Source organism: Pilimelia terevasa, assembly GCF_014647915.1.
Classification (GTDB): Bacteria; Actinomycetota; Actinomycetes; order Mycobacteriales; family Micromonosporaceae; genus Pilimelia; species Pilimelia terevasa.
The window spans coordinates 228,802-284,533 of sequence record NZ_BMQC01000002.1 but is presented as its reverse complement, the minus strand read 5'-3'; the positions used below and the strand labels follow the sequence as shown (position 1 = coordinate 284,533).

Sequence of the window (55,732 nt, the reverse complement as noted above, 5' to 3'; positions counted from 1 at the left end):
GGGGTCGACGCCGGACAGGACCACGGCGAACTCCTCGCCGCCGTAACGCGCCACGAGGTGCGGTTCAGGACATTCGGCGCGAACCGCTTGGGCGACCTGTTTGAGTACCTCGTCGCCGACCTGGTGGCCGTACGTGTCGTTGAGCCGCTTGAAGTGGTCGATGTCGATCAGCAGCAGGCCCAGGTGGGTACCCGTCTCGCCGCCGTGCCGCAGCTCGGCCTCCAGGACCTCGTCGAAGCGGCGCCGGTTGGCGACACCGGTGAGGCCGTCGGTGTGCGACAGCGCGCGCAGCCGCTCGGTCAGCACCGACAGCTCCAGCGCGCCGGCCGCCTGGCTGGTCGCCTGCTCGGCGGTGTTCACCACGCGGCGCTCCACCCGCGGCGCCCACTTGCCCGTGCGGCCCATCTGCATGACGAGCGCGCCGCGGACCTGGTCGAGCACGAACGGGACGACGATGAACGCGCGGGCCTGCGGCATGACCTCCGACAGCCACGGGTCGTGGGCGGCGTCGAGGCGGGAGCGCAGGAGCGTCTGCCCGCTGGCCATGGCCGCGCCGACCAGCGACTGCGGGTGCGCGTGGGCGAGCATCCGGTGCACCGCGGGGGCGCCCTCGCCGTCGACGACGGCGGCGAGCAGCCGCTGCGTCGTCGGGTCGACGACCTCGGTGCTGTAGGCGAGGACGGCGGCCCGGTGGGCGCCGAGTTCGGCCTGCGCGAAGGCCGCGAGCGCGGACACCACGGCGTCCGGGTCGGAACTGGACACCACCTTCACGCCGAACTGGTGCAGCACCTCGCTGTCGTACCGGCGGCGGCGCAGCTCGCGCTCGTTGTGCGCGGCGAACGACGCCGTGCCGAGCACGGCCGTCCAGATGGCGGCCAGGTACAGCCACAGCTCACCGGCGGCGTAGGGGTGGGAGCCGCCGAACTGCCCGGCCCGGTCCGCCTCCAGGATCATCAGCGCGAGCACGCTGTGCCACACCGCGATCTTGGCGCCGGTGCGGAACGAGGCCAGCAGCGTCACCGAGATGGCGTGCAGGATGATCACGTACGCGAGCGCGCTGTTCAGCTCGCCGGTGGCCCACCAGGCGAACGTGAGCAGCACGCCGTCGACGAGCATCGCCACGGTGAGCGAGATGCGGGTGCCGCGGCGCCCGAGCCGCCCGGCGAACAGGGTCGCGGCGCTCAGCACCGGCCAGCCGACCAGCGCCGCCAGCCAGTAGTGGGTGTACCCGCGCGGGTCGCCGCCGAGGCCGGCCAGCCAGACGGCCGCGACGAGGGCGGCGAGCAGGAACCGGGTGCCCAGCGTCCAGCGGACGCGGTCCTCGACCGGTACCAGCTCACCGGCCTTCACCTTGTTCTGCATGGTCACCCCCCTTCGGGCTCGGTGAAGCGCGCGTACTCCTTCGTCTCTTCGGCAGCGTCCGCCGAATCCGCGAAAATCAGGTACGGCTCTCGGGTGACCGGCGCCAGCGCCAGCTTCGGGTCCCGCCGGTCGAACCGGTCCTGCGCCAGCAGGAACAGGAACATCAGTCCAATGGCTACGGACGTGTACTGCGGCTTGCGCAGCGCGCCCTGGGCGGCCGTGCCGGCCGCCTTGGTGAACTCGGTGATGCCCTTGGCCACGCCCGCGGCGACGTTCTTGATGTTGCGGACGGCGCTGCCCAGCGGACTCCTGGCCGCGTCGGGGCGCGACTTGGCACTCTCGCCCCCGCCGCCGGTCTTCCGCTGGTCGCCGCCGCCGGGCGCCGCCGGCGCCGCCGTCGGCGTGGTCTTCTCGGTACCGGTGTCGGGTGCGCGGGGGGCCGGCGACGGGTTCGCGTTGGGCTGCGGCGGCGTCGTCACCACGGCCGGCGACGGGACCGTCGTCGGCTCCGCCGGGGGCGCGGTCGTGGGGACCGCCGGCACCACCGGCGGCGCGGTCGTCGGCACGACCACCGGCGGGGTCGTCGGGGTCACGGGCACGCTGCCCACGGTCACCATGCCCCAGGCGAGGTCGGCGTTGAACCGGGCGCCCTGGGCCTGCTGCGGCGCGTCGCTGCGCAGCCACACCGTCACCTGGAAGGTCTGGGTCTGGTTCGGGGTCGGCGTCCAGCCGGTGCCGACGCCGCCGACGGCGGTCAGGTCGGCGATGCTGCGCGAGCCGGAGTAGATCGCCGAGCCGGTGAAGCCGACGCAGGACGACGAGTTGCCGCCGGTACCGCGGCTGATCCGGACCCGGATGTGGTTGGCCAGACCGGCGCCGCCGGCGGTGATGTCCGTGACGTTCTGGGCGATCAGGCGCACCTCGCTGCCGCCGGGCCCGCCGTCGTACCGCACCGAGATGCACCGGCTGACCGGGGCGCCGGGGCCCAGGCGGTTGAGCTTGAACATCGACTGGCCGCCGTCGTCGTCGCTGAGCGCGACGCTGGCGATCTGGCTCATCCTGACCGGATCGTTGATCGCCTGCGGGGACATGGCGAAGATCATGAGCAGGCCGAACGAGCCGAAGAACAGCATCGCCCACACGCCATGCCAGGTGTCGTGAGAGTGTCGACCGTAGGCGCGGGGCATCCGTTCCTCCAAACCGCGATCGTTGTGGCCCACCTAATCGGCCGGCTCCGAGCCGGCATGAGCGCTAGCGGTGATCAGCTCAGGTCACCCCCGCCGCCGCCGACCTTGCTGGCGTAGCAAGAAGTACGTCGGAGGAGGACCACCACATGTCGGCACCCGCTCGGCACCGCGGCCGGCCCGGCCCCTGGCAGCGCCTGCGTGGGCGCGCCCAGGCCCCGGCCCCGGGGCCGCTGGAGCAGGCCGCGCTCGCGGCCGCCGACCTGGCGCCCCTGGACACCGCCGGCCTGGCCGTCGACACCACGAACGCCCCCCCGGTACCGCAGCCGGAGCGCGACGCCTACCCGCCGGTCCCGGCCGACTGGGCGGCGGATCCGGCCGCGTACGGGACCGGTCCGGCCGACGCGGGCAACCACGGGGCCGACGCGTGGCCCGACGACGAGGCGGACGCACGAAACGAGGCGGACGCCCGAAACGATGAGGCGGAGGCGGAGAACGACGACGCGGACGCGGGGTACGACGACGCGGAGCAGCCGTCCGCGGCGGAGGCGCCGACCACTGCCGACCCGGCCGACGCGGACCCGGACGACGCCGGCCCGCGCGACTTCGACCCACCCGCTCCCCCGGTCGCACCGATCCCGGCTGTCGCACCCGTCCCCGCTGTCGCACCCGTCCCGCCTATGGCGCCTGTCCCAATGGCCTCGGCGCCCACACCGGACACTCCCGCGACCGGACAGCACCCGCACCCCACCGCCGTGCCGGACCCGCGGCCGGAAACCGACGTACCGCCCGCTCCCGTCGAGCCTCCCCGCACCACGCCGACCCCGCCGACTGCCCCGCCGCTGCCTGCTCCCGCACCTCAGTCCCCGGTCGCCGCGGCTCCGCCGGCTCCCGCGCCGGTACAGGCGCCCCCCGCAGCCGCCGTACACGCGCCCGCCACCGCGCCGCTGGGGCTCTCCGCCGCCATCGCCGCGCGCGGCGGCGAGGCGCCTGTCTCCACGTTCGCGGCGCCGGTCCGCCCGGTGCCCGGTCCCGCTCCCGCCCGGATCGGCCCCGGCGCCGCCTGGGCGACCCGCGCCGCTGCCTCCCCCGCGCCGTCGCCGTCGGCACCGGCCGGCCCGCTGCGCCTGACGTCGCTCCAGAAGGCCGGCGACCTCGGCGTCACCGCGCTGTCGCTGGTCCGGCGGCTGACGCTGGCGCTGGCGGTGGGGATGCTCGCCTGGTCGCTGATCCCGGTGGCGTTCGGCTGGCAGACATCGGTGGTCATCTCGGCGTCCATGGCGCCGGCCATCCGCGTCGGCGACGTCGTGGCCACCGCCCCGGTCAAGGCGGCCGACGTGGCCAAGCTGCCCAAGGGCAGCGTCATCCTCATGGACGACCCGGCCAAGCCGGGCAAGCTGCTGCTGCACCGCCTCGTCCGGCACCGCAAGGACGGCACCGTGATCACCAAGGGCGACGCCAACAAGGCCAACGACTCCACCCCGGTGGAGGCGGACAAGGTCCGGGGCGTCGCGCGCCTGCGGATCCCCGTCGTCGGCCTGCCCGTCCTGTGGATGCAGCACAAGCAGTGGCCGCCGCTGGCCGCCCTCGGCGTACTGGTGTCGATCATCGTGCTCTGGCAGCCGAAGCGCCCCACCCCGCACTGACCCGTACCCACTGATCAGGGACCCGCCGGCACCGCCGGGCGGTCCCCGGACGACGCCTGGGCGCACCCCCACGCATCGACATCACTGACTGCAACCGGATGGCATCCCAGGGGCAACGGCGATCGCACGCACCTGCCGGAGCGTGGTAGCCGGGCACCGACCACCCGACGTGCCCAGGGGGAGGAAACACCACATGCGCAGGCCAGCCCACATCGGGATCAGCATCCTGGCGACGCTCGGCATCGCGATCGGCACGTTCGCCGGCACGCCGGTCACCGCCGCGGCCGCCAACGCCATGGGCGTCATCAAGGTCTCCGGCGGCAAGCTCAACATCCGCTCCGGCCCGTCCACGGTGTCCGCCCGGACCAGCCAGCTCGCCAGCGGCACCCGTGTCGCCCTGATCTGCCAGGTGGTCGGGCAGAAGATCTACGGCACCGTCCGCACCACCAACCTGTGGAACCGCCTCTCCGGCGGCCGGTACGCCTCGGACGCCTACGTCGTGCGCGGCACGGCGGCCGTCCCCCGCTGCGGCGCCGGCGGGCAGGTCTCCCCGCCCGTGGCCAAGCCGAGCACGCCCGCCACCGGCGTCGTCGTCAGCCGGTCCGGCTGGACCGCCCCGGTCCCCGGCGCCGCCGGCAGCGGCTTCCGCACCGCGTCGCGGCCCGGCCACGACGGCATCGACATCGCCGTCCGCAAGGGCGCGGCGCTGCGCGCGGCTGCGGCAGGCCAGGTCATCGGCGTCTACTGCAACGTCCCGCGCGGCTACAGCTGCGACAAGGACGGCTCGGTCAACATCAGCGGCTGCGGCTGGTACCTGGAGATTGTGCACGCGGCCGACGTGGTGACCCGGTACTGCCACCTCGCCCGCAAGCCGTTCGTCAGCGTCGGCCAGCGGGTCAGCGCCGGGCAGCTCATCGGCATCACCGGTTCGTCCGGCAACTCCTCCGGCCCGCACCTGCACTTCGAGATCCACGTGCACGCGCCCCCGGCGACCCACGCCAACGCGATCAGCCCGCTGCCGTTCCTCAAGCTCAAGGGCGTCGTCCTGAAGTAACGCCCGGCCGCCGCACCGCGGTTCCCGGGTACGCGGAAGCCCCGGCTCCCGGTGGCATGAGAAGTCATGTCACCGGCGGCCAGGGCTTTCGCCGTCTCCGGGTTTCGGCCCCGGTGTCCCCGGGTCAGGCGAAGCGGAAGACGAGCGGGAAGGCCAGCACGACCGTCCAGGCCCACGCGCCGTACGCCGCGAGGTAGCGGGTCTGCCACAGCTCCAGCCGGGCGAACGCCGCGCGCCCGCGCACGAAGGCCAGGAACAGCCAGGCCGACCACGCCAGGTTGGTGAGCAGGATGAGGTTCTCCCCCACCGCCGCCGTCTTGTTGGGGCTGAAGCCCCACTCGCTGATCCGCCCGGTGATCGCCACGAGCACCATCGCGTCGATGACCAGCGCGCTCACCACGAGGGCTAGTTGCAGGCGGTCGAACAGCCCCGGCGGTGCCGCCAGGTCGCGCGCCGAGATGGCGTACAGCAGCAGGCCCAGCACCACGACGAGCAGCAGGTCGAAGATGATGAGGACGTCGCGCTCGATGTCGATGCCGTTGTTGGTCCAGACGACGGCGACCAGGAACGCCGACAGCGCGACCGCGAACAGCGGCGTGAAGACGCGGGTCAGCACCGGCGCCATGTTCTCGATGACGCTCTGCTTGGCCTCCACCAGCCACGCCGCCACCGTCACCGCGGCCATCGCGCCGCACGGCAGCACCCACTGGAAGATCGCCACCTGGGCGTCGACCCCGATGGCCTCGAAGGTCCCGGCCGTGAACGCCATCAGCACGCCGCCGCCCAACCCGAGCAGCACGAAGTAGATCAGCCACTCCCCAGTGAACCGGATGAAGTCCATCCGCCGCCGGCTCTCGCCCCACTCCCCGCCCACGTAGGCCACGCCGACGGCCAGCCACAGCGCGAGCGGCAGGTGGATCGCCGTGAGCGCGATGCTCTGCGACTCCTGCGCCAGCGGGTAGGCGTTGGCGGCGACGCCGCCGACGGCGAACAGCGCCGCCAGCACCGCGACGACGCGTACGCCGACCTGGCGCTTCCAGGCGAAGTAGGCGGCCATCGGCGGCAGGGCGAACAGGCTGAGGTTAAGCGCGTAGAAGCGCGTGTCGTCCTCCTCCATGTCGACCCCGAACAGGCCCGGAACCTTGATCGCCACGGCGGCCAGGGCGGCGCACAGCAGCATCACCGGCAGGTCCCGGCGGGACCGGGCGGCGGCGGGCGGGTCCGGTTCGGCGGGCAACACGAGCTGCTTCCACAGCCGCTCGGAGTGCTCGCGGGCGAACTCCCGGGACAGCTCGTCGAGGCTGCCCATCCGCTTGACGGCGATGAGGAACGCCTCGTCGGGGCGCAGTCCCGCGCCGGTCAGGTCGGCGATCCGGCCGCGGAGGTGGTCCTCCAGCTCGTCGGCGTCGGGCCGGTGCAGCTCCCGGCGGCGGTCCATGTAGGCCCGCCACTCCGCGATCTGGCCCTCCAGTTCATTGTCGCTCCCGACGGTCATCCGCCCACCTCCCACAGCAGCGCCGGCATCGGCCTGACGAACTGCGTGGCGCTCCAGACACCGCGCAGGGTCTCGACCACCGCGGCCCACTGCTGCCGCTGCGCGGCCAGCTCGGCGCGGCCCTGCTCGGTGATCCGGTAGTACTTGCGGCGCCGGCCCCCGTCGGGGGTCTCCCAGGCCGAGTCGACGTGGCCGAGCCGCTCCAGCCGGTGCAGCAGCGGGTACAGCAGCCCCTCGGTCCACTCCAGTTGCCCGCCGGACAGCTCGTCGACCTGCCGGAGGATGGCGTAGCCGTAGCTCTGCCCCTCGGCCAGGATCCCGAGCACCAGCGGCGTCGCCGACGCGGCGACCAGGTCTTTCGTGATGCGCATGCGCAACCGCCCCTAACCCTAGAACTGCAATGCATAGTAGTTCTAGGTATCAGGGTCTGGCAATCACCGTACTACCGACAGTGAGATGAGCCGTTCGGCCGCCAGCAGGGGCGTTTCCCGCCGCGCGGAATCGAAGGCGCCCCGCGACGCGCTGTTACAAGTCGGGCTGCTCGTAGCTGTCCGCCATCCGGGCCACCGTGGCGGGATCGGCCGCGCCGCGGTAGACGCGGATGTCGTCGACCTCGCCGCGGAGGTAGTGCCCGAAGCGGCCGCCGACGACCCTGGACCGGCCGACCTGAAGTCCTGCGACGGCGTTCCACGGCGCGAAGTCCGCCGGCATCGTCGCCGCGCCGATCGCCCTCCCGTCCGCGTACAGCCGCACGGTGCGCGATGCCGTGTCGACGACCGCGGCGAGGTGCTCGCCGTCGCGGTCGGTGGACAGCAGGACCGCGCTGAGGACGGTCAGCTCCCTAGCGGCCACCGCGTCGCCGCCGGTCAGGACGACCTCCCAGCGGCCCGCGTCGTCGTCCGCTTCCCAGCGACAGCGGACCTCGAAGGCAGCGCGGCGGACGCCCGCCTGCGACAGCACCGCCATGGGCTCCCCCTTGCCACACCCCTCAGCGGACAGGCGCACCCGCGCGGCGACGGTGAAGCTGTCCGAGGTGTCGATCGGTGACTTCTCGACGAAGGCGTACCCGTCGCGGCCGTCCAGGCTGCCCAGGAAGCCGGTACCCACCAACGGCGTGACGCCGGCCGAGGCGGCGTCAACGACGCGGGCGGCGCCGCCCAGCGCCATCGGCACACCGCCGCGCTGCTCGGGGCTGACCTGTTCGCCGTCCCCGCCGTGGGTGTGATTGAGCTGCCAGTAGCCCTGCCGCGTCGCCGGGCGGACGGACAGCGCCTCGACCTCCGGCGCCACGAGCACCCGGTCGTACAGGGCCGCCTCGGAGACCAGGCCCGTCCACGTCTCGCCGTAACCGTCGTCGAGCTTGCGGCGGCCGACCTGCACGGCGCCGGCCGCACCCCACCCCGGCGCGGCGCGGCTCACCGCCGGCTCCGCCCTGCCATCGACGAAAAGCTGCACCGTCCCGCGGTACCTGTCGAACACCGCCGCCAGGTGGACCCACCGCCGGGCGGCCGCGTCGGCGGCGCTGGCCACCGTCGTGGCAGCGGCGTCGGAGGCGTCGGAGTCACGGACGGCGAACACCCACTTACCGGCGCTCGCGCCGAGCCAGAACTGACTGCCCCGAGCACCATCGACACTCAGCAGCGACCGTGCGCCGGGCACGTCGTCGCGCCACGCCCACGCGCTGACCGAGAACGATTCGGCACCGTTGATGCTGTCGGCCGGCGGGCCGGCCAGGTAGCTGTCCCGGACGCCGGTCAGCCCCACGGCGCGGCTGGTCGGGCAGCCGCTGACGGCACACTTCGGACCGGGTGCACCCGGAATCGCGCCTGCGGCGACCCGCAGCGGAAGGCGCGCCCGCGCGTCCGCGATCTGGGCCGCGCCCGCACCTTCGTTCATCGCCCACTCAGCCACGGACCGCCGGGACGAGACGGGGAACGTGCACGTCGCCGATCCGGTCGCCTGCCCCGCACCGTCCACGGCCAGCACGGACAGCGCGTGCCACCCGGACCGCTGCGCCTGCCACGACCGGATGAGGGCGACACCGCCGACCACCGGGACCGTCCTGTCGGGGTCCGGCCCGCCGTCGAAGCCGTAGCGGAACGCCTTGGTGTCCGCGTCGTCGGACTCCAGCCGGAACGTGTCGTAACCGCCCACCGCCGCACGGGGGTTCTCCGCCGGACCCGGTTCGGGGCAGTCGAGCGTGGAGCCCGGCGCCCGCGGCAGGAACACCTCCGAGCTGACCCGCACCTGCCCGGCCCGTCCGGCCGCCGCTGTCGCGGCGTCCCCGGCGGCGGATACCGGCGAGGTGGGCAAGGTCGCACCCGCCGCCGCCACCAGCACCGCCGACAGCATCGCCAGCCGGTATCCCATCGGACCCCCAGATCGCCACCCGCCCGCCGGACCGGCGCGCGACGGTTCGCGGATACCGTAGGGCGCGCCCTGAAGTTCGTCAATATGTAGATTCCCGACACTACTGACGTTCAGGCGGGCTATCGGCAGGAAACGCACACCTGTAGTTCTCTGTACTTCCGAATGCCGCCGGTTCTCGCGTTCGGGTGCTCGGCGGGGGGCGCGGACGGAAAAATGGGCGCATGAACCGTTCGTCCGCCTCGGTCGTCCTGCTCGCCAGCGGCAGCGAGCGCGACTTCCGCGCCTGCCTGGAGTCCCTGGCCCCCACGCTCGGCCTGCGCGACGAGGTGGTCTGCGTCGTCGACCCGGCGGACCGGCCCCGGGCCGCCCTGCTCAGGGCCCACCCGAAGATCACTGTCCTGCCGCTGGCCGATCCCGAACCGGCCGACCGCTGGCGGGCCGGGATCGCGGCGACCACCCACCCGGTCGTGGTGCTGCTCGACGGCGACGTCATCCTGACCGCGCACTGGCTGGACCAGGTCGTGCGCGCCGTCGACGAGCCGGGCGTGGTCGCCGCGGGGCCGCGCTGCCACCGCAGCGCCGGCCCCCAGGCGGCGGAGGTGCCCGAGTCCGCGCTCGGGACGGTGGCCACGTTCGGCGCGTTCGCCCGCCGGTGGCGCCAGGAGAACCGCGGCGGCGTCACCGACGTCGACGCGCTCGGGGCGGTCTGCGTGGCCGCCCGGCGCGAGGCGCTGGCGGCCGTCCCGCTGGTCGAGGCCCGGATCGGGTACGCCGAGCTGGCCGCCGCCGGCCGGATCGTCGTCGTGGACGGCGCGCTGGTCGCGCACGTCGGCGCGGCCGCCTGCGCCCTGCGCGGTACGCCCGCGGAGGCGCCGGTGCTGGTGTCGGCGAGCATGATCGTCAAGAACGAGGAGCGGGTGCTCGGCGACAGCCTCGACGCCGTGCGCGACTTCGTGGACGAGATCGTCGTGTACGACACGGGGTCCACCGACCGGACCCGCGAGATCGCCGCCGCGCACGGCGCCCGGGTGGTCGAGGGCTACTGGAACGACCACTTCGCCGACGCCCGCAACCGCGGCATCGACGAGTGCCGGGGCGAGTGGATCATCGTGGTGGACGCGGACGAGGCCGCCGCGGGGGACCCGGACGCCCTGCGCCGGACGCTCGCCACGACGCGGGCCGACACGTTCCTGGCGATGGTCTACAACGCCAAGGACACCGGCAGCAACGCGCTGTGGTCCACCCGGGTGTTCCGCCGCCGCTTCGCCCACTACCGCGGCCGCCTCCACGAGCAGGTCGTGGACCGCGTCACCGGCGGCGGCGTGGTCGGGCCGAAGCTGGACGTCGCCACGCTCTCCCTCGCCCACTCCGGCTACACGACCGCGCGCATCGCCGCCAAGGACAAGTCCGCGCGCAACCTGGAACTGGCCCGCCTCGCCGCGGCCGACGACAGCGCCCCGATGACGGCGTTCGTCAACCTCGCCCGCTCGGCGCTGCTGGTCGGCAACCTGGACGAGGCCATCGGGGCCGCCGAGCGCGGCCTGCGCCGCGAGGGCGACCGGGTGCCGACGCTCATGCTGCTCACGGTCCTGGTGCGGGCGTACGCCGAGCACGGGCAGCTCGCCGAGGCGCACGCCACCCTCGACCGGCTGCGCGGCATGGACGCCTCGGCCGCGACGGTCGTCCCGGCCGAGGTGCGGCTGCTGCTGGCCGAGGAGTCCTACGCCGAGGTACTCGACCGGATCCGCGCCTTCCCCGACCGGACCACCGACGACATGCTGCTGGTGGTCGGCCGCGACCAGCTCGCGAATCTGGAGATCGCGGCGCTGGCGGGCCTGGAGCGGCACGAGGAGGCCGCCGGGCGGCTGCGGGCGGTTCTCGGGCAGGGCGACCTGCCCCTGTCGCTGGTCACGACGGCGCGGGTGCTGGAGCGGGCCGGCGGGGGTATCGACACGGTCGCCGAGATCTTCCCGGCCGACCGGCTGCGCACGCTGCTGGCCGCCGTCGTCAACGAGCCTGCGCCGCTGGTAGACGCGCTGGCCGACGCGCTGTGGCAGCGGCACGAGGGGCACCCGGTGCCGTTGGCGCTCGGGGCGCGGGTCGGCCCCGCGCTGACGCCCGACCGGGCGCTGGAGTGGTCCGCCCGGCTGCGCGCGCACGGGCACGCGGCCGACTGCCCGCTGCTGGCGCTGGCGCAGGAGAAGTCGCGCACCCCGCGGGACCGGGTGCGCGCGGCGGCGGTCGCCCTGGCGACGTTCGGCGACGGCGCGGCGGTGCCGCTGCTGGAGCAGGCCCTGGCGGCGGTACCGGCGACGGACCACGAGACGGTGATCGCCGACCTCCGCCTCCTGCTCCCGGAGGTCGCCGCCTCGCTGACCCCCGCGGACTGACCAGTCCGGCCCGGGTGCGGGTCTAGCGGCTCTCGCCGGGTTCGCCCGCCTCGGCCGGCGGGGCCGTCGGCGGCGCGGCGGGGGGCGCGGGCTGGGGGGACGCGACCGGGGGCGGACCGGCGGGGCGGTGGGGACGCAGGAGGTTGGCGAGGTCGCGGACCGCCGAGTCCGACGGCGAGGCCGCCGCGCGGTTGGCGGCCTGGAGCTCGCGGTAGATCTCCTCGCGGTGCACCTGGATCTCGCGGGGCGCGCGGATGCCGATGCGGACCACGTCACCGCGGGTCTCCAGCACCGTGACGACGACCTCGTCGCCGATGTGCACGCTCTCGCCGGGGCGCCGGGTCAGGACAAGCATCTTCGCGCTCCTTAGGCCGCGGCCGTCAGTTCGGCACGCACCGGCAGGTCGCTGCCGCTGAGCACCACCTGGAGGGCCTTGCGGCTCACCTGGTCGATGAGGATCGGCGCCAGTTGGTTGGCGGTGCTCTCCGCCACCGACTCCCCGGTCGTGATGACGAGCAGGAGCAGGATGCGGGCCAGGTCGTCGGTCCCGAGCAGCTCCAGCGCCTCCTCGGGCACCTCGGGCGCGTACGCGGGGAAGAACGGCGCGGGCGGCGCCACGAGGAAGCGCAGCCCCGGGTCGTCCACGGAGGTCAGCGCATAGAGCAGGCCGTCCTCGTCCAGCCGGACCAGGGCGAAGGCGCGGTGCCGGGGGAAGCCCGGCAGGGGCGCGACGAACTCGATGACCGGCAGTTCACCGTCCGGCTGCTGGGTCATGTGCTCCTCGTCAACGAAGTCGGTCGGCCCGCCTGCGGCAGCCGGCGGGCCGGCGCCGTCAGCGGAGGAAGTCGACCAGCGACGGCTGGATGACCCGGGCGGTCGTGGACAGGGCCGCCTGGTAGGCCGTCTGCTGGATCTGCATCTCCATGATCGTCTTGGGCAGGTCGATGTCCTCGACGTCGGAGAGCTGCGTCTCCAGACTGAGGATCCGATCTCGGGCTGTTTGCCGCATTTGTTCCACGCGATTGTACTTCGAGCCGACGTTGGCGAGCTGCGTCTGGATGTTATTCATCGCCGTGTCGAGGTTGTCCAGGCCCGTACCCAGGCCCGCCTGGTTGCCGGCCCGCAGGTCGGTGGCGATCTGGGTCAGCAGCTCGAACATCTGCGTCGGGGTGCCGTCGGCGCCGAAGACCTCCGGGCCCGTGACGTCCACCCGCACCGTGGTGCCGTCGCCGACGGCGCGGTCGACGGTCCGGTTCGGGCCGGTCGGCTCGCCGTCGTAGACGCCCGCGGCGGTGTAGGCGGCGGGGCCGGAAGTCGTGCCGCCGAACACGGGGCGGTCCAGGTACTTGGTGTTGGACAGGTCGATGAGGGCGTCGCGGATGTTCTCGACCTCGACCGCGAGCGCCTCGCGCGCCGACACCGAGCCGCTGGTGCTGGCGGTGCGGCCGGTGAGCACGAGGTCGCGGGCGCGCCGGACGTGGTCGAGGCTGGTGGTCATCGTGTTGTCCAGCGTGCCGAGCCAGCCGATGCCGTCGTCGGCGTTGCGGGTGTACTGCTCCAGCGCCCGGATCTGGCCGCGGAGCTGGAGCGAGGACACGGCGCCGGTGGGCGAGTCCGACGGGCGCGAGATGAGCTTGCCGCTGGAGAGCTGCTCCTGGAGCCTGCCCGTCTGGTGCAGGTTGCTCTGCAGGTTGCGCATGACGCGCGCGGCGACCGACTGCTGGGTCGAGCGGATCGACAGTGCCATCTCCGATTACCTCCCGACCAGGCCGGTGCGGTTGATGAGGGTGTCCAGCGCTTCGTCGAGGCTGGTCAGGACGCGGGCGGCGGCCTCGTACGCCTTCTGGTAGCTGATGAGGTTCGTCATCTCCTCGTCGATGTTGACGCCGGAGTCGGCGAACCGCAGGGCGTCCATGTCACCGGTGACCCGGCCCTGGATGTCGGCACGGCGCTGCGCCGTCTGGGACTCGACGCCCAGTTTCACCACCGCGGAGCGGTAGATCGAGTCCGGGCCGTTGGTCGCGCTGCCGAGCTTGGACAGGGTGGTCGCCAGGCTGCCGTCGAGCGTGCCGTTGATCGTGCCCGCCGCCACCTCCTCGGGGAGGGTGAGGCCGACCGAGATCGTCCGGGCGGTCATGCCGATGACGCCCGCGCTGTTGTCGACGAACATGTCGCGGTTGGTGCCGCCGTCCAGGCCGACGCCGGTGCGGTGCCGGCTGTTGACCTCGTTGGCCAGGCTGACGGCCACGGCGTCCAGCTCCCCGGCGTAGCCGGGGATGATGTTGTTGAGCGTCTCCAGGCCGGCGCCCATCGTGCCGACCGTGACGACGGCTTCGAGGTTGTTGTCCGCCCAGCGCAGCTCGACCTCGGCGCCGGCCTGGTCCTCCAGGCGGTTGGCGCCCGTCGGGACGAGGTGCCGGGCGGTGGAGCCGCCGACGAGGGTGGAGCCGCCGATGTAGACGTCGACGGCGCCGTTCTCCCGGGCGACCGTGGTGGCGCCGGCCAGCTCGGCCAGCTCCATCAGGCGCAGGTCCCGCTCGTCCTTCATCTCGTTGGACGGCATCCCCGCGGCCGTGGCCTGGGTGATCGCCTGGTTGAGGGCGGCGACGGCGTCGGCGGCGTTGTTGAGCTGGGTGGTGTACGCGCCGAGCTGGGTGCTGGAGGTGTCCCACTGCGAGGAGAGGGCGTCGTAGCCGGCGCGCAGGCCGTCGGCGACGACCTCGGCGCGCTGGAGGAGCTGGTTGCGGGCGGCGGTGTCGCCGGGCCGGTTGGCCACGTCGCCGAAGCCGGCCCAGAAGTCGGTGAGCTGCGCGCCGAGCGCGGTGTCGCTGGGCTCGGCGAAGACGCCCTCGATCCGGGTGTACAGGTCCTGCTTGCCGGTCAGGTAGCTGGACTGCGCGTGCTCGGCCCGGCCGCGGGTCTCCAGGAAGTTGTCCCGGAGCCGGACGATGTCCTCGACCTTGACGCCGGCGCCGGCCTTGTCGGCGGGGGTGGCGAAGATGGCGGGCACCACGGCGCCGCCGGTGGGGACCATGTCGGCGCGCTGCCGGGAGTAGCCCGCGGTGTTGGCGTTCGCCACGTTCTGGCTGGCGACGTCCATGCCGCGGCGTTGGGCGTAGAGAGCGCTGAGTGCGGTGTTCAGCCCGCCGAAGGTACTCGCCATCAGATCGCCTCATCCACGAGTCGGGAACGCCGATCGGCGACGACGGACTGTCCGTCGCGGCCGTAGGTCTCGACCGAGCCGGCCACCATCGCCATGGTCTCCCGGGCGGCGCGCTGGCCGGCCGTGAGCAGGTCGCGGTTCGTCTCGGCCATGCCGCTGATCTCAGCGGTCAGGGTCAGGAAGGCCTTGCGGTGCTGGTGCAGCAGGTCGTTCCACGGCACGGGCGCGGCGTCGGCGATCTGCCCGAGGCTGGCGTCCGGGCTCATGCCCAGCTCGTCGGCGACGGACAGCGAGTGGGCGGCGCGCAGCACCTCGGTCTGCCGGATCTGCTCCAGCACCATCTCCACCTCGCGGGTGGCGTGGGCGAGCCAGCGGGAGCGGCCGGCGGTCAGCAGCAACTGCTCCTCCTCCAGCTTGAACAGGAGCAACTCCATCAACTCCCGCGTGCGGAACAGCACGCTCGACAGCTCCGTGAAGCTCACTGCTGTCCCCCTCGCTAGCGAAAGCCGGCCGGCGTCCGGCCTTGTACGACGTCTCCGTTCGGCACCGGGTGCCGCGGGCTGAGGAAACACCGCCCAGTACTGAACCCAAAGCAACCATCCAGCAACCGTCCGTGACCCGTCCTGGTACCCGTACCACCGGAAATTGGTTCTTGTCCGACGACGCCGAGCGCCTCCACCCAGGGAAAACGCCGGCACCGCCAGGAAGGGACCGCGATGACCACCACCGCCACCGCCACCCCCGTCAGCCGCGAGCTTGAGGACCTGATCCGCGCCCACATGCCGCTCGTCGGCCACCTGGTCCGCGAGATGCTCGGCCGGCTCCCCTCGCACGTCCAGCGCGACGACCTCACCTCCGCCGGCCTCGCCGCGCTGGTGACCGCCGCCAAGTCGTTCGACGCCGAGCGGGGCATCCCCTTCGCGCGGTTCGCCTCCACCCGCATCCGCGGCGCCCTGCTCGACGAGCTGCGCGGCCAGGACTGGGCCTCGCGCTCGGTCCGCCAGCGCGCCCGCCAGGCCGACACCGCCCGCCAGCAGCTCATCGCCACCCTGGGCCGGACCCCGACCCCCGCCGAGCTGGCCTCGGCCATGGGCGTCGGCGTGCACGAGATCGAGGCCGTCGAGGAGGACGTGCAGCGCGCCGTCGTCCTGAGCCTGCAGGGCTTCACGGCCGGTGCGGCCGAGGAGATGGTCACCGAGCGCACCCTGGGCCCCGAGGAGATGCTGCTGCACCGCGAGCGCATCGGCTACCTGCACGACGCGATCGAGGCACTGCCGGACCGCCTACGCCTGGTGGTGCAGCGCTACTTCCTCCGGGAGCAGCCGATGGCGGAGATCGCCGAGGAGCTGAACGTGACGGAGTCGCGGGTATCGCAGCTACGCGCCGAGGCGCTGGCGCTGCTCAAGGACGGCATCAACACCCAGCTCGACCCGGAGCTGGTGGCGCACAACGACCGCCCCGAGGGCTGTGTCGCGCGCCGCCGGGCGGCCTACTACGCCCAGGTGGCCGGCCGCGGCTCCCTGACGAGCCGGCTCGCCGCCACCAACGCCAACGGGATGCCCGTGGCCGTGCGCGTCGCCGCCTGAACTACCCGAAACTTTCTCAACTAAATTCCGGCCCCACCCTTAAGACAGCCCGTAGCACGCCGAATACAACGGGTGACCGGCCACGGACGGTCGGTGTACGACCCAATATCAAGGAGGAAAAGTCATGGGTCTCCGCATTAACCAGAACATCGCGGCAATGAACTCGTACCGTAACCTGTCGGTCACGGACAGCCAGATGGGTAAGTCGCTGGAGAAGCTGTCGTCGGGTTTCCGGATCAACCGGGCCGCCGACGACGCCGCTGGTCTGGCGATCTCCGAGGGCCTGCGCGCGCAGGTCGGTGGCCTGAAGGTCGCCGTCCGCAACGCGCAGGACGGTATCTCCGTGGTGCAGACCGCGGAAGGTGCCCTGACCGAGACGCACGCCATCCTCCAGCGGATGCGTGACCTCGCCGTTCAGGCGTCGAACGATGGTGCCCTGAGCGACACCGACAAGGCCAAGGCGGACGCCGAGTACCAGGAGCTCGTGCTGGAGCTCGACGACATCGCCAACAACACGACGTTCAACGGCACCAACCTCCTCGACGGCTCGTACGCCGCCAAGGACTTCCAGGTTGGCGCCAACGCCAACGAGACGCTCCAGATCACCATCGGTGACATGACTGCGGCCACGATCCTGGGCGCCGTCGGTGACCTGCTCGACTCCGCCAACGCTCAGACCGAGCTGGCGGCCGTCGACACCGCGATCGCGGCGGTCTCCGACCAGCGGGCGACTCTGGGTGCCACCCAGAACCGCCTGGAGCACAAGATCAACAACCTCAGTGTCACCGTGGAGAACCTGAGCGCCTCCGAGAGCCGGATCCGGGACACGGACATGGCCCAGGAGATGATGCAGTTCACCCGCAGCCAGATCCTGACCCAGGCCGGCACCGCGATGCTCGCCCAGGCCAACCAGGCCTCGCAGGGCGTCCTGCAGCTGCTCCGCTAATCCAAGCTGGGTAGCCCACAACTTAAAAGGCGTCAACACAACTGAATAGACAACTGAATAGACGGGGCGGCCGGCACACGCCGGCCGCCCCGTCCCCTAAGTAACGGACATCCTTTTCCCCGGAGGGGAGCTGACCATGGGTTCCATGAGCATCGACGGTCTCGCGAGCGGCCTCGGTACGACTGACCTCATCAACCAGCTCATGCAGATCGAGGCGCTGCCGCAGACAGCCCTGCGCAGCAAGGTCGACACGCAGAGCAAGGCGGTCACCGCCCTGCAGAGCGTCAACACCAAGCTGGCCAACCTGCTCAAGGCAGCCAAGGACCTCTCCGGCACCGGGGTCTGGGGCGCGATGAAGACGACGAGCAGCACGACTGCCGCCATCGCCACCGCCGACACCTCCGCCGCCGCCGGCTCGCTCACCTTCCGGGTCGACCAGCTCGCCGCCGCCCACACCGTCACCTTCGACGGCCGGGTCGGCGCCACCACCGACGCCGTGATCTCGGGCGCCACGCTCGACGTCCAGCTCGCCGACGGGACGGTCAGCACCGTCTCCCCCGCCAGCCAGTCGCTGTCCGACGTCGTCAAGTCGATCAACAACACCGCGAACGCCGCGTACACGGCCGCCGCGGTCCAGGTCGCCCCCGGGCAGTTCACCCTCCAGCTCACCGCCAAGGACAGCGGCGCCGCGGCGGCGTTCACCGCCCCCGCGCAGATCGACAGCCTCGGCCTCCAGGGTGTCACCACCCAGGGCGTCGACGCCCAGATCAGCGTCGGCGCCGACAACCCGTACACCGTGACCTCGGCGACCAACGCCTTCGAGGACGTCCTGCCCGGCGTGACCATCACCGCCGTGAAGAAGCAGACCGCCGGCGAGGACCCGGTCACCGTCTCGATCGCCGCCGACTCCGACGCCGTGGCCGAGAAGGTCAAGGCGCTGGTCGACGCCGCGAACGCCGCGCTGACGGACATCGCGGTACAGACGCGGACGAAGCAGGGGTCGACGACCGGCGGCGCGCTGGCCGGCGACTCGACCATGCGCCGGCTCGCGCAGGACATCCTCGGCGCCGTCGGCGGCGGTGGCGGCAGCGCCCTGGGCGCGTTCAGCGCCGTCGGCGTCCAGGTCACCCGGGACGGCGCCCTCACCTTCGACAAGGCGAAGTTCCAGACCGCCTACAAGGCCGACGCGGCCAAGACCCAGGAGTACTTCGACTCGTTCACCGACCGCAACCACGCCAACGCGGACGCCGACGTCTTCGACCCGGGCTGGGACACCGCCAACGGGCTGGCCCGCAAGCTGGAGGTCATCGGCCGGGTCGCCACCGAGGGCGTCCGGCTGCCCACCATGGCCGCCGGCAGCGCCAAGGAGGGCGTGCTCCAGGGCATGATCAAGCGCAAGAACGAGTTCATCGGCGACCTCAACGACCAGGTCTCCGCGTGGGACACCCGGCTGGAGACCCGCCGCACGATGCTCCAGCGGCAGTTCTCCAGCATGGAGACCGCGCTGAGCAGCATGAAGTCGCAGTCGAGCTGGCTGTCCAGCCAACTCGCCAGCCTCGGCTGACCTGCCCGCCGCCCAGTGACCCCCGTGCCACCGACGGAGAGAGCAGACTCGATGACCACCCCTTCCAATCCCGCGCTCCGCGAGCGGTACCTGCGCGACGCCGTCGCCACCGCCTCCCCCGCCAAGCTGCTGGTGATGCTCTACGACCGGCTGGTCCTGGACCTGGCGCGGGGCGAGCAGGCGCTGCGCGAGGAGAACCGCGACGAGGCCACCGCCCAGCTCCAGCACGCCCAGGAGATCATCATGGAGCTGCGGGCCTCGCTGGACACCTCCGCCTGGGAGGGCGGCCCCGGTCTGGCCCAGCTCTACGGCTTCCTGCTCACCGAGCTGATCCAGGCCAACGTCCGCCGCGAGCCCGACCGGGTCGCCAGTTGCAAGGCGCTGGTCGAGCCCCTGCGGGACGCCTGGCGCGAAGCGGCCGTAGTCCCGGCTCCCGCCGCCTGAGGCCCGCCGTGACCACGGACGAGTGGCGGGCCGCCTGGCTCGCCGCGCTGGACGCGTGTGAGGCGGACGTGACGGAAGTGGAGGCGATGCTCGCCCAGGAGCACCGCTTCCAGGACATGGAGACGCGCCAGGGCTGGCAGCCGCCGGCCAACATCGGGCAGCTCCCGCTGGACCTGCGCCCGCGCGCCGACGCGATCCTCCAGCGCCAGATCGCCGCCGCCCAGGCGCTGACCCTGGCGATGACCGCGAACCGCCGCCAGGCGGCCTTCGCCGCGAAGGTGGAGAACGGCTCCCCGGGCAAGACGCCGCCGAGCTACGTCGACCAGGCCCTCTGAGCCGCCCGTACCAGCACCGCCGACCCCACCGACCCCGGTAAGCGAGGGACCTTCCGCACCAGGCGCCCCAGGCGTCGCGGGAGGTCCCTCGCGTATGTCGGGGACATCCGCCGGCCGAGGAAAAAAGCGGTGGGCAACCGACTAGCAACCGTCCGTGTTGTTGTCTCGCTACCGCGGCGGCCGAACGTAGTGGGTGAGCAAGGAGCTCACACCACCGCCACGGACTGAGGCGACCCACGCAGCGAAATCTGAGGGGAGCGGCTGCGAGTGTTCGACGATGTGTCCTCGGCAGCTCTGCGCGTCGCGCTCACCGGTCTGGCCCAGCGCCAGCGGGTGACCGCCAACAATATCGCCAACATCGAGACCCCGGGTTTCCGCGCCGGCCGCGTCCAGTTCGAGAGCGCGCTGCGCGACGCGGTCGACTCGACCGACGACTCCGGCGTCATCGGTGCGGTCGAAGCCACCACCGCGCAGTCGCTCCAGCCGACCCGCCTCAACGGCAACAACGTGAATCTCGACCACGAGACGCTGTCGAACATCGACACGGGCTTGCGGTACCAACTCATGCTCCGCGCGCTGGACAACAAGTACAGCGGCCTGAGCACCGTGATCCGGGGGTCCTGATCATGACGCTTTTCGACTCGATCGGGATCGCCGGAAGCGGCGTCACCGTCTACCGCAAGTGGCTCGACGCGGTCTCCGACAACATCGCCAACATGAACGACGCCGCCCCCACCAGCGGCCCGGCGTTCCAGGAGCGGTTCGTCATCGCCCAGGAGGCGGCCGACGGCAAGGGCGCCCAGGTCGGCGGCGCGCGGTTCGGCAACGCGGCCGGGCGCATGGTCTACGAGCCCAACCACCCGTACGCCGACGACAAGGGCTACGTCCGCTACCCGGACATCAACCTCTCCGACCAGATGGGATCGCTGATCATGGCGCAGCGCGGCTACCAGGCCAACCTCGCCGTCGTCGACCGGGCCAAGGGCGCCTATGAGGCCGCCCTCCAGTTGGGTCGCTCGTGACCTCGGCGATCGAGCCCATCGGGGCGATCGGCGGTCTCACGGGTGCGGCACCGATCGCACCGATCGACACCACCCTGGACATCGGCGCCACCACCGGCGTCGAGGGTGCCGGCAAGGCGGACTTCGCCAGCACCCTGGCGAGCAGCCTCCAGCAGGTCCAGGACATGCAGCACAAGACCAGCGATCTTTCGGTACAGGCGGCCACCGGCACCCTGTCCGACGTCCATGACTACATGATCGCCTCCGCCGAGTCCGGTATCGCGACGCAGTTGACCTCCGCGGTCCGCAACAAGGCAGTCGAGGCGTTCCAAGAGATCATGAGGATGCAGGCCTGATGGGTGACCGGATTCCCGCACCGCTCCGCCGGATCGGCGGCACGTTCAGCTCGTTCACGGCCGGCCAGAAGGCCGTCACGCTGCTCGGCATCGTGGCCCTGGCCGTCGGCGGCTTCTTCTTCGCCACCTGGGCGTCGAAGCCGGCCATGGCTCCGCTGTTCTCGAACCTGTCCGGCCAGGACGCCTCGGCGATCGTCGAGAACCTGACCAGCACGGGCGTCGAGTACGAGCTGACCGACGGCGGCGCGACCATCATGGTCCCCTCCGACAAGGTCTACGACCTGCGCCTGCAGATGAGCGGCGAGGGCCTGCCGGCCCAGGCCGACACCGGCTACGCGCTGCTGGACAAGCAGGGCATCACCACCAGCGACTTCATGCAGCACATCGGCTACCAGCGCGCCCTGGAGGGCGAGCTGGCCAAGACGATCAAGTCGATCGACGGCGTCCAGGCCGCCACCGTGCACCTGGTGCTGCCGGAGAAGGACATCTTCAGCGACGACGAGAAGAAGCCCACGGCGTCGGTCATGGTCACCGGCAAGTCCGGCTCCACCCTGGACGACGAGCAGGTCCGCGCGGTCGTGCACCTGGTCGCCTCCTCGGTCGAGGGCCTGGACCCCAAGAACGTCACCGTCGCGGACGCCTCCGGCACGGTCCTGTCCACCGGCGACGGCCGCGGCCAGACCGGCGCCGGTGGCGGCGGCGGCGACCAGCGCGCCAAGGCCACGGCGGAGTTCGAGACCAAGATGAACTCCGCGGTCACCCGGATGCTGGAGAGTGTCGTCGGTACCGGCAAGGCCATGGTCAAGACCACCTCCGACCTGGACTTCGACGAGACCGAGACCGAGTCGCAGCGCTACACCGCCGACCCGGCCGTGCCCCCGCTGACCGAGACCACCAAGAACGAGAAGTACACCGGCGGCGGTGCCGGCAACGGCGGCGTGCTCGGCCCGGACAACATCCAGGTGCCCAACGGCAACGGCGGCAACGGCACGTACGACTCCACCGAGGAGGCCCGGCGCAACGCCGTCGGCGTCATCAAGGAGACCCGCAAGGCCGCCCCGGGCGCCGTCCGTCGGCTCAGCGTCTCGGTCCTGCTGGACCAGAACGCCGCCGCCGGGGTCAACCAGGCGCAGGTGCAGCAGCTCGTCTCCGCCGCCGCCGGCATCAACGCGGCACGCGGCGACACGATGGCCGTGACCATCCTGCCCTTCAGCACCGCCGACGCCGACACGGCGAAGGCCGAGGAGGACAAGGCCGCGGCCGCCGAGAAGACCGACCAGCTCATGGGCTACGCCAAGACCGGCGGCCTGGTGCTGATCGTCCTGATCCTGATCTTCCTCGCCTGGCTGGGCAACCGGAAGAAGAGCAAGGGCCTCACCGACGAGGAGCTGGCGCAGCTCGCCGAGATGCAGGCGGCGCTGGTCGCCGAGGCCGACGCGGCCCGGGCGATCGAGGGCGGTCCCGACACCGCGGCGATCGAGGCCGGCGAGGACGTGAACAACCGCCGCGAGGAGATCTCCGAGATGGTGGCCAACCAGCCCGAGGAAGTCGCGGTGCTGCTGCGGAGCTGGCTCGCCGACCGGCGCGGCTGAGACGACAGGAAGGGGACCTAGCTGATGACGATGGCGACCAGCGAGCTCACCGGCCTGCGCAAGGCCGCGGTGATGCTGCTCCAGATGAGCAAGGAGGACTCGGCCAAGATCCTCGCCCAGATGCGGGAGTCCGAGGTCGAGGAGATCATGGCCGAGATCGCCCGGATCGGGTCGGTCGACGCCGACACCTCCGCGGGGGTCCTCGACGAGTTCGCCCTGATGGCCACTACCCACCGGCTGGCCACCCAGGGCGGCATGGACCACGCCCGGGAGATGCTGGAGGCCACGCTCGGCAAGGAGAAGGCCGCCGCGATCCTGGACCGCCTGTCGGTGACCGTCACCGACATGCCCTTCAAGTTCATCAACCACGCCGACCCGCGCCAGGTCCTCTCCTTCATCCAGCACGAGCACCCGCAGACCATCGCGCTGGTGCTGGCCCACGCCACCTCGACGATGGCCTCGCAGATCCTCTCCGGGCTCAGCCCGGAGCTGCAGGCCGACGTCGCCCACCGGATCGCCGTCATGGACCGCACCTCGCCGGAGATCATCCGCCAGGTGGAGCAGTCGCTGGAGCGCAAGATCTCCTCGGTACTCCAGCCCAACGAGCTGTCCACGGTCGGCGGCCTCCAGCCGCTGGTCGACATCATCAACCGGGCCGACCGCGGTACCGAGCGGCTCATCCTGGAGGGCCTGGAGGCCCGCAACCCGGAGATCGCCGAGGAGATCCGGCGCCGGATGTTCATGTTCGAGGACGTCACGATGCTGGAGGACCGCGCGGTCCAGCTCGTCCTGCGCTCGGTCGAGATGAACGACCTCGCCATCGCGCTCAAGGGCGTCAACGACTCCGTGCGCGACAAGGTCACCCGCAACCTGTCCGAGCGGGCCCGGGAGAACCTCGTCGAGGAGATCGACCTGCTCGGCCCGGTCCGCCTGCGCCAGGTGGAGGAGTCGCAGGCGAAGATCGTCCAGGCCATCCGCGCCCTGGAGGAGTCCGGCCAGATCGAGATCAACCGGGGTGGTGACGACGATGAGTTCGTGGACTGAGCCCAACCCGGTGCTGCGCGGGGCCGACGCCGCGCAGGTCGCCGCCGCCGACTTCGCCGCCGACCTGCGCGCGGCTGTCCCGGCGCCGAGCCACCTCGTGGCCCAGCAGCAGCAGGCCGCCCGCACCGCCGGGTACGCCGAGGGCTGGGCGCAGGGCCAGCGGGCCGCCCGCGTGGCCGCCCAGGCCGTCGCCGACCAGCTCGCCGCGGCCGACGCCGCCGAGACCACCGCCCGCGAGGCCCTGCTCGGCCAGGCCATCCAGGCCGTCGCGGGGGCGATGGCCCAGGTCGAGGCCCGCGAGGCGCCGGTCGTCGCGGAGATCGGCGCCTCGATCTTCGCGGCGGCGACGGCGCTGGCCGAAGCCGTCATCGGCTACGAGATCAACACGAACCCGGACACTCCGATGCACGCGGTCCGGCGGGCGCTGGCGATGGTGCCCACGGCCGAGGACGTGACGGTGCGACTGCACCCGTCTGATCACCGGGCGCTCACCGGTTCTGAAACCACGGTCGCGGAATCTGTAGATGGCCGGGCGGTAACCCTCCACCCCGATCCCGGCCTGCAGCCCGGTGACGCCACCGCCGACTACGGCGTCACCCACATCGACGCCACCATCGCCAACGCGCTTGACCGCGCACGGGAGGTACTCGCCTCGTGACCGTTGCTCTCACCGACCGTCTGTCCCGTGCCACCCGGGCCGCGTCCCCGCTCGTCACCGGAGCGGTGACCGGCGCCGTCGGCCTCCGCCTGACCGTCGAGGGGATCGGCGGCCGGGTCGGCGACCTGCTACGGATCGGCGAGGGCGCGGACGAGATGTTCGCCGAGGTCACCGCCCTGGACGGTCCCAAGCTCCAGTGCCTGCCGCTCGGCACCCTCGCCGGCGTCGGCACGGGCAGCCCCGCGGTCAACACCGGCGCGGCGCTCCAGGTGCCCGTCGGCGCCGGCCTGCGCGGCCGGGTGCTCGACGGCCTCGGCCGCCCCATGGACGGCATGGGCCCGCTGGACGACTGCTCCTACGTCGGCATCAACGCCGCTCCCCCGGCCGCCCTGGCCCGGCAGCGGATCACCCAGCCGATGGCGCTGGGCGTCCGCGCGCTGGACACGCTCGTCCCCGTCGGCCGCGGCCAGCGCCTGGGCATCTTCGCCGGCTCCGGCGTCGGCAAGTCGACCCTGATGTCCATGATCACCCGGGGTACCGACGCGCAGATCAACGTCATCGCCCTGGTCGGCGAGCGTGGCCGCGAGGTCCGCGAGTTCATCGAGAACGACCTCGGCGCCGAGGGCCTGGCCCGCTCCGTGGTCGTCGTCGCCACCAGCGACCAGCCGCCGCTCGTGCGGCTGCGCGCCGCCTTCGCCGCCACCCGGATCGCCGAGTGGTTCCGGGACACCGGCGCCGACGTCCTGCTGATGATGGACTCCATCACCCGCACCGCGATGGCCCAGCGCGAGGTCGGCCTGTCCGTCGGCGAGCCGCCGGCCACCCGGGGCTACCCGCCGTCGGTGTTCAGCATGCTCGCCCAGCTCATGGAGCGCGCCGGCCCCGGCGAGCGCGGCACCATCACCGGCCTCTACACCGTCCTCGTCGAGGGCGACGACCACAACGAGCCGATCGCCGACGCCGCCCGCTCGATCCTCGACGGCCACGTCGTGCTGGACCGCAAGCTGGCCACCGCCGGCCACTTCCCGTCGATCGACGCGCTGGAGTCCATCTCCCGGCTGGCCAACACGGTCACCACGCCGGACCAGCGCGCCGCCGCCACCGCCCTGCGCCGGCTGCTCGCCGCCCACCGCGACGTCCGCGAGCTGGTGGAGATCGGCGCGTACGTCACCGGGACGAACCCGGACGCCGACCTCGCCCAGGCGCTGTGGCCCCGGATCCTGGGGTTCCTCCGCCAGGACTTCGACGCACCGAGCACCGCCGCCCAAGCCTGGGAAGACCTGGTCACCGTGCTGACCGCCGGCGCCCACCTGCACACCGGCACGCCCGAGATCGGTGAGGACTGATGGGTACCTTCAAGCTCTCCGCCGTCCTGCGCGCCCGCCAGGCGCAGGAGGACGTCCGCAAGGCCGAGGTCGTCCGCGCCCGCGGCGCGTCGCGCGCCGCCCGCGAGCGCGCCGACGAGCGCAAGGAGCTGCTCAGGGGCAGCGAGGCGCTCGTCGGCGGCACCGGCCGCGCGGTCGTCGCCGCCATCGCCGCCCGCCAGGCGCTCGCCGCCGGCCTCGCCGCCGCCCACCGGGGCGTCGAGGAGGCCGACCTGGAGATCGCCGAGAGCACCGACCGGCTCGCCGACGCGGCCAAGAACCGCCGCATCGTGGAGCGCCTCGGCGAGCGGCACGCCGCCGCCGCCAAGAGCAAGCACGCCTCGGCCGAGCAGCGCGCGCTCGACGAGATCGCGATCACCGGCGCGACCCGCGGCGACAGGGGGGCCATGTGAGCCTGACCGACATGGTCGGCCGGATCGCCTCGCTCCAGTCGATGCACGCGCAGCTCACCCAGCCGACCACCGCCGCCGCGGCCGGCCGGGCCAACGCCGCCTCGTTCGCCCAGCAGCTCACGAAAGCCACCGTCGCCCAGGGCACGTCGGGCGGCGTCAGCGGCAAGGACGTCGTCCGGGACGCCCGCAAGTACCTCGGCGTCCCGTACGTCTTCGGCGGCACCAACCCCAAGACCGGCCTGGACTGCTCGGGCCTCGTCCAGAAGGTCTTCAAGGACCTCGGGGTCGAGATGCCGCGGATCGCCGCCGACCAGGCGAAGAAGGGCACCGAGATCTCCAGCGTGGCCAAGGCCAGGCCCGGCGACCTGATCACCTTCGGCGACCCCGCGCACCACATCGGGATCTACGTCGGCGACAACAAGATCCTGCACGCCCCGCAGCCCGGCCAGAACGTCAAGATCGAGACGATCTGGGAGAAGCCGACCTCGATCCGCCGGATCGTCCCCGCCACCGCCGCGGCGGCCGTCGGCGCGGCCGGCGCCGCGGGGGCCGTCGGCGCCGGCGGCGGCAACCGGGTCAGCGGCGTGCCGTACGCCGACATGTTCAACGCGGCCGGCGCCCGGCACGGCGTGTCGCCGAAGCTGCTCGCCGCGATCGCCAAGGTCGAGTCCGGGTACAACGCGAAGGCCGTCAGCCCGGCCGGCGCCCGGGGCCTGATGCAGATCATGCCGGCGACCGCCCGGGAGATGGGCGTCGACCCGATGAACGTCCGGTCCGCGATCGACGGGGCCGCCCGGATCATGAAGGGCAACCTCAAGAAGTTCGACTCGATGCCGCTGGCCATCGCGGCGTACAACGCCGGGGGCGGCGCCGTCCGCCAGTACGGCGGAATCCCACCGTTCGCTGAGACCCAGGCCTACGTGCCCAAGGTCCAGCGCGCCCTGGCCGCACTCGGATAAGGAGGGCCCCACCCGCATGACCACGCCCATGATCCAGCCCGCCCCGCCGCCGGCCGCCGGCCGCGCGGGCACCGCCCAGGCCGCCGCGCCCGACGGGGCCGGCGCCGACTTCGACGCCGCCCTCAGCGCGGCCGTCGACAGCACCGCGCAGGACCCGGGCGCCGGTACGCCCGACGACGGGACCGCCGCGCCCGACTCCGCCGAGGCCCCCGCCGCCCCGGCGCCGGTGGTGCCGATGGCGCTGCCGGTGATCGCCGGGCAGTTCGCCGCTCTGGTCGCCGCCGCCGCTGCCCCCGTCGCCGCCGCCCCGGCGGTGGCCGGCGCGGATGCGCCCGTCGCCCCGGCCACCGGCGCGGTCGCCGCTCCCGCGGACGCCGCCGCGGCGCCGGCCGGCGACTTCCTGGCCCCCGGCGCCGCCGACGGCGAGCCCCTCCCGACCGGCCCGCGGACCCCGCAGGCCACCGCCGGCACCCCGATCCCGGCAGGCGCGCCGGCTGGCCCGGCCGCACCGGCTGGCCCGGCCGGGCCGGCGGCCGGGGCGGCCGCGTCGACGCCCGCCGGGGCGCAGCCGAGCGCCGCACCGCTGCTCAAGCAGGCCGTCGACGTACACGTCACGCCGGCCGCCGGCCCGATGTCCGCCGGGACCCGGCCGGTCGCCCCCGCCCTGGTCGGGGTGCCGGTCGCGCCGCTCGCCGGTCCGACCGACCCGGCCGCGGTACCGGCGCCCGCCGCCGGCCCCACCGCCACCACCGGCCCCGTCGCACCGGCGCTCCCGACCGGCACCGAGGTGCCCGCCGCCGCGCCGGTCCCGGCCGAGCCGGCCCCGCTGCCGCCGGCCGGCGCGGTCGCCGGCCCGGCGCCCGCCCCGGCCCCGGCGCCGGTGAGCGCGCCCCCGGCCGCCGCACCGGCTCCGCCCACCCTGCCGGCCGCGCCCGCCCACCAGGTCGCCATGCACCTGGCGCCGCTGAAGCTGGAGGCCGACGGCGTCCACCGCCTCACGGTCCACCTGCACCCGGCCGACCTCGGCCCGGTCAGCGTGGTCGCCGAGGTCCGCGACGGCGCCATCGCGGTCTCCCTCGCCGGGGCCACCGACGCCGGCCGGGAGACGCTGCGGGCCGCCCTGCCGGACCTGCGCCGGGAGCTGGCCGCCTCCGGCTTCACCGACTGCCAGCTCGACCTGCGCTCGGGTACCGGCCAGCAGGACGCCCCGCGGCAGTTCGCCGCCCCGCGCGGCTGGACCGGCGGGGGCGACCCCGGCGCCGCCGACCCGGCCCCCACCCCGACCGACCGCCGACCGACCGCCGCCGCGGCCGGCCGCGTGGACGTACACGTCTGAGGACAGGAGACAACGAGATGACCAGCCCAGTGTCCTCAGGTGGGACCTCCGGCACGCCGATCAGGGATGTACTCGGCAAGTCCACCCAGCCCGAGAAGACCCCAGGCAACTCGCTGGGCCAGGACGCGTTCCTCAAGCTCCTGGTCGCCCAGCTCCGCTACCAGGACCCCACCAGCCCCAGCGACGGCGCCCAGTTCCTCGCGCAGACCGCCCAGTTCACCCAGGTCGAGAAGCTCAACGAACTGGCCAAGTCCCAGGCCAGCATGCTCTCCGCCCAGACCATGCTCAGCGCCAGCAACATGGTCGGCCGCACCGTCACCTACACCGACTCCGAGGGTGTCACCGCCACCGGCAAGGTCGTCTCGGCCAGCGTCAACGGCACCAACCCGAGCGTGAAGATCGGCGACGTCAACGTGCCGCTCTCGTCCATCACCACCGTCCACGCCTGAACTTCTGCCAGCACCGCTCCGACGACGTAAGGACGACATACATGCTTCGCTCGCTCTTCTCCGGCATCAGTGGCCTCCGCGCGCACCAGACGATGATGGACGTCACCGGCAACAACATCGCCAACGTCAACACCACGGGCTTCAAGGGCAGCCAGGCGACGTTCCAGGACACGCTGAGCCAGATGGTGCAGCCCGCCGGCAGTCCCGCCACCGGCCTCGGCGGGACCAACCCCGCGCAGATCGGCCTCGGCGTCCGGCTCGGCGGCATCACCACCAACTTCACCCAGGGCGCCACGCAGATGACCGGCCGCTCGACGGACCTGATGATCCAGGGCGACGGCTTCTTCGCCGTCAACAACGGCTCGGAGACGCTGTTCACCCGCAACGGCTCGTTCTCCTTCGACGCCAACGGCACCATGGTCACCAACGGCGGCATGAAGGTGCAGGGCTGGCAGGCCAACGCTGCCGGTGCCATCAACACCAACGCGAACCCGGGCCCGATCACCCTGCCGATCTCGACGCTGCTCGCGCCGACCGCCACCGCCACCGCCACCTTCAGCGGCAACCTGCCGGGCAACCAGCCCAACGGCTCGGCGATCACGACCTCGATGACCGTGTACGACATCGCCGGCAACGGCTCGACCCTGTCGGTCACCCTGACCAAGCAGGCCGCGGGCTGGGACGTCTCCTTCGACGGCGGCGTCACCACCACCGGCTCGCTGACCTTCGACGGCGCCGGCGCCTACACCGGCGGCAGCCCGGTCCTGGACCCGGCCACCGGCGTCAGCGTCGACCTGGACGGCATCACCGCCTACTCCGGCTCCTCGACGGTGGCCCCGCAGAGCCAGAACGGTTCCGCGGCCGGTTCGCTCCAGTCGTTCACGATCTCGCCGGACGGCATCATCAACGGCGTGTACTCCAACGGCCTCAAGCAGTCGCTGGGCCAGCTCACGATGGCGACGTTCAACAACCCGACCGGACTGGAGAAGGCCGGCGACTCGATGTACCGCAACACCGTCAACTCCGGCCCGGCCCAGTTCGGCCCCGCCGGCACCGGCGGCCGCGGCGTGCTCCAGTCCGGCGCGCTGGAGATGTCCAACGTCGACCTGGCCCAGGAGTTCACCAACCTGGTGATCGCCCAGCGCGGCTTCCAGGCCAACTCGCGGGTCATCACGACCAGCGACTCGCTGCTGGAGGACCTGGTCAACCTCAAGCGCTGACGCTGATCCGCGCGAGGGGGCGGCGACCGGAGTCGGTCGCCGCCCCCTCGCGTCGCGGTACCGCAGCGACTCAGCGCGTGCGCACGTACACGATCATGGCGATGCCCAAGAAGAACAGCGCGCCGTCCGCGACGAACTGCCAGGCGGCGATCCGCGGCAGCAGGACCAGATTGGTGGCGAAGCCCATGCCGGCTGACACCAGACTCCACCCCAGGGTCTCCCACAACTGGTCGTGCGCCGCGGCGTGCCGGCCGTACATGCCCTGCCGGCCGCTGACCACGTGGACGGCGTCGATGGAGCGGGCGCCGGCGGTCATGGCGGCGTGGTCGCTGCGGGTGGCCAGGTCCAGCCGGAACTCGGCGACGAAGTCGTTGTACTGCTGTAGCCCCCGCGGGTCGAACGGTCGACGCGCCCGGCTCACCTACTCGGCCCCGGACGCAGGGCGCCGGGGTCCAGGTCGACGATGAACTCGGCCACCCGCAGCCGTCGGCCCACGGCGCTGTGCCAGCCGAGCACCGCGCCGAAAAACGTGCCGAGCAGCAGCGAGGTGGCCACGACGAGCGCCAGCACCGCGACCGGCGGCACCTGCCACAGGCGCAGGGCCAGGACGACTCCCCCCGCCGCGACGACCCCGGCACCCCCTGCGCAGACACTGATCCGGGCGGCCCTGCGCTCCCTACCGAGGCGGAACTCCCACGCCTCCGTCAGCTCGGTGCGGCGGTCCACCGACGGGGCGGCACCGGTTTCCGGGGCGGTCACGATCTGCCCGCGCGTGTGCGCGAAGAGGAGCGCATGGGGCACGGTAACATTCATGTGATATTCCTCACTAGCATCCGCCTGGCCGATCCTCGGCGCCGCCTCGTCACAGGTGCGAACGATCGGCGCGCGCGGCTGACACGCCGGAAACCCGATCATCGACGGCGGTTCCGACTGAACAGGGCCGGCGGAGCTGGCCGTTCAGCCCATCTAGGGTGGGCGGCATGAAGGCACGCGCCGTGCGGGACCTGTCCGTCCTCCTGCCCGAGCTGGACGAGGAGTACCTGGAGTCCGTCGTGGACGCCCCCGACGAGGACCTGGTGGACGCCGACGTCGCCGGGGCCGACTGGTCGGGCCTGCACCTGGTGGGCGGGCGAATCGACGGCAGCCGGCTCACCCAGGTCGACCTCTCCGGCAGCCGCTGGACCCGGACGCGGCTGACCGGCGCCGTACTCGCCGGCTGCGACCTGTCGGGCGTGCGCTGGGACGCCGTACACCTCGACCGCGTGTACCTGCGCGGCTGCCGGATGACCGGGCTGCGGGCCGCCGGGACGACCGCCCGGGACCTGCTGCTGGAGGGGTGCCGGCTGGACTACGCGACCTTCGAGGACCTGCGGGCCACCGGCGCGGTGGCCTTCGTCGACTGCGTCCTGAGCCGGGCCAGCCTGACCCGCTGCCGGCTGCCCGGGGTCGTCCTGGACGGCTGCACCCTGGAGGACCTCGAACTGGTCGACTGCGACCTGCGGGGCGCGGACCTGCGCGGCTGCCGCGTCGACGGCGTCCTGGGCCTGGACGGGCTGCGCGGGGTCCGCCTGGACAGTACGCAGCTCGTCGAGCTGGCGGCGGCGGCCGCCCGCAACCTGGACATCGCCCTGGCCGACGACGCCTGACCGGCCGCGCGGGGACGGGTGGTCAGCTCACCACGTCCTTGCGCAGGAAGCGCCACCACGCCGCGGCCAGCAGCAGCGTCGTGTACGCCACGGCCGCGAACGCCCCCCGGACGATGTCGTCGGCCTGGGCCGGGGTCGACAGCAGCCCCAGCCACGCCTGCCCGTAGTGGGTGGGCAGCCAGTCGCGGACGCCGCCCAGCGCCTCGATCTGGTCGAGGATGCTGGACACGATGAACAGCAGCACCGCGCCGCCGACCGCGCCGAGCGGGGCGTCGGTGGAGACCGACAGCAGGACGGCCAGGGCGCCGACGACGGACAGGCTCAGCAGCAGGTACCCGACGATGCCCGCCAGCCGGGCCACGCCCGCGGCGGGCGGGATGTCGGCCGCCACCGTGCTGGCCAGCGGGTGCCAGCCGTACCGCAGGGTGCCCAGCAGCAGCGCGGTGACCGCGAGCAGGAGGACCGCCGAGACGGCGTAGCCCGCCGCGACCAGGACCTTGGCCAGCAGCAGCCGGGCGCGCGGCACCGGGGTGGCCAGCAGGTAGCGCAGGCTCCCCCAGCTCGCCTCGCTGGCGACCGTGTCGCCGAAGAACAGCGCCACCGCCACCACCAGCAGGAAGCTGGAGGAGACGAGGACGGTGAAGACGGCGAAGTTCAGGCCGCCGGAGGTGGCCAGCTCGGCGAGGCTGGAGAACTCCCCGCGCCCCGACCGGCCCTCGTCCTCGTCGCCCCCGCCGAACTGGAAGGCCAGCAGGACGATGACCGGCAGCAGCACCATGCCGGCGAGCGTGAACTGGGTGCGGCGGCGGGCCGCCTGCCGCCGCCACTCCGCCGCCAGCGGCAGCGTGCGGCCCGGCCGGTAGCCGGCGGCGGCGCCGTCCGCGCCCGCCGGGCGGGGCGGGAGCCGTACCGCGGTGCCCGCCGCGTCGGGCGCCGCGGCGCGGGTGTCGTCCTCGGATCCGGTCACCGGTCACCACTTCCTCGGGTCTGCTCGCCCACGAGCGAGAGGAACGCGTCCTCCAGCCGCCGCCGCGGCACCACCTTGTCCACCCGGATGCCCGCCCGCACCAGCGAGGCGACCGCCGCGCCGCGGGGCACGGTACCGAGGTCGGCGACAATCCCGCCCAGCTCGTCGAGTTCCAGCGAGACGACCCCCACCATGTCGCCGATCACCTTCGCGGCCGCGGCGGGGTCCCCGACGGCGAACTGGGTGGTCGGGGAGTCGCCGACGATGTCGGCCACCGGCCCGTCGGCCACCACCTGGCCCTTGTGCACCACGACGACGTGGGTACAGGTCTGCTCCACCTCGGCCAGCAGGTGGCTGGAGACCAGCACCGCCCGCCCGTCGGCGGCGTACCGGCGCAGCACCACCCGCATCGCCGCGATCTGCGGCGGGTCCAGCCCGTCCGTCGGTTCGTCCAGGATCAGCAGCTCGGGCAGGCCGAGCATCGCCTGGGCGATCGCCAGCCGCTGCCGCATTCCGTGGCTGTACGTGCGGACGCGCCGGTGCACCGACTCCCCCAGGCCCGCGATCTCCAGCGCCTCGGCGAACCGGGCGTCGGCGACCGGGCGGCCCGTGGCCTGCCAGTACGCCCGCAGGTTGGCCAGGCCGGACAGGTGCGGCAGGAAGCCCGGCCCCTCGACCAGCGCACCGATCCGCGAGAGCACCGGCGCCCCGGGCGCCAGCCGGTGCCCGAACACCAGCGCGTCGCCGGCCGACGGGCGGGTCAGCCCGGTCAGTACCCGCAGCGTGGTGGTCTTGCCGGCGCCGTTGGGGCCGAGCAGGCCGACCACCTGCCCCCGCCCGACGGTGAACCCGACCTCGGCGACCGCGACGAAGCCGCCCGGGTACACCTTGCGCAGCCCCCGGACCACGAGCGGGTCCTCGGCGTGCGGCGCCTCGACGGCGATGTCGGCGCGGCCGCGGCGGCGGCGCCCGACGAGCACCGCCGCGGCCACCCCCAGCACCACGCACACCAGCAGCGCGTACCGCCACGCGGTCGCGTCGGTGGGGATGGCGCGGCCCGGCATGTCCGGGACGAGCAGCGGCGCGTCGCCGGCCGCCACCGTGTAGACGGCCGGGGCCGCCGGGGTGGCGTAGGCGGCGTCGGCGCTGGCCACCGTGACCCGCAGCCGGTGGCCCGCCTCGAACCGGTGCACCAGGCCGGGCAGCGTCACCGTGACCGGGGTGGCGCCCTCCACCCGCGCCGGCAGGCCGGTGAGCCGCACCGGCGCCGCCTGCCCGCCCACCAGGGTCGGCCGGCCGCCGGGCGGCACGTCGTACAGCTTGACGAACAGCACGGCCTCGCCCGTGGGCGACGCGGCGCGCAGCGGCAGCGTCGGGGCGCCGGCCAGGTCCAGCGGCCGGGTCAGCTCGGGCGAGACGAAGTCGGCGTGCTGGCCGGGCAGGTCCCCGCCCAGGGACCCGGCGAGGCCGGACAGGGCGCCCGCCCCGGGCAGCGAGGAGATCGCCGCGGGGGCGCCGCCGGGCGGGTTGGCCAGCCGCCGGGGCGGGCCGCTCAGCGGGATCTCCCGGCGGTCCGTGCCGGCCAGGCCCGGGTAGTAGTCGACGGCGTACCCGGAGGCGACCAGGCCGCGCTCGCCGACGGCGAAGCCGGCGACCCGGGAGTAGGTGAAGCTGTTCGCCGGCCGCCCCAGCTCCCCGGAGACATAGTGGCCGAGCCACTGCCCGGTGAGGGCGCGCACCCGGTCGCGGTCGTTGGCGGGGCCGTTCCCGCCGTCGTGGCCGCCGGTGAACCAGGCGACCCGCACCGGCGTGCCGGCGGCGGCCAAGGCGCGGGCGTTGGCGTCGGCCTCGGCCAGCGGGAACAGCGTGTCGGCGGTGCCCTGCACCAGCAGGGTGGGCGCCCTGACCGCCCGCAGGTCGGCATTGGCCAGCCGGAGCCGGGCGAGGGTCGCGGCGTCCGGCCGCCCGGTGGCGCCGGCCTGCCGGTAGATGGCGCAGACGTCGACGGCGAACCGGCCGCACGCCACGTCGTCGCCGGCCCCGCCGTCCCCGCCGGCCCCGCCCGCGCCGCTGTCCCCGCCCGCGCCGGTCTCGCCGCCCGGTCCGGCGGCACCGCCCGGTCCGGCGGCACCGTCCGGTTCCGGGCCGGCGGATCCCTGGTCGCCGCCGGGGGTCCCGGCGGTGCCGGCGCCCGGCGCGCCGCCGCGGCCGAAGAACAGCGCCGCCCACGACTTCTTGAACACGCCGGTCGCCGGGTCGTCGCCGACGGCGTTCGGGGCGAAGGCGCGCGCCAGGTCGTTCCAGGTGATCATCGGGACGATGGCGTCCACCCGCCGGTCGGCGGCCGCGAGGGCCAGCGCCAGCGCGCCGCCGTACGAGCCGCCGACCACCCCGACCCGCGGGTCGGCGGCGCCGTCGCGGCGGACCTGCGGCTGGGCGGCCAGCCAGTCCAGGAGGCGCTGGGCGTCGCGGACCTCGTAGTCCGGGTGGTTGAGGTGGATCTGCCCGCCGCTGCGGCCGAACCCGCGCGCGGTCCAGGTCAGCACGGCGTACCCCTGGGCGGCGAGGTCCTCGGCGTCGGCGCGGACCGACTCCTTGGTGCCGCCGAAGCCGTGGGCCAGCAGGACGGCCGGCACCGCGTCGGCGGCCGAGGCCCCCGCAGGTACGTAGAAGGACGTGTCCAGGGCGGTGCTCTCCCGCCCGCCGGGGCCCGAGTCGACGGTCAGGACGCGGTCGGCGCGGCGGAACGGCGAGGCCGCCGGCCACCCCAGCCACACCAGCCCCGCCAGCACCAGGACGACGCCCGCGGCGGCGAGGAACCGGTGCCGGGGCCGCGTCGGCCACCAGGCCAGCGCTTTCCGCCGTACGTTCCCACCCAAACTTCGCAGAGCACCCACCGCCATACCCGACACGCTACGTCGCCGGCCCCGCCGGCCCGCACGCGCACGCCGAAACGGCCGCACTCCTCAACCCCCGCGCCGGCCGGTCGATGGTGAATGTCAACTGGCCAACACGGCCGGACCACCACCACCGCGGCCAGCCCGGGCCGCGGTACTAGCCAGGACGGACACACCCGTGATCCTCGTGACGCGCCTCAACGGGTCGGCGTTCGCCCTGAACCCGGATCTGGTCGAACGGGCCGACTGCACCCCCGACACCGTGATCACCCTGGTGGACGGGACGAAGTACGTGATCGCCGAGTCGGTACCCGAGTTCATCGCCCTGGTCCGGGAGTACCGCTCCTCGCTGATCGCGGCCGCCCAGCGGATCGGACCGACCCCGGTCCCCCCGCCGGACGACGACGCCGAAGTCAGGCAAGCCACCGCCACCGACGACGTGACCAACGTCGTGCCGCTGCACCGAAAGGAGCGATGATGGATCCCGCCAGCCTCATCGGCGTCATCGCCGCCCTGATCATCGTCTTCGTCGTGCAGATCCTGGAAGGCGGGTCGCCGGCCTCCATCATGCTGCTGCCGGCGATGCTCCTGGTCTTCGGCGGCTCGTTCGCCGCGGCGATGGCCGGCGGCATCATGAAGGACGCCACCGGCGTCGGCACCGCGCTGAAGAACGCGTTCCTGCCCAAGCTCGCCCCGGCGGCCGACCTGGTCGACGCCGTGGTCAAGCTGGCCGAGCGCGCCCGCCGCGAGGGCCTGCTCGCGCTGGAGGACGCCGCCAAGGACGTGGAGCACCCCTTCCTCAAGCGCGGCCTCCAGCTCGCCATCGACGGCACCGACCCCGAGGAGCTGGGCGAGATCCTCCAGTCCGAGATCGAGGCCAAGCGCAAGGCCGACAAGGCCTCCGCCAAGCTGTTCGAGGGCATGGGCGGCTACGCCCCGACCGTCGGCATCATCGGCACGGTCATGGGCCTGGTGCACGTGCTGGAGAACCTGGACAAGCCCGAGACCCTGGGCCACTCCATCGCCGCGGCGTTCGTCGCCACCCTGTGGGGCGTGCTCACCTCCAACCTCATCTGGCTCCCGCTGGCCAACCGGACCAAGCGCATCAGCGAGCTGGAGTGCGACCAGATGGACCTGGCGATCGAGGGCGTCCTGGCGATCCAGGCCGGGTCCAACCCGCGCCTGGTGGCCCAGAAGCTCACCAGCCTCCTGCCCCCGGGCAGCGTGCCGGCCGAGAAGAAGAAGGCGGCGTAGCACCATGTCGCACGGTTCGTCCAAGAAGGGCCGCAAGAAGGGCGGCGGCCACGAGGAGGAGCACGAGAACCACGAACGGTGGCTCGTGTCGTACGCCGACATGCTCACCCTGCTGTTCGTGCTGTTCGTGGTGCTGTTCTCGATGAGCACCGTGGACGCGGCGAAGTTCTCGGCGCTGGCCAACAGCCTCGCCCAGGGCTTCGGTGTGACCAGCGCCGCGCTCAGCGGCCAGTCCAGCCCCATCCCGGGTACGCCGGACCAGCCGCAGGTGATCCCGCCGATCCGGCAGGGCGCCAACACGCAGCTCGCCGAGCCGATCGTGGAGCAGGCCACCGCCAAGGACAAGAAGATCGCGAAGGCCGCCGTGGCCGCCGCGAGCCGGAGCAAGGCGCTCACCGACGCACTGGCCGCGGCCAAGGAGGCCAGGAATCTCGCCGAGGTCGAGAAGAAGATCAAGAACGCGCTCCGCCGCGACAAGCTGGACAGCCAGGTCAAGTTCAAGATCGACGAGCGGGGCCTGGTGGTCAGCGTGATCTCCTCCGACGTCGTCTTCGCCGGGGACCGGGCCGACCTCCAGCCCGGCGGCCAGACGATCCTGCGCGCCGTGGCGCCGGCACTGCTCAAGCTGCCCAACAAGATCGAGGTCGACGGGCACACCAACCAGCTCAAGGTCCCGACGCTCAACTACCCGAGCGCCTGGGAGCTGTCCACGGCCCGTGCCTCGGTGGTCGTCCGGTACCTGAACAGCCAGGGGGTCGCCGAGGACCGGATGTTCGCCGCCGGCTTCGCCGGCACCCGGCCGCTGATCGACCCCAAGGACCCGCGCGCGGTCACCCAGAACCGCCGGGTGGACGTCGTGATCCTCTCCGGCCTGCCGGCCGAGCAGCGGGCGCTGCTGCCCTCGGTGGCCGAGGGGGCCGAGGCCGAGGCCGCGGCCGCCCCCGTCACCGAGAACGCCCACACCGAGCCCACCCACCCCAAGACCGACGCCCACTGAGGAGCCGAGAGATGAGTACCGAGGAGTCCCCGGCCGCTGAGGCGCCGAAGAAGTCCAAGAAGAAACTGATGATCATGATCATCGCGGCCGTCCTCCTGCTGGGCGGCGGCGGTGGCGCGTACTTCGTCTTCTTCGCCCACAGCGCCGAGGCCGAGGCCGAGCCGCCGCCGGAGCCCGGCCCGGTCGTGTCCATGGACCCGGTCACGGTCAACCTGGCCGACGGCCACTACCTGCGGGTGTCGCTGGCGCTCCAGACGACCCTGGACGCCGAGGAGGTCGACGGCGCCAAGGCACTGGACCTGGCCATCGCCCTGTACGGCGAGAAGAAGTACGCCGAGCTGGCCACCGCGGCCGGGCGGGCCAAGGCGAAGAAGGAGCTCGTCGCCGAGGTCAAGGAGGCGTACGAGAACCAGGTGTACGACATCTACTTCAAGGAGTTCGTCACGCAGTAGCGGGCACCCGCCCCGGGGGCCGCCGCACCGGTTCGGTGCCGCGGCCCCCGGGTGCGTACCCGGCCGCGCGCCGGGTGGGCGCGGGGTGCGCCGGAGTGGCCGGTGGGGCGCGGGGCGCCTGCTGGGGCCGCTGTGCCGGGGCGGCGCCGATTGCCGTCGAGGTGCTGCCCGGTTTTCCTTTGGGAGCGCACCGCAGCGTCGAAGATGACGACGTGAGCTCCTCACCGCCGCCGGCCTCCGCGCCCGCCCGCTCCGGGCGGATGTCCCGCCGTGGCAGCGGCAACGGCCCCCAGCCGTACGACTTCCGGCGGCCGATCAAGCTCTCCCGCGAGCACGTGCGGATGCTCCAGATCGCCTTCGAGACGTACGGCCGCAACGCCGGCACCCTGCTGACCACCCGGCTGCGCGCCAACTGCAACGTGAACCTGCTCTCGGTCGACCAGGTCACCTACGACGAGTTCATCAACCAGCTCAGCAACCCCACGGTCGTCGCGCAGGTCTCGGTCGAGCCGCTGCCGGGCTCGATGCTGCTGGAGATGCCGATGGTCTCCACCATGGCGGCCATCGACCACATGCTCGGCGGGCCTGGCGGCCCGCAGCCCGAGCGGCCGCTCACCGACGTGGAGACGCCGCTGCTGGAGGACCTGCTCAAGCGCCTGCTGGGCGAGCTGCGGTACGGCTTCGACCGGCTCGTGGACATCAGCCCGAAGCTCGGCCCCATCGAGTACAACCCGCAGTTCGTCCGCACCCAGTCCCCCGGCGACGCCGTGGTCGTCGCCCAGTTCGAGATGAAGATCGGCGACATCGAGTCGACCGCCTCGCTGTGCCTGCCGTTCAACACGATCCTGCCGGTCCTCCAGACCGAGGCCCACGCCGCCGAGCTGACCCCCGCCGAGCGCGCCGCGCTCGACCGGGTCCGCCGCAACCTGTCGGCCAGCCTGGCCAGCGCGCCGATCGACGTCGCCGTCCGGTTCCGGGGGATCAGAATGCGCACCGACGACATCATCAAGCTCGTGCCCGGCGACGTGGTCCCGCTCGGGCACCCGGTCGCGCTGCCGCTGGCCGTCACCGTCAACGACGCCACGTTCGCCCACGCCGTACCGGGCAACCAGGGCGCCCGCCTGGCCTGCCTGGTGGTGCCGCCGCCGTCGAAGGAGAGTCCCGCATGACCACCACCGCCGCCGACACCCGGCTCCACCTCACCCGCGGCGCCGCCGAGGCAGCCCTCGCGGTCCTGCCCACGAGCGAGCCGCTGGCCGCCGGGGACCCGTCCGCCGAGGCCCCCGCGGCGCTGCCCGCCGGCCAGGCCGTGACGGCCCGCTTCACCGGCGCCGCGAACGGCGAGATCGTCGTCGTGGTCGGCGAGGACCTCGTCCAGGCGCTGGAGAACAGCCCGCTGGGCGCCCTCGACCTGGCCTCGGCCCTGCGTCCCGCGCTGGAGGCCGCCGCGGGCGCCTGCGGCCCCGTCGTGGTGGACCCGGGCCAGCTCATGGAGCCGGAGGTCGCGCTGTCCGGGCTGATGTCCAAGGGCGACGGCGTCGTGGTGCCGCTGCTGGAGGGCACCGAGGCTCGCGCGCTGCTCGCGCTGCGGCTGGACCAGTGGCCGGGCGGCCCCCAGGTCGAGGACGACCGCGCGCCGGCCGTACCCGGGGCCGCCGGTGCGCCGGCCGGCCTGGACCTGCTGCACGACGTCGAGATGGAGATCTCCGCCGAGCTGGGCCGCACCCGGATGAACGTCCGCGACCTGCTGTCGCTGTCCCCGGGCGCCGTGGTCGAGCTGGACCGCGCGGCCGGCTCCCCCGCCGACCTGCTGGTCAACGGCCGGCTCATCGCCCGCGGCGAGGTCGTCGTCGTGGACGAGAACTTCGGCCTGCGGATCACCGAGATCATCGCGGCCAGCGGCGAGCGGTAGGACGATCGGTGCTGGAACTCACCCTTCGGATCGTCTTCTCGCTCCTCGTGGTCTTCGGCCTCATGTGGCTGATGGCCAGGATGCTCCGGCGCCCCCTCGGCGGGCGGGCCGCCGGCCAGCTCGCCGTGCTCTCCCGCACCCAGGTCACCCGCGGCGCCGCGGTCGCCGTCGTCCGGGTGCTGGACCGCGCCCTGATCGTCGGCGTCACCGAGCACCAGGTCAACCTGCTCGGGGAGGCCGACCTGGCGGCGCTGACCGCGCCCGCGCCGACGGAGCGCCGCGAGCAGGTCGACCTGGACCGCCTGGACCTGGAGCACCTGGACCTGGACGGGCCGCACCGGGACCCGCGCCGGAACGGCGTGGACCTGCCGCCGGTCGGCATTGCCCCGCTCGCCGCGGCCGCGCCGGCCGGGCCGGCCGGGCCGGCACCGGGGCCGCTGGCGGACTCGGCGCTGTCGCCGCAGGTGTGGCGGCAGGCCGTGGCCGTCCTGCGCAACCGGACGGTCCGGCGGTGACCGCGGCACCGCGGCGCGCGCCCGGCCGCCTGCACGCCCTGCTCGGCCTGCTGGCCGTGGTCGGCGGGCTGCTGCTGTGCGGCCCCGCGCCGGCCGCGGCCGCGGCATCCGGTCCGGCGGCCACGTCGGTCGCCGCACCCGCGCCGGCCGACGACGACGGCGGGATCTCGATCGACATCGGCGGCGACACCGCGCCCAACGGCAAGCGCAAGCCGTCCAGCTCCATCGTCATCCTGCTCGGGCTGACGGTCCTGTCGGTGGCACCGGCGCTGCTGCTGATGTGCACGTCGTTCACCAAGATCTTCGTCGTGCTCGGGATCACCCGCAACGCCCTGGGCCTGACCACGGTGCCGCCCAACCAGGTACTGGCGGGCCTGACGCTGTTCCTGAGCATGTTCATCATGGGGCCGGTGCTGTCCGAGGTGAACAAGCTCGGCGTCCAGCCCTACCTGCGCGGGGACCTGAACCAGTCCCAGGCGTTCAACGCCGGGGTCAAGCCGCTGCGCACGTTCATGCTGGAGCACACCCGGCCGGACGAGATCGCGCTGCTGACCAAGGTCGCCGACCAGCCGCGGCCGGCGAACGCCGACGATGTCAAGCTCACCACGCTCGTCCCCGCCTTCGTCCTGTCGGAGCTGCGCGCCGCGTTCATCATCGGCTTCGTCATCTTCATCCCGTTCCTGGTGATCGACATGGTGGTGTCCGCGTCGCTGCAGTCGCTGGGCATGATGATGCTGCCGCCGGTCACCGTCGCACTGCCGTTCAAGCTGCTGCTGTTCGTGATGGTCAACGGGTGGGGACTCATCGTCACCGCGCTCGTGGCCAGCTACTGACGGGGGGCACGTCCGTGACCGACGCCCAGATCATCACGCTCGGCCTCCAGGCCATGACCATCGCGGCCAAGCTGTGCGCCCCGATCCTGCTGACCGCCCTGCTGATCGGCTTCGGCATCTCGCTGTTCCAGTCGGTGACCCAGATCCAGGAGGCGACGCTCTCCTTCGTCCCGAAGGCCATCGGCGTCGGCGTCGCCCTGCTGGTCAGCGGCAACTGGATGCTGCACGAGATGATCACGTTCACCACGGCGCTGTACGACCAGATCCCCTCCCTGCTCGGAACCGGCTGACCGTGGACCTGGAGCTGTCCTCGGCGACGCTGCTGGCGCTGCTGCTCGGCAGCGTCCGGGCGGCCGCGTGGCTGATCGTCTGCCCGCCCTTCCAGTCCCGGGTGATCCCCGGGCCGCTCAAGGCGCTGCTGGCCGTGGCGCTGGCCCTGCCGATGGTCCCCAAGCTGACGCCGGAGGTACCGGCGGCCCAGGTCGCACCGATCCTGGTCAGCGCCGCGGAGCAGGCCGTCGTCGGCGTCGCCCTCGGCTTCATCACCGCGCTGTTCTTCGCCGCCGTCCAGGCCGCCGGCGACCTCATCGACCTGTTCGGCGGCTTCGCGCTGGCCTTCGGCTTCGACCCCCTGGCGCAGACGTCGACCTCGGTGTTCGGCCGGTTCTACAACCTCATCGCCGTGACCCTGCTGTTCGCCACCGAGGGGCACCAGATGGTGCTGCGCGGCTTCCTGGAGTCCTACGACACGCTGCCGCTGACCGGCACGCTGTCGCTGAGCCAGCTCAGCGAGCTGCTGACCACCGGGCTCGACGACATGTTCGTGTCCGCGCTACAGATGGCCGGGCCGCTGATCGCGGTCCTGTTCCTCACCGACGTCGCCCTGGGCCTGCTGAACCGGGTGGCGCCGGCCCTCAACGCCTTCTCGCTGGGCTTCCCCGCCAAAATTTTCCTGACCCTCTCCATCGCCGGTACCGCCATCGCCGTCCTCCCGCGGACGCTGGCCGGCATCGTCGAGACCGCGGTGAAGGCCGTGGTGAGCATCTCCGGCGGGGGGTGAGCGGTGGCCGGCGAGAAGACCGAGCAGCCCACACCCCAGAAGCTCAAGAAGGCCAAGCAGGAGGGCCAGCTCCAGAAGTCGCCCGACCTGGGCGCCTGGGTCGGCATGTTGGCGGCGAGCTTCCTGGTGCCGATGGTGATGGAGACCGCCGTCCAGAAGTCCCGCGAGCTGCTGGAGCGGGTCCCGAAGACGATCGAGAACCCCGACCTCGGCACGCTCGGCCCGCTCCTGCGCGACGCCATGATCGCGGTCGGGATCGCGGTGGCGCCGCTGGCGCTGGCGCTGCTGGCGCTCGGGGTCGGCGGCGCCGCCGCGCAGGGCGGCATCCACGTGGCGACCAAGCTGTTCATGCCCAAGTTCAACCGGCTGAACCCGTGGAGCGGCATCAAGCAGAAGTTCGGCCCGCACGCCTGGTGGGAGGGCGTGAAGGCGCTGGTCAAGACGATCGTGCTGGGCGCGGTCCTCTACTACTCGATCAAGGACCTGCTGCCCCAGCTCGTGTTCTCCGGGCAGATGCCGCTGGCCAACCTCCTGGGTACCGTCAGCGGCGCCGTTACCAACCTGATCCGGGTCGCCTCGGCCGCCGGCCTGGCGATGGCGCTGGCCGACATCATCGTGGTCCGCCGCCGGACCAACAAGCAGTTGCGGATGACCAAGCAAGAGGTCAAGGACGAGCACAAGAAGTCCGAGGGCGACCCGCACGTCAAGGGCCAGATCCGCGCGCGCCAGCTCGCCATGGCCCGCAACCGGATGATGGCGGACCTGCCCAAGGCCGACGTCATCGTGGTGAACCCGACGCACATCGCGGTGGCGCTGCGCTACGACCCGGACAAGGGCGCCCCCAAGCTCATCGCCAAGGGCGCGGACAACCTCGCCCGCAAGATCCGCGAGATCGGTACCGAGAACCGGATCCCGCTGGTCCAGGACGTGCCGCTGGCCCGCGCGCTGCACGCCGGCTGCGAGATCGGCCAGGAGATTCCGCCGCAGTTCTACGGCGCGGTGGCCAAGGTGCTCGCGTTCGTCATGAGCCTCAAGGCCAAGGGGTCGGCGGCGGGCCTGCACCGGCCGCCGCCGAGTGTGGAGCTGGGCGCGGCCGAGTGACCGCGGCACCACTGCGGACACATCCGCCCCGGCAGTCCCACCTGCCGCTGCCGCCACACAGATTCCCCATATTTTCCGCATCCCGGGCCAATGCTGTGCTCTCAGCCCTTGATCATGGGTAAGGACGACAGAGAGTATTGCTCAGAGTAAACGAACGGGTGCCGACAGTGGGGACGCCAGGATGGCGCAGCCGGGCACGGAGTAGCCCACCGACGACCCCGTACGCGGAAAAAGGGTGCCGGTGAACTCCAAGAAGTTGAGCCAGTTCGTCGTACCGATCGGCGTCATCTCGATCATCGTCATGATGGTCGTGCCGCTGCCGTCGCTGCTGCTGGACGTGCTCATCGCGCTGAACATCACGGGCGCCCTGCTCATCCTGCTCGTCAGCATGTTCGTCCAGAAGCCGCTGGAGTTCTCCGTCTTCCCCGGCCTGCTGCTGGTCGCCACCCTGTTCCGCCTCGCGCTCAACATTTCCGCCACCCGGCTCGTGCTCACCGACGGCTTCGCCGGCAAGGTGATCGACGCGTTCGGGCACTTCGTCGTCGGCGGGTCGCTGGTCGTCGGGCTGGTGATCTTCCTGATCCTCGTCATCGTCCAGATGGTCGTCGTCACCAAGGGCGCCGAGCGGGTGGCCGAGGTCGGGGCCCGGTTCACCCTCGACGCCATGCCCGGCAAGCAGATGGCCATCGACGCCGACCTCAACGCCGGACTGATCGACGACGTCGAGGCTAAGCGCCGCCGCGCCGAGGTCGCCTCCGAGTCCGACTTCTACGGCGCGATGGACGGCGCCTCCAAGTTCGTCAAGGGCGACGCCATCGCCGCCGTCATCATCACCGCGATCAACCTGCTGGGCGGGTTCGCGGTCGGCATGATGCAGAAGGGCCTGTCCCCGCAGGAGTCGATCGAGACGTACTCGCTGCTGACCGTCGGCGACGGCCTCGTCTCGCAGATCCCCGCCCTGCTGCTGTCGGTGGCCACCGGCCTGATCGTGACCCGCTCCGCCGACGAGGGCGACCTCGGCTCCAGCGTCACCACCCAGCTCGGGCGGCACAAGAAGGCCCTCCAGATCGGCGGCGGCGCCGCCCTCGCCCTCACGCTGATCCCCGGCCTGCCGATGCTGCCGTTCCTGATCGTCGGCGGCGGGGTGCTGTTCGCCGCCACCCGCCTCAAGGACGAACCCGACGCGCCCGTCGAGGAGGAGGTCGAGGACCGGCCCTCGCCGGACTCGGCCGAGACGCTCATCGGCGAGATGCGGGTCGACCCGCTGGAGCTGGCGCTGGCCCCCGACCTGGTCGACCTCGTCGACCCGACCAGCGGCGACCTGCTCGACCGGGTGCGCGCGCTGCGCCGGAAGATGGCGCTGGAGATGGGCATCGTGATGCCGCCGGTGCGGACCCGCGACGACCTGGACCTGCCGCTGTCCGGGTACGCGATCAGGATCAGCGGGGTGGACACCGCCGCCGGCCACGCCCCGCCGGGCACCGTCCTGGCCATCGGCGACGGACTCCAGGGACTGCCCGGGCGCGCCGGCACCGAACCGGTGTTCGGCCTGGCCGGCAAGTGGGTCCCCGCCGAGCTGCACCACCAGGCGGAGATGACCGGCGCCACCGTCGTCGACCGCGCCTCGGTGATCATCACCCACCTCGCCGAGGTGGTCCGCGCCAACGCCAGCCGCCTGCTCGGCCGCGAGGACGTCCGCGCGCTGGTCGACATGGTCAAGCGCGGCAACCCCGTGGTGGTCGAGGAGCTTACCCCCGCCCTGCTGTCGCTGGGGCAGGTTCAGAAGGTCCTGCAGTCACTGCTGGACGAGAACGTCCCGATCCGGGACCTGGTCCGCATTTTTGAGGCGCTCTCGCTGCGGGCGAAGGCCTCCACGGAGCACGATGGGCTGGTCGAGTCGGCACGCGCCGCGCTCGGTCCGGCGATCGCCGCCCAGCACGCGGGGCGGGGGCCGCTGGCGGTCATCACGCTCGACCCACAACTGGAGCACGCGCTGCTGGAGTCGCTGCGCCCCAGCGAGAACGGGACGTTCCTCGCGATCGACAGCAACCATGCGGAACTCGTCATCGCGGACCTCTCCCGGATCGCGACGGCCGCCGAGGAGCAGGGCATCCGCCCCGTCCTCGCCTGCTCCCCGCAGCTTCGGCCGGCGCTGCACCGCCTGCTCCAGGCCGGCGCGCGGACCGAGCCGGTGCTCTCGTACACGGAACTCGCGGGCGCCACGGCGCAGATCGAGACGATTGGGGTGGTGAGCGGTGCCTACGCGGGTGCTGCTTGAGGGTCCCGCCATCGAGCCGCTGCTCGCCCAGGTGCGCGAGGAGTACGGCCCGACGGCGCGGATCATCTCGGCGGACAAGGTCCGCCGCGGCGGGCTGGGCGGCTTCTTCGCCCGGGAGCACTACGAGCTGTCGGTCGAGATCGACGCACCGGTCGAAGGCGCCGCGGCCCCGCCGGCCGGTACGGCCGCGCCCGCCGCCGCCGCGCCGGCCGCCGCCGCCGAGCCGATGGATCTGCTGGCGCTCGTGGAGTCGCGGCAGGACGCGCTGGGCGCGCCCGAGCCCACCGTGCCGGCACCCGCGACCGCCCGCGGCCGCCGCCGGGCGGCCAGGGCGGCCGCGGCCCTCACCGCCGGCCCCCACGGCGACACCGCGGCCGCGCCCGCCGCGCCTCCGCCCGGCTTCACCGCGACCCTCACCGGCACTCCCGGCTCCGGCGACCCGCTGGCCGACATCGCGCCGGAGCCGGCGGCCGCCCCGACCGTCCCGCTCGTGCGGGGCAACCTGGTCTCGACCGTCAACCCCGGCTTCGCCGAGGTGCTCGCCGGGCTGCGCGGCGGCCTGCGCGCCCCCGTCCCGCCCGACTCCGACTTCACCGACTCCGACTTCACCGGTCCGGCCGCCACCCCGGCCGGCATCCCGGCGGCGCAGACCATCCCGGCGGGCACCACCCCCGCCGGCGCCGCCGCCGACCCGGAGGGCGGGGTGTCCGCCGCGGCCCATGCGGCCCACGCGGACACCCCGCCGGTCCGGTCCGCCGGGGACGCCGAGGAGGCGGACAGTCCGCACCTGGCCAACGCCGGCCCGATGTACGGCCCGCTGGCCGGCCAGCGCCGCCGCGCCGAGACCCCCGGCGGCCCCGCCGCCGAGGGCGGGGCCGGGACCCGCTGGCTCCCCCCGTCCGCGGACGCCCCGCAGCCGGCCGAGCCGGACGGCGCCGAGGACCCCGACGCGCCCGCCGCCGGCCCGCCGGCCGCCGAGGCGCACGCCGCGCCCGAGCCGGAGCCCGCCGCCGCGGGCGGCCCGCACACCGCCGCCCTGATCGCGCTCGGCGTGCCCGACGAACTGGCCGTGCGCGCGGACGACGCCGACGTGTACCAGGCCGCGCTCCAGGCGCTGGCCACGCTCCCGCCCGCGCCGCCGCTGCCCACCCTCCCGGGTGACGTGCTGGTCCTCGCGGGTGAACTGGCCGCCACGCTGCCGATCGCCGAGCGGGTCGTCGACCAGCTCCGCATCGGCCGCAACGCCCTGTTCGTGGTCACCGAGTCGCTGGCCGGTACCGGCCTGCACAGCTCCCGCCGGCTCGCCGATGCCGCCGACGCCGCCCGCAAGGCCGTCACCCTGCGTGGCATCGACCACCCGCACGTGGTGGTCGCGGACGTACCCCTGCACGGCCGCCCGGCCGGCTGGGTGGACGACCTGTGCACGGCGCTGGACGCCTCCGACCTGTGGGGCGTGGTCGACGCCACCCGCAAGACCGCTGACAGCGCCGGCCACCTCAACGGCATGGGCGAGATCGACGCGCTGGCCCTCTACGGCCTGTCCGCGACCGCCGACCCCGCCAGCGCCCTGCACCTGAACGTGCCGGTGGCCCTGCTCGACGGCCTGCCCGCCTCGGCGCACGCCTGGGCCGCCCTGCTCGCCGCCCGCCTGGGCGCCGCCCCCCTGCCCAGCCGTCGGCGGCGCCGCCGCGCCGCGCACCGGGAGCGGCCGTGATCCGCCCGGCCACCCTGTGGATCGCCCTGGCCATCTCCCTGCCCGCCTTCTACCAGGTGCTCGTGACCCAGCAACTGGAGATCGAGGACGCGATCATCCGCTTCCTGATCGCCGTCCCCGTCGCCATGCTGATGCTCTGGATCCTGCGCTTCATCACGGCGGGCTACGGGCGCCGCAAGGACCGCGAGCACCCCCTGCGCCGACGCGACGACGAGTCCGACGGCTCGCCGCCGGCCACCACCGCCGACGCGCCCTGACCGCCGCCGGCCGCCGACCCGGCCGCGGGGGGCGCCCGCCCGGCTGGGTACCGTGCCTGCCATCAGTGAGGTGACGGAGGGACGGGCGTGGAGCTGCTGCATTCGGGCAAGGTGCGCGACGTGTACGTCGACGGGGGCGACCTCGTCCTGGTCGCGTCGGACCGGTTGTCGATCTACGACGTGGTCCTGCCGACCCCCATCCCGGACAAGGGCCGCCTGCTGACCGCCCTGTCGCTGTGGTGGTTCGACCAGCTCGCCGACATCGTGCCGCACCACGTCGTCTCCGCCGACGACGTGCCGGCGGAGTTCGCCGGCCGGGCGATCCGGTGCCGCCGGCTGGAGATGCTGCCGGTCGAGTGCATCGCCCGCGGCTACCTGGCCGGGCTGGGGCTCAAGGAGTACGAGAAGCACGGCGCGGTCTCCGGGGTCGAGCTGCCGGCCGGCCTGGTCGAGGGCTCCCGCCTGCCGGAGCCGGTCTTCACGCCCACGACGAAGGCGGCCGTCGGCGCGCACGACGAGTTCATGACGTACGCCGACGTGGTCGATGAGGTCGGCGCCGACACGGCGGCGGAGCTGCGCCGGATCACCCTGGAGGTGTACCGCCGGGGCGCGGCGGTGGCCGCCGGGCGGGGCCTGCTGCTGGCCGACACCAAGCTGGAGTTCGGCCGCACCCCCGACGGCACCCTCACCCTCGCCGACGAGGTGCTCACCTCGGACTCGTCCCGCTTCTGGCCGGCCGACCGCTGGACGCCGGGCGGCCCGCAGTTCTCCTTCGACAAGCAGTACGTCCGCGACTGGGCGACCGGCGCGGGCTGGGACCGCCGGCCCCCGGCCCCGGTCGTGCCCGCGGACGTCGTGGCCGCCACCCGCGCCCGCTACGTGGAGGTCTACGAGCGGCTCACCGGGCGCACCTGGTCGTAGGCGTACCCGGGGCCGGTCGCTAGGGGCGGCGGTAGCTGAGGATGACCGTGCCGCCCTCCAGCGGCCTGGCCGAGGTCAGCGCGTAGCGCGTCGGCGCGAAGTCGCCCGCGAACAGCGCGACGCCGCTGCCGGCGGCCACCGGGTACACCTTGACCACCAGCTCGTCGATCTCCTCGCGCAGCGTGCGCGCCAGCGCGCCCCCGCCGATCAGGACGATTCCCAGGCCGCTCTCCCGCTTCAGCTCCCGCACGAGCGCGACCGGGTCGTCGGCGCGGATGTCGACGCCCGGGTCGGTGTCGCGCGGCAGCGTGCGCGACAGCACATACTGGCGCAGGTGCGGGTACGGGTTGCCGATCCCGTCCCGGAGCCCGACCTCGTACGTCCCGCGGCCCATGACGCAGGTGTCGAAGCGCTGGTTGGCCGGGTCGACGCCGAGCGCGGCGCGCACGTGGGCGGGCAGCGTCTCGGGGTAGTCGGCGACGAGCGCGGCGACGACGTCGTCGGTGACCGGGAAGAAGTCGACCTCACCGGCGGGACCGGCGATGAAGCCGTCGATGGTCGCGCCGACGACGTAGGTGAGGGTACGCATCCCCCGACTATCCCAGCCTCGGCCGGGTCCCGGTGTCAGTCGGTCAGGACGAGGGCGAGCCGGCCGGTGCCGTAGCGGGAGACCGTCAGCTTGACGTCGAGCCGGCGGCCCAGGGCCAGCAGGTAGGCGGCCGCGTCGCTGGGCACCGGCTCCCCGGGCGGGATCACCTGGTGCAGCTTGACGTGCGGACCGCCCTCGCGGTTGAGCAGGCTGCCGAAGATGTTGGCCAGTTCGGCGACGTTCTCCACCAGGGCCGGCGAAAGGGCCTTGTCCTCCAGCGCCGCCTCGGCGGCGCCGACCGGCATGAGCCCGAACGCGGCGCCCGCGTGGGCGGCCAGCGGCAGGTTCAGGCCGAGGACCGCGACCATCGTCCCGCTGTTGTTGACGTAGATGGCCACGAGGGTGCTCGGCAGGTCGTCGGACTTGGTGGGGTCGTCCGGGACCACCTCGACCTCCCGGTTCAGCAGGTCCTCGAACAGGTTTCGGACCGGGAGGAGTCCCGGCAGCGTGACCGTCATGTCCTTGTCATTCCCCTCTCGGCACGGTTCATGCCGAAAACACCCGCTTCGCTCAACCCCCTGTCACTTGATGATGGGCGAGAACACCTCCTCGAACCGCTCCGGCGTGAACGGCTTGACGATGAAGAAGCGCGAACCGGCGTCCTCGGCCTGCTTCTGCATCTCCTCGGTGCACTCGGAGGTGACGAAGCCGAAGGGCATCTCGGCGCCGCTGGCGCGGACCTTGCGCAGGACCTCCAGCCCGGTCAGCTCCGGCATGTTCCAGTCGGAGATGACCAGGTCCGGCTGCTCGGCGACGGCCAGCTCGTACGCCTTGCGGCCGTCGTCGGCCTCGACCAGCTCGTGGCCGTCGAACCCGGCCTGCCGCAGGGTCCGGATGACGATCTGGCGCATGACCCGGCTGTCGTCGGCGATCAGGATCTTCACGGCTCAGCCCTCCCGCTTCTCGTGCCACAGACTGATGCAGACCGGTTCGCCCCGCCACTGGCCGCACAGCTCGCAGATCCGGGTGGCGCCCGGCCAGCGGCTCACCGCCCCCGTGGCGACGACCACGTGCGGCAGGGCGAGGAGGCAGCCCGGCGGGAGCATGCTCTTGACGTTCCCGCCGATGATGTTGACCAGCTCGCCCAGGGCGTCGGCGACGTCCTCCTCGCTGACCTCGTCGGGCTCCATCGCCAGGAAGGCCGCGGCGGCGCCGGTGGCCGCGCCCAGCGAGGTCGCGACGACGACGTGGCCGTGCCACGGGCCGGTGATGGAGATCGATCCCGTCGCGTCGAACTTCTCCGGCACCGTGCCGGTCAGCACCAGCGGCGCGGTGCCGTCGGGGTCGAGGTAGGACTCCCAGACCTGGTCGACGATCTCCTTGAGGTCGATGTCGGAGGGCTCCAGGGTGCTGTCGGCGATCCCGCTCACAGGCTTGCTCCGTTCGGGACGAGCCCCAGCAGGGCCAGCTTGTCGATCATCGAGTCGGCCGTGAACGGTTTGATCACGTACTCGTGCGCCCCTGCCGCGAGCGCGCGGACGATCTGGCTCTGCTCGCTCTCGGTGGTGACCATCACGATCGTCATGGCGCGCAGCGCCGGCTGCGCCCGCGCCCTGCTGACGAACTCCAGGCCGTCCATCACCGGCATGTTCCAGTCGACCAGCGCGAGGTCCGGCGGTCGGTCCATGGCCCCGATGGCGTCGAGGGCGGCCTGGCCGTCCCCGGCTTCGACCGCCTCGAACCCGCACCCCTCGACGATGCGGCGCACGATGCGGCGCATGGTGCGGGAGTCGTCGACGATGAGCGCGCGCACGGTCCTCACCCCTTTTCTGGCGGCTTGGCGAGATTGAGCTGGTAGGCGAACGTCCGGCCGGCCGGGGTCCGGCGGAAGCTGTCGTCCACCCCGATGGTCGACTCGGCCGCGCCGAGGAACAGCCAGGCGTCGGGGCGCATGAGCCGGGCGACGTGGCGCAGCACGGTCTTCTTGGTGGCGATGTCGAAGTAGATGAGGACGTTGCGGAGGAACACGACGTCGAACGGCGCGGTCGGCGGCGGCGGCGCGACGAGGTTGAGCCGCTGGAATTGCACGTGCCGCCGCAGGGCGGGGGCCACCTCCCAGTGCGCGCCCGAGCGGGTGAAGTAGTGGACGAGCATCCGGGCCGGCAGGCCGCGGTTGACCTCGATCTGGCTGTACTGGCCCGTCTGCGCGCGGGCGACCATGTCGCCGGAGATGTCGGTGGCCAGGATCTCGTAGGTCCAGCCCGTCGGCAGGAACTCCTGGAGGGTGATGGCCAGGCTGTAGGTCTCCTGGCCGCTGGAGCACGCGGCCGACCACACCCGCAGGTGCCGCTGCGCGCTGCGCGCGGCCAGCAGGGCCGGCAGGACGGTCGAGTGCAGCGCGGCGAACGGCTCGTTGTCGCGGAACCACGAGGTCTCGTTGGTGGTCATCGCGTCGACGATGGACTGGATCGTCGCCCGGTCGCTGCGCAGCCGCACCTGGGTCAGCAGCTCCCCGACATTGCCGGCGCCGACCTTGCGGGCCAGCGGCAGCAGCCGGGCCTGGACGAGGTACTCCTTGTCGGCGCCCAGGACGATGGAGGACTCGCGACGCAGCAGCTCGGCGAGGTACGCGAACTCCGCGGCCGGGATCACCGCGGCGGTCACGGTCCCACCGCCAGGCCGGTCAGCGGGCGGGCGGCGCCGGCCCGGCCGGCGAGGTAGCCGCCGATGGCGGCCAGTGGCTTGACCTGGTCGGCCAGCCCGGCCTCCACGACCGCCCCCGGCATCCCCCAGACCACCGAGCTGGCCTCGTCCTGCGCCACGATCTCGGCGCCGGCCCGGCGCAGGATCTCGGCCCCCGCCCGCCCGTCCTGTCCCATGCCGGTCAGGACGGTGGCGACGGTCGCCCGGCCGTACACGGCGGCCACCGACCGGAACAGCACGTCGACCGCCGGTCGGCAGGAGTTCTCGGCCGGGGCGTCGGTGAGCCGGGTGCGGACGCCGACGCCCTGCCGGGCCACCTCCAGGTGCCGGTCGCCGGGAGCGATGTAGACGTGGCCGGCGACCAGCGGTACGTCGTGGGCCGCCTCGTGCACGGTCAGCTTCAGGGTGCGGTTGAGCCGCTCGGCGAACATCGTGGTGAACAGCGGGGGCATGTGCTGCACGATCACCACCGGTACGGCCAGGGTCGCCGGGAGCGCGCCGAGGACCAGCGCCAGGGCGTCGGGGCCGCCGGTCGAGGAGCCGATCGCCAGCACGTCGATCCGGCCGCTGCCGATGCCGGGGCGCGGCGCGGCGGGCGCCGCGGGGCGGGCGGGGCGCGGGGCGCCGGCCGGGGCGCGGCGGCCGTCGACCTGCGGGCCCGGCGGCCGCACGGGCCGGCCGTCGACGGGGCGCGACGGCGCGGCGGCGGGCCGGGCCGGGCGCCCGCCGAGGGCGCGGATCCGCGGGACGAGCTGGTCGCGGACGGCCGCGATGGAGGCGTGGACGCTGCCGGTGTTGGCCGGCTTGGTCACGTAGTCGGTGGCGCCGGCCGCCAGGGCGTCGAGCGTGGCGCTGGCGCCGGAGGCCGTCAGGGTGCTGAACATGATGATCGGCGTGCGGACGCCGGTGCGCCGCAGTTCGCGGACCGCCTCGATGCCGTTCATCTCCGGCATCTCGATGTCCATGGTGATGACGGCCGGCGCGAGCTGGGTGACGCGCTGCAGCGCCAGCCGGCCGTTGGCGGCGGTGCCGACGACCTCGATGTCCGGGGCCGTGCCCAGGGCGTCGGAGATCAGCCGGCGGACGACGATCGAGTCGTCGACGACGAGCACCGAGATCATCAGACCTCCGAGAGTTCGGGGTGGCAGGGCGCGCTGTCGACACGGAACCCGCGTAGCCACCCTATGAAACTATCTCGCTACATTCCGCGATCGGATCTATTTGCCCGGGTCCAGCCAGGCCGGCCCGAGGACGGTGAGCACGGGCGCCACCAGCCGGTACGCCGCCTGGGTGTCCAGCAGGTCCCGGACGACCAGGGCCTGGACGGCGCCCGAGACCAGGTTCCAGACCCCGCCCGCCCGGTCCGCGCGGGGGACGACCGGGTTGTCGAGCGCTGTCACGAGCAGCAACTGGGCGGCCGCGGCGGTCCGCACCCGGTCGGACAGGTACGCGGCCCAGGCCGCCGAGTGCACGGCGGTGGCCCAGCCGGTCGGCGGCTGCGCCCGGCGCTGCTCCTCGGCCGCGCGGACCAGCCGCCGGGCCACGACCGGGGTGAGCGTGCGGACCTCGGTCAGCAGCCCCTGCACGGAGGCGTGGTGCGGGCCGAGGTTGATCTGGCCGGGGGCGGGCAGCCGGCGGGTGCCCAGGACCCACCCGGCGCCGAGCCGGCGGCGGGTCTCCTCATCGAGCTGGTCGCGCAGGTACGCGGCGACCGCGGCGTCGCAGAGCACGGCGGTGGCGCGCTCCGCGTCCGGCGACTGCCGGGCCGCCGCGCCGGTACCGGTCCAGGTCCAGCCGAGGACGTCGTGGCGCAGGCAGCTCAGCAGCCCGTCGACGGTGCCGATCGGCGCCGTCCGCACCGCGTCGAGCGTCTGGACCGTGATCTCCTCGCCCAGTTCGCGGATCGAGGGCACCCGCGAGGCCGCCTGCTGGACCGCCACCCACAGCTCGGTGCGCCGGTCGGCGTCGGGCAGCGCGGCGGCGAGCGTCGGCAGGTCCTCGTGCCGCAGGGTCAACGCCCGCAGCAGGACCTCGGCGACCGCGCCGCCGCCGGCCAGGCGGGTCAGGTCGAAGCCGAGCACAGATGCGCTGACCAGGCTGTACACGTTCGCCCGCCCCTTCCACCAGCTCCGGTCAGCGCGTGTCCGCGGCCGCGTCGACGTCCAGGGCGAGCATCAGCCGGTCCTCGATCTTGAACGTGCCCAGGACGAGGGCGCGGGCCGGGCCGGTCAGCGTGTCCGGCGGCGGCTCGAAGGAGCCCTCGTCGAGCGCGACCACCTCGCCGATCTTGTCCACGAGCAGGCTGACCGCCTCGTCCTCGGCGTGCAGGATCACGTTCATCACCGCGCCGTCCATCGTGTGCCGGGGCAGGCCGAGCTGGACCCGCATGTCCACCGCCGCGATGACCTGGCCGCGGAGGTTGAACAGGCCGCCGATCGCCGCCGGCGCCAGCGGCACGGCGGTGTACTCGGAGAAGGCCAGGACCTCCTGCACGTGGGCGACGTCCACCCCGAACAGGGTCCCGTCCACCTCGAAGGTCGCGTACTGCCGCGTCGCCATGCCGCCTCCCCCGCTCACGCCGCGCCCGGACCGGCGCCCCAGGCGCCCGTCAGCACCGACTCGCCGGTGGTCGCGTAGAACTGCGGGTCGGCGGCCAGGATCGCGCGGCGGACGTCGAGCAGTTCGGTGACCCGCTGGGCGATGACGGTGGAGCCGAGGATGCCGTGGTCGTCCACCTCCTCGTGGTCGGTGGTGGTGCTCTCCACGATGTCGTCGATGCCGTCCACGACCAGGGCGATGCTGCGGCCGCGCTCGGTGTAGACCACGGCGGAGACCGTGTCGCCCGGCGGGGCGGCCTCCACCCCCAGCAGCGAGGAGAGGCGGACCAGCGGAAGGATCCGGCCCCGGTACTGGACGACCTCCCGGTTGCCGACCCACTCGATGGCCTCGGCCGCGAACTGCTCCAGCCGGGTCACGGTGTCCAGCGGCACGGCGATGCGGCGGGCGCCGACGGCGGTGACCAGCAGCCGGCTGGAGTCGTCGGCGCTCTCGGCGGCGGCGTCGTCCTCCTCGCTCAGGTCCGCGGAGAGCTGGGAGCGGCGGGCCAGGGCCGGCACGTCGAGGATCAGGGCCACCTTGCCGTCGCCCAGGATCGTCGCGCCGGCATAGATGCCGATCTCCTTGAACCGGGAGGTGAGCGCCTTGACGACGACCTCCTCGGTGTTGAGGACGCGGTCCACGACGACGCCGAACCGGCGGCCGTCGGCCTGCAGGACGACGATGTAGACGCCGCGGTCGTCGGTGCCGGCGGGCCGGCCCAGGGCGGCGTCGAGGCGGACGAGCGGCAGCAGCTTGCCGCGCAGCCGGTACACCGGCGCGCCGGAGACGTACTCGATGCGGGTGTTCTCCCCGTCGACGTACACCAGTTCGTGGACGGCGACCTGCGGGATCACGTACCGGTCGTCGCCGGAGTCGATGGTCAGGGCCTGGATGATCGCCAGGGTGAGCGGGATCGTCAGCCGCCAGACCGTGCCCTCGCCGAGCGTCGAGTCGACGTCCACGGCGCCGCCGATGCGCTCGATGTTGGTCTTCACCACGTCCATGCCCACGCCGCGCCCGGACACGTTGGTGACCTTCTCGGCGGTGGAGAAGCCCGGCGCGAACACCTGCATCATCACCTCCCGCGGCTCCATCCGGGCGGCCTCG

The 55,732-nt window shown here is 73.1% G+C and carries 60 protein-coding genes (2 of these 60 running past the window's edge); 36 read left to right on the top strand and 24 right to left on the bottom strand.

The genetic code is table 11. From position 1 onward, the window contains the following. Both IEY75_RS04290 and IEY75_RS04285 read right to left on the bottom strand, forming a co-directional pair. A protein-coding gene (locus IEY75_RS04290) for a GGDEF domain-containing protein (RefSeq protein WP_189112859.1) crosses the window boundary here: on the bottom strand, positions 1 to 1,362 show its 5' portion. The gene continues 288 nt to the left of window position 1, outside the view; 1,362 of the gene's 1,650 nt are visible here — the first part of the coding sequence; its start codon is at positions 1,360 to 1,362; the stop codon falls past the left edge of the window. Positions 1,363 to 1,364: 2 nt separating this feature from the next. Next, positions 1,365 to 2,495 (bottom strand): hypothetical protein, encoded by a 1,131-nt coding sequence (locus IEY75_RS04285; protein ID WP_189112858.1) that lies wholly within the window; start codon positions 2,493 to 2,495, stop codon positions 1,365 to 1,367. 200 nt (positions 2,496 to 2,695) lie between these two features. Here IEY75_RS04285 and IEY75_RS21225 point away from each other — a divergent pair, with 200 nt between their 5' ends. Next, the gene (locus tag IEY75_RS21225; RefSeq protein WP_189112857.1) at positions 2,696 to 4,192 is read left to right on the top strand and encodes a signal peptidase I; all 1,497 of its coding nucleotides are present in this window, start codon (positions 2,696 to 2,698) and stop codon (positions 4,190 to 4,192) included. Between the two features lie 193 nt (positions 4,193 to 4,385). Next, positions 4,386 to 5,246 carry a peptidoglycan DD-metalloendopeptidase family protein gene (locus tag IEY75_RS04275; RefSeq protein ID WP_229789339.1) on the top strand — a complete coding sequence of 287 codons (861 nt, stop codon included), beginning with the start codon at positions 4,386 to 4,388 and terminating at the stop codon, positions 5,244 to 5,246. Between the two features lie 124 nt (positions 5,247 to 5,370). On the opposite strand, the gene IEY75_RS04270 is transcribed toward IEY75_RS04275, so the two are convergent. The 3 genes from IEY75_RS04270 to IEY75_RS04260 all read right to left on the bottom strand — a co-directional run bounded on the left by IEY75_RS04270 (position 5,371) and on the right by IEY75_RS04260 (position 9,111). After that, positions 5,371 to 6,741, bottom strand: a complete 1,371-nt coding sequence (locus IEY75_RS04270; protein ID WP_189112856.1) for a permease prefix domain 1-containing protein — start codon at positions 6,739 to 6,741, stop codon at positions 5,371 to 5,373. Beyond that, positions 6,738 to 7,112 carry a PadR family transcriptional regulator gene (locus tag IEY75_RS04265; RefSeq protein WP_189112855.1) on the bottom strand — a complete coding sequence of 125 codons (375 nt, stop codon included), beginning with the start codon at positions 7,110 to 7,112 and terminating at the stop codon, positions 6,738 to 6,740. Before IEY75_RS04265 ends, IEY75_RS04270 begins: the two co-directional genes overlap by 4 nt. Positions 7,113 to 7,266: 154 nt before the next feature. Then, positions 7,267 to 9,111 carry a LamG-like jellyroll fold domain-containing protein gene (locus IEY75_RS04260; protein WP_189112854.1) on the bottom strand — a complete coding sequence of 615 codons (1,845 nt, stop codon included), beginning with the start codon at positions 9,109 to 9,111 and terminating at the stop codon, positions 7,267 to 7,269. 221 nt (positions 9,112 to 9,332) lie between these two features. Here IEY75_RS04260 and IEY75_RS04255 point away from each other — a divergent pair, with 221 nt between their 5' ends. Beyond that, complete coding sequence (locus IEY75_RS04255; protein WP_189112853.1) at positions 9,333 to 11,501, top strand: glycosyltransferase; 2,169 nt, start codon at positions 9,333 to 9,335, stop codon at positions 11,499 to 11,501. 22 nt (positions 11,502 to 11,523) lie between these two features. On the opposite strand, the gene csrA is transcribed toward IEY75_RS04255, so the two are convergent. From csrA to flgN, 5 genes are read right to left on the bottom strand one after another with little or no spacing between them, the layout of a single operon-like run. Further along, positions 11,524 to 11,856 (bottom strand): carbon storage regulator CsrA, encoded by a 333-nt coding sequence (csrA, locus tag IEY75_RS21545; protein ID WP_189112852.1) that lies wholly within the window; start codon positions 11,854 to 11,856, stop codon positions 11,524 to 11,526. An 11-nt stretch (positions 11,857 to 11,867) separates the two neighbouring features. Further along, on the bottom strand, positions 11,868 to 12,275 hold the full coding sequence (fliW, locus tag IEY75_RS04245; RefSeq protein WP_189112851.1) for a flagellar assembly protein FliW: 408 nt from the start codon (positions 12,273 to 12,275) through the stop codon (positions 11,868 to 11,870). 58 nt (positions 12,276 to 12,333) lie between these two features. Next, complete coding sequence (locus tag IEY75_RS04240) at positions 12,334 to 13,248, bottom strand: flagellin N-terminal helical domain-containing protein (protein WP_189112850.1); 915 nt, start codon at positions 13,246 to 13,248, stop codon at positions 12,334 to 12,336. 6 nt (positions 13,249 to 13,254) lie between these two features. After that, positions 13,255 to 14,664: a flagellar hook-associated protein FlgK gene (gene flgK / locus IEY75_RS04235; protein ID WP_189112849.1), complete on the bottom strand. Its 1,410-nt coding sequence runs from the start codon at positions 14,662 to 14,664 to the stop codon at positions 13,255 to 13,257. Beyond that, positions 14,664 to 15,146 (bottom strand): flagellar export chaperone FlgN, encoded by a 483-nt coding sequence (gene flgN, locus IEY75_RS04230; protein ID WP_189112848.1) that lies wholly within the window; start codon positions 15,144 to 15,146, stop codon positions 14,664 to 14,666. Before flgN ends, flgK begins: the two co-directional genes overlap by 1 nt. A gap of 234 nt (positions 15,147 to 15,380) precedes the next feature. Here flgN and IEY75_RS04225 point away from each other — a divergent pair, with 234 nt between their 5' ends. The 17 genes from IEY75_RS04225 to IEY75_RS04145 all read left to right on the top strand — a co-directional run bounded on the left by IEY75_RS04225 (position 15,381) and on the right by IEY75_RS04145 (position 29,931). Beyond that, positions 15,381 to 16,250 (top strand): sigma-70 family RNA polymerase sigma factor, encoded by an 870-nt coding sequence (locus IEY75_RS04225; protein ID WP_189112847.1) that lies wholly within the window; start codon positions 15,381 to 15,383, stop codon positions 16,248 to 16,250. Between the two features lie 124 nt (positions 16,251 to 16,374). Beyond that, positions 16,375 to 17,196, top strand: coding sequence for a flagellin N-terminal helical domain-containing protein (locus tag IEY75_RS04220; RefSeq protein ID WP_189112846.1), 822 nt, complete (start codon positions 16,375 to 16,377; stop codon positions 17,194 to 17,196). 145 nt (positions 17,197 to 17,341) lie between these two features. Continuing rightward, positions 17,342 to 18,760, top strand: a complete 1,419-nt coding sequence (gene fliD / locus IEY75_RS04215; RefSeq protein ID WP_189112845.1) for a flagellar filament capping protein FliD — start codon at positions 17,342 to 17,344, stop codon at positions 18,758 to 18,760. Positions 18,761 to 18,811: 51 nt separating this feature from the next. Continuing rightward, entirely contained in the window at positions 18,812 to 19,204 is a 393-nt protein-coding gene (gene fliS / locus IEY75_RS04210) for a flagellar export chaperone FliS (RefSeq protein WP_189112844.1), read from the top strand. An 8-nt stretch (positions 19,205 to 19,212) separates the two neighbouring features. Continuing rightward, the gene (locus tag IEY75_RS04205) at positions 19,213 to 19,539 is read left to right on the top strand and encodes a hypothetical protein (RefSeq protein ID WP_189112843.1); all 327 of its coding nucleotides are present in this window, start codon (positions 19,213 to 19,215) and stop codon (positions 19,537 to 19,539) included. A 267-nt stretch (positions 19,540 to 19,806) separates the two neighbouring features. Beyond that, positions 19,807 to 20,163, top strand: coding sequence for a flagellar basal body rod protein FlgB (gene flgB, locus IEY75_RS04200; RefSeq protein WP_189112842.1), 357 nt, complete (start codon positions 19,807 to 19,809; stop codon positions 20,161 to 20,163). Positions 20,164 to 20,165: 2 nt separating this feature from the next. Beyond that, on the top strand, positions 20,166 to 20,561 hold the full coding sequence (locus IEY75_RS04195) for a flagellar basal body rod protein FlgC (protein ID WP_189112841.1): 396 nt from the start codon (positions 20,166 to 20,168) through the stop codon (positions 20,559 to 20,561). Further along, positions 20,558 to 20,896, top strand: a complete 339-nt coding sequence (gene fliE, locus IEY75_RS04190; RefSeq protein ID WP_189112840.1) for a flagellar hook-basal body complex protein FliE — start codon at positions 20,558 to 20,560, stop codon at positions 20,894 to 20,896. The genes IEY75_RS04195 and fliE overlap by 4 nt, the downstream gene beginning before the upstream one ends. After that, positions 20,896 to 22,488 carry a flagellar basal-body MS-ring/collar protein FliF gene (fliF, locus tag IEY75_RS04185; protein ID WP_189112839.1) on the top strand — a complete coding sequence of 531 codons (1,593 nt, stop codon included), beginning with the start codon at positions 20,896 to 20,898 and terminating at the stop codon, positions 22,486 to 22,488. Before fliE ends, fliF begins: the two co-directional genes overlap by 1 nt. A gap of 24 nt (positions 22,489 to 22,512) precedes the next feature. Then, on the top strand, positions 22,513 to 23,532 hold the full coding sequence (gene fliG, locus IEY75_RS04180; protein WP_189112838.1) for a flagellar motor switch protein FliG: 1,020 nt from the start codon (positions 22,513 to 22,515) through the stop codon (positions 23,530 to 23,532). Next, positions 23,516 to 24,190, top strand: coding sequence for a FliH/SctL family protein (locus tag IEY75_RS04175; protein WP_189112837.1), 675 nt, complete (start codon positions 23,516 to 23,518; stop codon positions 24,188 to 24,190). Before fliG ends, IEY75_RS04175 begins: the two co-directional genes overlap by 17 nt. Beyond that, positions 24,187 to 25,536, top strand: a complete 1,350-nt coding sequence (locus IEY75_RS04170; RefSeq protein WP_189112836.1) for a FliI/YscN family ATPase — start codon at positions 24,187 to 24,189, stop codon at positions 25,534 to 25,536. The genes IEY75_RS04175 and IEY75_RS04170 overlap by 4 nt, the downstream gene beginning before the upstream one ends. After that, a complete protein-coding gene (locus IEY75_RS04165; RefSeq protein ID WP_189112835.1) occupies positions 25,536 to 25,967 on the top strand; it encodes a flagellar FliJ family protein in 432 nt (143 codons plus the stop codon). The genes IEY75_RS04170 and IEY75_RS04165 overlap by 1 nt, the downstream gene beginning before the upstream one ends. After that, positions 25,964 to 26,926, top strand: coding sequence for a transglycosylase SLT domain-containing protein (locus IEY75_RS04160; protein ID WP_229789338.1), 963 nt, complete (start codon positions 25,964 to 25,966; stop codon positions 26,924 to 26,926). Before IEY75_RS04165 ends, IEY75_RS04160 begins: the two co-directional genes overlap by 4 nt. Before the next feature lie 16 nt (positions 26,927 to 26,942). After that, positions 26,943 to 28,262: a flagellar hook-length control protein FliK gene (locus IEY75_RS04155; protein WP_189112834.1), complete on the top strand. Its 1,320-nt coding sequence runs from the start codon at positions 26,943 to 26,945 to the stop codon at positions 28,260 to 28,262. Positions 28,263 to 28,279: 17 nt separating this feature from the next. Then, positions 28,280 to 28,711: a flagellar hook capping FlgD N-terminal domain-containing protein gene (locus IEY75_RS04150; protein WP_189112833.1), complete on the top strand. Its 432-nt coding sequence runs from the start codon at positions 28,280 to 28,282 to the stop codon at positions 28,709 to 28,711. Between the two features lie 41 nt (positions 28,712 to 28,752). Beyond that, entirely contained in the window at positions 28,753 to 29,931 is a 1,179-nt protein-coding gene (locus IEY75_RS04145; RefSeq protein ID WP_189112832.1) for a flagellar hook protein FlgE, read from the top strand. Positions 29,932 to 30,001: 70 nt separating this feature from the next. On the opposite strand, the gene IEY75_RS04140 is transcribed toward IEY75_RS04145, so the two are convergent. Both IEY75_RS04140 and IEY75_RS04135 read right to left on the bottom strand, forming a co-directional pair. Beyond that, positions 30,002 to 30,352, bottom strand: a complete 351-nt coding sequence (locus tag IEY75_RS04140) for a hypothetical protein (RefSeq protein WP_189112831.1) — start codon at positions 30,350 to 30,352, stop codon at positions 30,002 to 30,004. Beyond that, complete coding sequence (locus IEY75_RS04135; RefSeq protein WP_189112830.1) at positions 30,349 to 30,744, bottom strand: hypothetical protein; 396 nt, start codon at positions 30,742 to 30,744, stop codon at positions 30,349 to 30,351. The genes IEY75_RS04140 and IEY75_RS04135 overlap by 4 nt, the downstream gene beginning before the upstream one ends. 167 nt (positions 30,745 to 30,911) lie before the next feature. Between IEY75_RS04135 and IEY75_RS04130 the strand changes: the two genes are divergently transcribed. Continuing rightward, on the top strand, positions 30,912 to 31,577 hold the full coding sequence (locus IEY75_RS04130; protein ID WP_189112829.1) for a pentapeptide repeat-containing protein: 666 nt from the start codon (positions 30,912 to 30,914) through the stop codon (positions 31,575 to 31,577). Between the two features lie 22 nt (positions 31,578 to 31,599). On the opposite strand, the gene IEY75_RS04125 is transcribed toward IEY75_RS04130, so the two are convergent. Further along, positions 31,600 to 32,421, bottom strand: coding sequence for an ABC transporter permease (locus IEY75_RS04125; protein WP_229789362.1), 822 nt, complete (start codon positions 32,419 to 32,421; stop codon positions 31,600 to 31,602). A gap of 119 nt (positions 32,422 to 32,540) precedes the next feature. Then, positions 32,541 to 35,447 (bottom strand): alpha/beta fold hydrolase, encoded by a 2,907-nt coding sequence (locus IEY75_RS04120; protein ID WP_189112827.1) that lies wholly within the window; start codon positions 35,445 to 35,447, stop codon positions 32,541 to 32,543. 172 nt (positions 35,448 to 35,619) lie between these two features. On the opposite strand from IEY75_RS04120, the gene IEY75_RS04115 reads away from it, so the two are divergent. From IEY75_RS04115 to IEY75_RS04045, 15 genes are all read left to right on the top strand, one after another. After that, a complete protein-coding gene (locus IEY75_RS04115) occupies positions 35,620 to 35,919 on the top strand; it encodes a flagellar FlbD family protein (RefSeq protein ID WP_189112826.1) in 300 nt (99 codons plus the stop codon). Then, positions 35,919 to 36,695 carry a flagellar motor protein gene (locus IEY75_RS04110; RefSeq protein WP_189112825.1) on the top strand — a complete coding sequence of 259 codons (777 nt, stop codon included), beginning with the start codon at positions 35,919 to 35,921 and terminating at the stop codon, positions 36,693 to 36,695. Before IEY75_RS04115 ends, IEY75_RS04110 begins: the two co-directional genes overlap by 1 nt. A gap of 4 nt (positions 36,696 to 36,699) precedes the next feature. Then, complete coding sequence (locus IEY75_RS04105; protein WP_189112824.1) at positions 36,700 to 37,692, top strand: flagellar motor protein MotB; 993 nt, start codon at positions 36,700 to 36,702, stop codon at positions 37,690 to 37,692. Between the two features lie 11 nt (positions 37,693 to 37,703). Beyond that, positions 37,704 to 38,144: a flagellar basal body-associated FliL family protein gene (locus tag IEY75_RS04100; protein WP_189112823.1), complete on the top strand. Its 441-nt coding sequence runs from the start codon at positions 37,704 to 37,706 to the stop codon at positions 38,142 to 38,144. Positions 38,145 to 38,356: 212 nt separating this feature from the next. Continuing rightward, positions 38,357 to 39,313 carry a flagellar motor switch protein FliM gene (locus tag IEY75_RS04095; protein ID WP_229789337.1) on the top strand — a complete coding sequence of 319 codons (957 nt, stop codon included), beginning with the start codon at positions 38,357 to 38,359 and terminating at the stop codon, positions 39,311 to 39,313. Next, on the top strand, positions 39,310 to 40,056 hold the full coding sequence (fliN, locus tag IEY75_RS04090; protein ID WP_189112822.1) for a flagellar motor switch protein FliN: 747 nt from the start codon (positions 39,310 to 39,312) through the stop codon (positions 40,054 to 40,056). The genes IEY75_RS04095 and fliN overlap by 4 nt, the downstream gene beginning before the upstream one ends. An 8-nt stretch (positions 40,057 to 40,064) precedes the next feature. Next, positions 40,065 to 40,571, top strand: coding sequence for a FliO/MopB family protein (locus tag IEY75_RS04085; protein ID WP_189112821.1), 507 nt, complete (start codon positions 40,065 to 40,067; stop codon positions 40,569 to 40,571). Continuing rightward, positions 40,568 to 41,404: a flagellar type III secretion system pore protein FliP gene (fliP, locus tag IEY75_RS04080; RefSeq protein WP_229789336.1), complete on the top strand. Its 837-nt coding sequence runs from the start codon at positions 40,568 to 40,570 to the stop codon at positions 41,402 to 41,404. The genes IEY75_RS04085 and fliP overlap by 4 nt, the downstream gene beginning before the upstream one ends. A 14-nt stretch (positions 41,405 to 41,418) precedes the next feature. Continuing rightward, positions 41,419 to 41,694 carry a flagellar biosynthetic protein FliQ gene (locus IEY75_RS04075; protein WP_189112820.1) on the top strand — a complete coding sequence of 92 codons (276 nt, stop codon included), beginning with the start codon at positions 41,419 to 41,421 and terminating at the stop codon, positions 41,692 to 41,694. Between the two features lie 2 nt (positions 41,695 to 41,696). Next, positions 41,697 to 42,464: a flagellar biosynthetic protein FliR gene (locus IEY75_RS04070; protein WP_189112819.1), complete on the top strand. Its 768-nt coding sequence runs from the start codon at positions 41,697 to 41,699 to the stop codon at positions 42,462 to 42,464. A gap of 3 nt (positions 42,465 to 42,467) precedes the next feature. Next, complete coding sequence (locus tag IEY75_RS04065; protein ID WP_189112818.1) at positions 42,468 to 43,565, top strand: EscU/YscU/HrcU family type III secretion system export apparatus switch protein; 1,098 nt, start codon at positions 42,468 to 42,470, stop codon at positions 43,563 to 43,565. 235 nt (positions 43,566 to 43,800) lie between these two features. Further along, positions 43,801 to 45,843, top strand: coding sequence for a flagellar biosynthesis protein FlhA (flhA, locus tag IEY75_RS04060; RefSeq protein ID WP_229789335.1), 2,043 nt, complete (start codon positions 43,801 to 43,803; stop codon positions 45,841 to 45,843). Next, positions 45,821 to 47,557: a hypothetical protein gene (locus IEY75_RS04055; RefSeq protein WP_189112817.1), complete on the top strand. Its 1,737-nt coding sequence runs from the start codon at positions 45,821 to 45,823 to the stop codon at positions 47,555 to 47,557. The genes flhA and IEY75_RS04055 overlap by 23 nt, the downstream gene beginning before the upstream one ends. Beyond that, positions 47,554 to 47,814 (top strand): hypothetical protein, encoded by a 261-nt coding sequence (locus IEY75_RS04050; protein WP_189112816.1) that lies wholly within the window; start codon positions 47,554 to 47,556, stop codon positions 47,812 to 47,814. The genes IEY75_RS04055 and IEY75_RS04050 overlap by 4 nt, the downstream gene beginning before the upstream one ends. An 87-nt stretch (positions 47,815 to 47,901) precedes the next feature. Next, complete coding sequence (locus IEY75_RS04045) at positions 47,902 to 48,735, top strand: phosphoribosylaminoimidazolesuccinocarboxamide synthase (RefSeq protein WP_189112815.1); 834 nt, start codon at positions 47,902 to 47,904, stop codon at positions 48,733 to 48,735. 19 nt (positions 48,736 to 48,754) lie between these two features. Here the strand turns inward: IEY75_RS04045 and IEY75_RS04040 are convergent, their stop codons facing one another. From IEY75_RS04040 to IEY75_RS03995, 10 genes are all read right to left on the bottom strand, one after another. After that, positions 48,755 to 49,324, bottom strand: a complete 570-nt coding sequence (locus tag IEY75_RS04040; protein ID WP_189112814.1) for a dihydrofolate reductase family protein — start codon at positions 49,322 to 49,324, stop codon at positions 48,755 to 48,757. 35 nt (positions 49,325 to 49,359) lie between these two features. Further along, positions 49,360 to 49,842, bottom strand: a complete 483-nt coding sequence (locus tag IEY75_RS04035; protein ID WP_189112813.1) for a hypothetical protein — start codon at positions 49,840 to 49,842, stop codon at positions 49,360 to 49,362. A 63-nt stretch (positions 49,843 to 49,905) separates the two neighbouring features. Next, entirely contained in the window at positions 49,906 to 50,268 is a 363-nt protein-coding gene (locus IEY75_RS04030; RefSeq protein WP_189112812.1) for a response regulator, read from the bottom strand. 3 nt (positions 50,269 to 50,271) lie between these two features. Next, positions 50,272 to 50,754: a chemotaxis protein CheX gene (locus IEY75_RS04025; RefSeq protein WP_229789334.1), complete on the bottom strand. Its 483-nt coding sequence runs from the start codon at positions 50,752 to 50,754 to the stop codon at positions 50,272 to 50,274. Continuing rightward, positions 50,751 to 51,137 (bottom strand): response regulator, encoded by a 387-nt coding sequence (locus tag IEY75_RS04020; RefSeq protein WP_189112811.1) that lies wholly within the window; start codon positions 51,135 to 51,137, stop codon positions 50,751 to 50,753. The genes IEY75_RS04025 and IEY75_RS04020 overlap by 4 nt, the downstream gene beginning before the upstream one ends. A gap of 5 nt (positions 51,138 to 51,142) precedes the next feature. After that, positions 51,143 to 51,988, bottom strand: a complete 846-nt coding sequence (locus IEY75_RS04015) for a CheR family methyltransferase (protein WP_229789333.1) — start codon at positions 51,986 to 51,988, stop codon at positions 51,143 to 51,145. After that, on the bottom strand, positions 51,985 to 53,148 hold the full coding sequence (locus IEY75_RS04010; RefSeq protein WP_189112810.1) for a protein-glutamate methylesterase/protein-glutamine glutaminase: 1,164 nt from the start codon (positions 53,146 to 53,148) through the stop codon (positions 51,985 to 51,987). Before IEY75_RS04010 ends, IEY75_RS04015 begins: the two co-directional genes overlap by 4 nt. Positions 53,149 to 53,244: 96 nt before the next feature. Next, on the bottom strand, positions 53,245 to 54,132 hold the full coding sequence (locus tag IEY75_RS04005) for a hypothetical protein (RefSeq protein ID WP_189112809.1): 888 nt from the start codon (positions 54,130 to 54,132) through the stop codon (positions 53,245 to 53,247). Between the two features lie 28 nt (positions 54,133 to 54,160). Further along, a complete protein-coding gene (locus tag IEY75_RS04000) occupies positions 54,161 to 54,586 on the bottom strand; it encodes a chemotaxis protein CheW (protein ID WP_189112808.1) in 426 nt (141 codons plus the stop codon). A 14-nt stretch (positions 54,587 to 54,600) separates the two neighbouring features. Next, positions 54,601 to 55,732: the end of a chemotaxis protein CheA gene (locus IEY75_RS03995; protein WP_189112807.1), read on the bottom strand. It continues 1,211 nt past the right edge of the window; 1,132 of the gene's 2,343 nt are visible here — the last part of the coding sequence; the start codon falls outside the window, past its right edge; it ends in the stop codon at positions 54,601 to 54,603.

Excerpts from the sequence above, each read along its gene's own strand:
- IEY75_RS04285 (WP_189112858.1), bottom strand. The coding sequence starts at position 2,495 with ATGCTGTTCTTCGGCTCGTTCGGCCTGCTCATGATCTTCGCCATGTCC.
- IEY75_RS21225 (WP_189112857.1), top strand. The coding sequence starts at position 2,696 with ATGTCGGCACCCGCTCGGCACCGCGGCCGGCCCGGCCCCTGGCAGCGC.
- IEY75_RS04275 (WP_229789339.1), top strand. The coding sequence starts at position 4,386 with ATGCGCAGGCCAGCCCACATCGGGATCAGCATCCTGGCGACGCTCGGC.
- IEY75_RS04270 (WP_189112856.1), bottom strand. The coding sequence starts at position 6,741 with ATGACCGTCGGGAGCGACAATGAACTGGAGGGCCAGATCGCGGAGTGG.
- IEY75_RS04265 (WP_189112855.1), bottom strand. The coding sequence starts at position 7,112 with ATGCGCATCACGAAAGACCTGGTCGCCGCGTCGGCGACGCCGCTGGTG.
- IEY75_RS04260 (WP_189112854.1), bottom strand. The coding sequence starts at position 9,111 with ATGGGATACCGGCTGGCGATGCTGTCGGCGGTGCTGGTGGCGGCGGCG.
- IEY75_RS04255 (WP_189112853.1), top strand. The coding sequence starts at position 9,333 with ATGAACCGTTCGTCCGCCTCGGTCGTCCTGCTCGCCAGCGGCAGCGAG.
- csrA (WP_189112852.1), bottom strand. The coding sequence starts at position 11,856 with ATGCTTGTCCTGACCCGGCGCCCCGGCGAGAGCGTGCACATCGGCGAC.
- fliW (WP_189112851.1), bottom strand. The coding sequence starts at position 12,275 with ATGACCCAGCAGCCGGACGGTGAACTGCCGGTCATCGAGTTCGTCGCG.
- IEY75_RS04240 (WP_189112850.1), bottom strand. The coding sequence starts at position 13,248 with ATGGCACTGTCGATCCGCTCGACCCAGCAGTCGGTCGCCGCGCGCGTC.
- flgK (WP_189112849.1), bottom strand. The coding sequence starts at position 14,664 with ATGGCGAGTACCTTCGGCGGGCTGAACACCGCACTCAGCGCTCTCTAC.
- IEY75_RS04225 (WP_189112847.1), top strand. The coding sequence starts at position 15,381 with ATGACCACCACCGCCACCGCCACCCCCGTCAGCCGCGAGCTTGAGGAC.
- IEY75_RS04220 (WP_189112846.1), top strand. The coding sequence starts at position 16,375 with ATGGGTCTCCGCATTAACCAGAACATCGCGGCAATGAACTCGTACCGT.
- fliD (WP_189112845.1), top strand. The coding sequence starts at position 17,342 with ATGAGCATCGACGGTCTCGCGAGCGGCCTCGGTACGACTGACCTCATC.
- fliS (WP_189112844.1), top strand. The coding sequence starts at position 18,812 with ATGACCACCCCTTCCAATCCCGCGCTCCGCGAGCGGTACCTGCGCGAC.
- IEY75_RS04195 (WP_189112841.1), top strand. The coding sequence starts at position 20,166 with ATGACGCTTTTCGACTCGATCGGGATCGCCGGAAGCGGCGTCACCGTC.
- fliF (WP_189112839.1), top strand. The coding sequence starts at position 20,896 with ATGGGTGACCGGATTCCCGCACCGCTCCGCCGGATCGGCGGCACGTTC.
- fliG (WP_189112838.1), top strand. The coding sequence starts at position 22,513 with ATGACGATGGCGACCAGCGAGCTCACCGGCCTGCGCAAGGCCGCGGTG.
- IEY75_RS04175 (WP_189112837.1), top strand. The coding sequence starts at position 23,516 with ATGAGTTCGTGGACTGAGCCCAACCCGGTGCTGCGCGGGGCCGACGCC.
- IEY75_RS04165 (WP_189112835.1), top strand. The coding sequence starts at position 25,536 with ATGGGTACCTTCAAGCTCTCCGCCGTCCTGCGCGCCCGCCAGGCGCAG.
- IEY75_RS04155 (WP_189112834.1), top strand. The coding sequence starts at position 26,943 with ATGACCACGCCCATGATCCAGCCCGCCCCGCCGCCGGCCGCCGGCCGC.
- IEY75_RS04150 (WP_189112833.1), top strand. The coding sequence starts at position 28,280 with ATGACCAGCCCAGTGTCCTCAGGTGGGACCTCCGGCACGCCGATCAGG.
- IEY75_RS04145 (WP_189112832.1), top strand. The coding sequence starts at position 28,753 with ATGCTTCGCTCGCTCTTCTCCGGCATCAGTGGCCTCCGCGCGCACCAG.
- IEY75_RS04135 (WP_189112830.1), bottom strand. The coding sequence starts at position 30,744 with ATGAATGTTACCGTGCCCCATGCGCTCCTCTTCGCGCACACGCGCGGG.
- IEY75_RS04130 (WP_189112829.1), top strand. The coding sequence starts at position 30,912 with ATGAAGGCACGCGCCGTGCGGGACCTGTCCGTCCTCCTGCCCGAGCTG.
- IEY75_RS04120 (WP_189112827.1), bottom strand. The coding sequence starts at position 35,447 with ATGGCGGTGGGTGCTCTGCGAAGTTTGGGTGGGAACGTACGGCGGAAA.
- IEY75_RS04110 (WP_189112825.1), top strand. The coding sequence starts at position 35,919 with ATGGATCCCGCCAGCCTCATCGGCGTCATCGCCGCCCTGATCATCGTC.
- IEY75_RS04105 (WP_189112824.1), top strand. The coding sequence starts at position 36,700 with ATGTCGCACGGTTCGTCCAAGAAGGGCCGCAAGAAGGGCGGCGGCCAC.
- IEY75_RS04100 (WP_189112823.1), top strand. The coding sequence starts at position 37,704 with ATGAGTACCGAGGAGTCCCCGGCCGCTGAGGCGCCGAAGAAGTCCAAG.
- fliN (WP_189112822.1), top strand. The coding sequence starts at position 39,310 with ATGACCACCACCGCCGCCGACACCCGGCTCCACCTCACCCGCGGCGCC.
- IEY75_RS04040 (WP_189112814.1), bottom strand. The coding sequence starts at position 49,324 with ATGCGTACCCTCACCTACGTCGTCGGCGCGACCATCGACGGCTTCATC.
- IEY75_RS04035 (WP_189112813.1), bottom strand. The coding sequence starts at position 49,842 with ATGACGGTCACGCTGCCGGGACTCCTCCCGGTCCGAAACCTGTTCGAG.
- IEY75_RS04010 (WP_189112810.1), bottom strand. The coding sequence starts at position 53,148 with ATGATCTCGGTGCTCGTCGTCGACGACTCGATCGTCGTCCGCCGGCTG.
- IEY75_RS04000 (WP_189112808.1), bottom strand. The coding sequence starts at position 54,586 with ATGGCGACGCGGCAGTACGCGACCTTCGAGGTGGACGGGACCCTGTTC.